At 64.1% G+C, this 53,605-nt stretch carries 61 protein-coding genes (1 of these 61 running past the window's edge); 18 read left to right on the top strand and 43 right to left on the bottom strand.

Going from position 1 to position 53,605, the window contains the following annotated elements; translation table 11 throughout:
* From EN852_RS03210 to EN852_RS03180, 7 genes are all read right to left on the bottom strand, one after another.
* Positions 1-31: the start of a GNAT family N-acetyltransferase gene (locus EN852_RS03210; RefSeq protein WP_246693040.1), read on the bottom strand. Its footprint begins 845 nt before the window's first position; 31 of the gene's 876 nt are visible here — the first part of the coding sequence; it begins with the start codon at positions 29-31; its stop codon lies beyond the left edge, outside the window.
* A 195-nt stretch (positions 32-226) separates the two neighbouring features.
* Positions 227-2,506: a PAS domain-containing hybrid sensor histidine kinase/response regulator gene (locus EN852_RS03205; RefSeq protein WP_127874875.1), complete on the bottom strand. Its 2,280-nt coding sequence runs from the start codon at positions 2,504-2,506 to the stop codon at positions 227-229.
* Between the two features lie 121 nt (positions 2,507-2,627).
* Positions 2,628-3,617, bottom strand: a complete 990-nt coding sequence (locus EN852_RS03200) for an MDR family oxidoreductase (protein WP_127874874.1) — start codon at positions 3,615-3,617, stop codon at positions 2,628-2,630.
* A 57-nt stretch (positions 3,618-3,674) separates the two neighbouring features.
* On the bottom strand, positions 3,675-4,157 hold the full coding sequence (lspA, locus tag EN852_RS03195) for a signal peptidase II (RefSeq protein ID WP_127874873.1): 483 nt from the start codon (positions 4,155-4,157) through the stop codon (positions 3,675-3,677).
* 23 nt (positions 4,158-4,180) lie between these two features.
* Entirely contained in the window at positions 4,181-5,038 is an 858-nt protein-coding gene (locus EN852_RS03190) for an RNA methyltransferase (RefSeq protein WP_127874872.1), read from the bottom strand.
* A gap of 1 nt (position 5,039) precedes the next feature.
* Positions 5,040-6,122: a class I SAM-dependent rRNA methyltransferase gene (locus EN852_RS03185; protein WP_127874871.1), complete on the bottom strand. Its 1,083-nt coding sequence runs from the start codon at positions 6,120-6,122 to the stop codon at positions 5,040-5,042.
* A gap of 88 nt (positions 6,123-6,210) precedes the next feature.
* The gene (locus EN852_RS03180; protein ID WP_127874954.1) at positions 6,211-6,696 is read right to left on the bottom strand and encodes a DUF1772 domain-containing protein; all 486 of its coding nucleotides are present in this window, start codon (positions 6,694-6,696) and stop codon (positions 6,211-6,213) included.
* A gap of 100 nt (positions 6,697-6,796) precedes the next feature.
* Between EN852_RS03180 and EN852_RS03175 the strand changes: the two genes are divergently transcribed.
* From EN852_RS03175 to EN852_RS03165, 3 genes are all read left to right on the top strand, one after another.
* Positions 6,797-7,507 (top strand): YafY family protein, encoded by a 711-nt coding sequence (locus tag EN852_RS03175; RefSeq protein ID WP_127874870.1) that lies wholly within the window; start codon positions 6,797-6,799, stop codon positions 7,505-7,507.
* Positions 7,508-7,578: 71 nt separating this feature from the next.
* Positions 7,579-7,959, top strand: coding sequence for a VOC family protein (locus tag EN852_RS03170; protein WP_127874869.1), 381 nt, complete (start codon positions 7,579-7,581; stop codon positions 7,957-7,959).
* Positions 7,956-8,393 carry an EVE domain-containing protein gene (locus EN852_RS03165; protein ID WP_127874868.1) on the top strand — a complete coding sequence of 146 codons (438 nt, stop codon included), beginning with the start codon at positions 7,956-7,958 and terminating at the stop codon, positions 8,391-8,393. Before EN852_RS03170 ends, EN852_RS03165 begins: the two co-directional genes overlap by 4 nt.
* Here EN852_RS03165 and EN852_RS03160 read toward each other — a convergent pair.
* The 4 genes from EN852_RS03160 to sppA form a co-directional block, all read right to left on the bottom strand.
* Entirely contained in the window at positions 8,386-9,348 is a 963-nt protein-coding gene (locus EN852_RS03160) for an ornithine cyclodeaminase family protein (protein ID WP_127874867.1), read from the bottom strand. The genes EN852_RS03165 and EN852_RS03160 overlap by 8 nt on opposite strands.
* 18 nt (positions 9,349-9,366) lie before the next feature.
* Positions 9,367-9,699 carry a DUF1049 domain-containing protein gene (locus EN852_RS03155; RefSeq protein WP_095819479.1) on the bottom strand — a complete coding sequence of 111 codons (333 nt, stop codon included), beginning with the start codon at positions 9,697-9,699 and terminating at the stop codon, positions 9,367-9,369.
* Positions 9,700-9,816: 117 nt separating this feature from the next.
* On the bottom strand, positions 9,817-10,101 hold the full coding sequence (locus EN852_RS03150; protein WP_027165368.1) for an integration host factor subunit beta: 285 nt from the start codon (positions 10,099-10,101) through the stop codon (positions 9,817-9,819).
* Positions 10,102-10,179: 78 nt separating this feature from the next.
* Positions 10,180-11,136: a signal peptide peptidase SppA gene (sppA, locus tag EN852_RS03145; RefSeq protein ID WP_127874866.1), complete on the bottom strand. Its 957-nt coding sequence runs from the start codon at positions 11,134-11,136 to the stop codon at positions 10,180-10,182.
* Between the two features lie 294 nt (positions 11,137-11,430).
* Here sppA and lptC point away from each other — a divergent pair, with 294 nt between their 5' ends.
* The 6 genes from lptC (at position 11,431) to ptsN (ending at position 16,704) form a co-directional block, all read left to right on the top strand.
* A complete protein-coding gene (gene lptC, locus EN852_RS03140; protein ID WP_127868385.1) occupies positions 11,431-12,144 on the top strand; it encodes an LPS export ABC transporter periplasmic protein LptC in 714 nt (237 codons plus the stop codon).
* Entirely contained in the window at positions 12,131-12,727 is a 597-nt protein-coding gene (locus EN852_RS03135; protein WP_127874865.1) for an LptA/OstA family protein, read from the top strand. Before lptC ends, EN852_RS03135 begins: the two co-directional genes overlap by 14 nt.
* A complete protein-coding gene (gene lptB / locus EN852_RS03130) occupies positions 12,727-13,545 on the top strand; it encodes an LPS export ABC transporter ATP-binding protein (protein ID WP_042641058.1) in 819 nt (272 codons plus the stop codon). The genes EN852_RS03135 and lptB overlap by 1 nt, the downstream gene beginning before the upstream one ends.
* Before the next feature lie 188 nt (positions 13,546-13,733).
* Positions 13,734-15,260, top strand: a complete 1,527-nt coding sequence (rpoN, locus tag EN852_RS03125; protein WP_127874864.1) for an RNA polymerase factor sigma-54 — start codon at positions 13,734-13,736, stop codon at positions 15,258-15,260.
* Between the two features lie 330 nt (positions 15,261-15,590).
* On the top strand, positions 15,591-16,178 hold the full coding sequence (gene raiA / locus EN852_RS03120; RefSeq protein WP_042641062.1) for a ribosome-associated translation inhibitor RaiA: 588 nt from the start codon (positions 15,591-15,593) through the stop codon (positions 16,176-16,178).
* A gap of 61 nt (positions 16,179-16,239) precedes the next feature.
* Positions 16,240-16,704: a PTS IIA-like nitrogen regulatory protein PtsN gene (ptsN, locus tag EN852_RS03115; RefSeq protein ID WP_042641064.1), complete on the top strand. Its 465-nt coding sequence runs from the start codon at positions 16,240-16,242 to the stop codon at positions 16,702-16,704.
* A 90-nt stretch (positions 16,705-16,794) separates the two neighbouring features.
* Here the strand turns inward: ptsN and EN852_RS03110 are convergent, their stop codons facing one another.
* Positions 16,795-17,052, bottom strand: coding sequence for a DUF1150 family protein (locus EN852_RS03110; protein WP_036257920.1), 258 nt, complete (start codon positions 17,050-17,052; stop codon positions 16,795-16,797).
* Positions 17,053-17,115: 63 nt separating this feature from the next.
* Positions 17,116-17,541 (bottom strand): Hsp20 family protein, encoded by a 426-nt coding sequence (locus tag EN852_RS03105; protein ID WP_042641067.1) that lies wholly within the window; start codon positions 17,539-17,541, stop codon positions 17,116-17,118.
* Between the two features lie 241 nt (positions 17,542-17,782).
* On the opposite strand from EN852_RS03105, the gene EN852_RS03100 reads away from it, so the two are divergent.
* Complete coding sequence (locus EN852_RS03100; RefSeq protein ID WP_127874863.1) at positions 17,783-18,727, top strand: nucleoside hydrolase; 945 nt, start codon at positions 17,783-17,785, stop codon at positions 18,725-18,727.
* A 109-nt stretch (positions 18,728-18,836) separates the two neighbouring features.
* On the opposite strand, the gene EN852_RS03095 is transcribed toward EN852_RS03100, so the two are convergent.
* The 9 genes from EN852_RS03095 to EN852_RS03055 all read right to left on the bottom strand — a co-directional run bounded on the left by EN852_RS03095 (position 18,837) and on the right by EN852_RS03055 (position 25,531).
* Entirely contained in the window at positions 18,837-19,154 is a 318-nt protein-coding gene (locus EN852_RS03095; RefSeq protein WP_127874862.1) for a hypothetical protein, read from the bottom strand.
* A 99-nt stretch (positions 19,155-19,253) separates the two neighbouring features.
* A complete protein-coding gene (locus EN852_RS03090) occupies positions 19,254-19,868 on the bottom strand; it encodes a LysE family translocator (protein ID WP_127874861.1) in 615 nt (204 codons plus the stop codon).
* Between the two features lie 93 nt (positions 19,869-19,961).
* Positions 19,962-21,413 (bottom strand): amidase, encoded by a 1,452-nt coding sequence (locus EN852_RS03085; RefSeq protein WP_127874860.1) that lies wholly within the window; start codon positions 21,411-21,413, stop codon positions 19,962-19,964.
* A 2-nt stretch (positions 21,414-21,415) separates the two neighbouring features.
* On the bottom strand, positions 21,416-22,321 hold the full coding sequence (locus tag EN852_RS03080) for a ribokinase (RefSeq protein WP_127874859.1): 906 nt from the start codon (positions 22,319-22,321) through the stop codon (positions 21,416-21,418).
* 191 nt (positions 22,322-22,512) lie between these two features.
* Positions 22,513-22,989, bottom strand: coding sequence for a hypothetical protein (locus tag EN852_RS03075; protein ID WP_189545677.1), 477 nt, complete (start codon positions 22,987-22,989; stop codon positions 22,513-22,515).
* Positions 22,970-23,533 (bottom strand): hypothetical protein, encoded by a 564-nt coding sequence (locus EN852_RS03070; RefSeq protein ID WP_127874857.1) that lies wholly within the window; start codon positions 23,531-23,533, stop codon positions 22,970-22,972. Before EN852_RS03070 ends, EN852_RS03075 begins: the two co-directional genes overlap by 20 nt.
* Entirely contained in the window at positions 23,500-23,883 is a 384-nt protein-coding gene (locus tag EN852_RS03065; protein WP_245430037.1) for a hypothetical protein, read from the bottom strand. Before EN852_RS03065 ends, EN852_RS03070 begins: the two co-directional genes overlap by 34 nt.
* A 33-nt stretch (positions 23,884-23,916) precedes the next feature.
* Positions 23,917-24,387, bottom strand: a complete 471-nt coding sequence (locus tag EN852_RS03060) for a hypothetical protein (RefSeq protein ID WP_127874856.1) — start codon at positions 24,385-24,387, stop codon at positions 23,917-23,919.
* Between the two features lie 238 nt (positions 24,388-24,625).
* Entirely contained in the window at positions 24,626-25,531 is a 906-nt protein-coding gene (locus EN852_RS03055) for a methylated-DNA--[protein]-cysteine S-methyltransferase (RefSeq protein ID WP_127874855.1), read from the bottom strand.
* A 115-nt stretch (positions 25,532-25,646) separates the two neighbouring features.
* Between EN852_RS03055 and EN852_RS03050 the strand changes: the two genes are divergently transcribed.
* Complete coding sequence (locus EN852_RS03050; protein ID WP_127874854.1) at positions 25,647-26,462, top strand: class I SAM-dependent methyltransferase; 816 nt, start codon at positions 25,647-25,649, stop codon at positions 26,460-26,462.
* A gap of 11 nt (positions 26,463-26,473) precedes the next feature.
* Here the strand turns inward: EN852_RS03050 and EN852_RS03045 are convergent, their stop codons facing one another.
* The gene (locus EN852_RS03045; protein ID WP_127868399.1) at positions 26,474-26,968 is read right to left on the bottom strand and encodes a DUF2244 domain-containing protein; all 495 of its coding nucleotides are present in this window, start codon (positions 26,966-26,968) and stop codon (positions 26,474-26,476) included.
* Between the two features lie 22 nt (positions 26,969-26,990).
* On the opposite strand from EN852_RS03045, the gene nth reads away from it, so the two are divergent.
* On the top strand, positions 26,991-27,797 hold the full coding sequence (gene nth, locus EN852_RS03040; protein ID WP_127874853.1) for an endonuclease III: 807 nt from the start codon (positions 26,991-26,993) through the stop codon (positions 27,795-27,797).
* A 127-nt stretch (positions 27,798-27,924) separates the two neighbouring features.
* On the opposite strand, the gene EN852_RS03035 is transcribed toward nth, so the two are convergent.
* Positions 27,925-28,380, bottom strand: a complete 456-nt coding sequence (locus tag EN852_RS03035) for a DUF2214 family protein (protein ID WP_127874852.1) — start codon at positions 28,378-28,380, stop codon at positions 27,925-27,927.
* Between the two features lie 278 nt (positions 28,381-28,658).
* Between EN852_RS03035 and EN852_RS03030 the strand changes: the two genes are divergently transcribed.
* Positions 28,659-29,213 (top strand): GNAT family N-acetyltransferase, encoded by a 555-nt coding sequence (locus tag EN852_RS03030; RefSeq protein ID WP_127874851.1) that lies wholly within the window; start codon positions 28,659-28,661, stop codon positions 29,211-29,213.
* Positions 29,214-29,588: 375 nt separating this feature from the next.
* Here the strand turns inward: EN852_RS03030 and EN852_RS03025 are convergent, their stop codons facing one another.
* The 9 genes from EN852_RS03025 to EN852_RS02985 all read right to left on the bottom strand — a co-directional run bounded on the left by EN852_RS03025 (position 29,589) and on the right by EN852_RS02985 (position 36,038).
* A complete protein-coding gene (locus EN852_RS03025; protein ID WP_127874850.1) occupies positions 29,589-32,075 on the bottom strand; it encodes an EAL domain-containing protein in 2,487 nt (828 codons plus the stop codon).
* Between the two features lie 302 nt (positions 32,076-32,377).
* On the bottom strand, positions 32,378-32,776 hold the full coding sequence (locus EN852_RS03020; protein WP_246694161.1) for a DUF1801 domain-containing protein: 399 nt from the start codon (positions 32,774-32,776) through the stop codon (positions 32,378-32,380).
* Between the two features lie 76 nt (positions 32,777-32,852).
* Positions 32,853-33,296: a DUF1801 domain-containing protein gene (locus tag EN852_RS03015; RefSeq protein WP_127874849.1), complete on the bottom strand. Its 444-nt coding sequence runs from the start codon at positions 33,294-33,296 to the stop codon at positions 32,853-32,855.
* On the bottom strand, positions 33,296-33,529 hold the full coding sequence (locus tag EN852_RS03010; RefSeq protein ID WP_127874848.1) for a hypothetical protein: 234 nt from the start codon (positions 33,527-33,529) through the stop codon (positions 33,296-33,298). The genes EN852_RS03015 and EN852_RS03010 overlap by 1 nt, the downstream gene beginning before the upstream one ends.
* 39 nt (positions 33,530-33,568) lie before the next feature.
* Positions 33,569-33,961 carry a VOC family protein gene (locus tag EN852_RS03005; protein ID WP_127874847.1) on the bottom strand — a complete coding sequence of 131 codons (393 nt, stop codon included), beginning with the start codon at positions 33,959-33,961 and terminating at the stop codon, positions 33,569-33,571.
* Positions 33,962-34,047: 86 nt separating this feature from the next.
* Positions 34,048-34,458 (bottom strand): SRPBCC domain-containing protein, encoded by a 411-nt coding sequence (locus EN852_RS03000; RefSeq protein WP_127874846.1) that lies wholly within the window; start codon positions 34,456-34,458, stop codon positions 34,048-34,050.
* The gene (locus EN852_RS02995) at positions 34,455-34,778 is read right to left on the bottom strand and encodes a metalloregulator ArsR/SmtB family transcription factor (protein ID WP_127874845.1); all 324 of its coding nucleotides are present in this window, start codon (positions 34,776-34,778) and stop codon (positions 34,455-34,457) included. The genes EN852_RS03000 and EN852_RS02995 overlap by 4 nt, the downstream gene beginning before the upstream one ends.
* Positions 34,779-34,925: 147 nt before the next feature.
* The gene (locus EN852_RS02990; RefSeq protein WP_127874952.1) at positions 34,926-35,396 is read right to left on the bottom strand and encodes an NUDIX hydrolase; all 471 of its coding nucleotides are present in this window, start codon (positions 35,394-35,396) and stop codon (positions 34,926-34,928) included.
* Between the two features lie 249 nt (positions 35,397-35,645).
* Positions 35,646-36,038: a hypothetical protein gene (locus tag EN852_RS02985; RefSeq protein WP_246694160.1), complete on the bottom strand. Its 393-nt coding sequence runs from the start codon at positions 36,036-36,038 to the stop codon at positions 35,646-35,648.
* A 115-nt stretch (positions 36,039-36,153) separates the two neighbouring features.
* Between EN852_RS02985 and EN852_RS02980 the strand changes: the two genes are divergently transcribed.
* A complete protein-coding gene (locus tag EN852_RS02980; protein ID WP_127874844.1) occupies positions 36,154-36,738 on the top strand; it encodes an invasion associated locus B family protein in 585 nt (194 codons plus the stop codon).
* A 52-nt stretch (positions 36,739-36,790) separates the two neighbouring features.
* On the opposite strand, the gene EN852_RS02975 is transcribed toward EN852_RS02980, so the two are convergent.
* The 7 genes from EN852_RS02975 to EN852_RS02945 are packed head-to-tail and all read right to left on the bottom strand — an operon-like array spanning position 36,791 to position 44,997.
* The gene (locus EN852_RS02975; protein WP_127874843.1) at positions 36,791-37,492 is read right to left on the bottom strand and encodes a response regulator transcription factor; all 702 of its coding nucleotides are present in this window, start codon (positions 37,490-37,492) and stop codon (positions 36,791-36,793) included.
* Positions 37,489-40,212 (bottom strand): sensor histidine kinase KdpD, encoded by a 2,724-nt coding sequence (locus EN852_RS02970; RefSeq protein ID WP_127874950.1) that lies wholly within the window; start codon positions 40,210-40,212, stop codon positions 37,489-37,491. Before EN852_RS02970 ends, EN852_RS02975 begins: the two co-directional genes overlap by 4 nt.
* Before the next feature lie 53 nt (positions 40,213-40,265).
* On the bottom strand, positions 40,266-40,829 hold the full coding sequence (kdpC, locus tag EN852_RS02965) for a potassium-transporting ATPase subunit KdpC (protein ID WP_127874842.1): 564 nt from the start codon (positions 40,827-40,829) through the stop codon (positions 40,266-40,268).
* Between the two features lie 12 nt (positions 40,830-40,841).
* On the bottom strand, positions 40,842-42,935 hold the full coding sequence (gene kdpB / locus EN852_RS02960) for a potassium-transporting ATPase subunit KdpB (RefSeq protein WP_127874841.1): 2,094 nt from the start codon (positions 42,933-42,935) through the stop codon (positions 40,842-40,844).
* Entirely contained in the window at positions 42,932-43,162 is a 231-nt protein-coding gene (locus EN852_RS02955; protein ID WP_127874840.1) for a hypothetical protein, read from the bottom strand. Before EN852_RS02955 ends, kdpB begins: the two co-directional genes overlap by 4 nt.
* A 7-nt stretch (positions 43,163-43,169) precedes the next feature.
* The gene (kdpA, locus tag EN852_RS02950) at positions 43,170-44,873 is read right to left on the bottom strand and encodes a potassium-transporting ATPase subunit KdpA (protein ID WP_127874839.1); all 1,704 of its coding nucleotides are present in this window, start codon (positions 44,871-44,873) and stop codon (positions 43,170-43,172) included.
* A gap of 34 nt (positions 44,874-44,907) precedes the next feature.
* Positions 44,908-44,997 (bottom strand): K(+)-transporting ATPase subunit F, encoded by a 90-nt coding sequence (locus EN852_RS02945; RefSeq protein WP_040990279.1) that lies wholly within the window; start codon positions 44,995-44,997, stop codon positions 44,908-44,910.
* A gap of 560 nt (positions 44,998-45,557) precedes the next feature.
* Between EN852_RS02945 and EN852_RS02935 the strand changes: the two genes are divergently transcribed.
* On the top strand, positions 45,558-47,348 hold the full coding sequence (locus EN852_RS02935) for an NAD(P)/FAD-dependent oxidoreductase (protein WP_127874837.1): 1,791 nt from the start codon (positions 45,558-45,560) through the stop codon (positions 47,346-47,348).
* Between the two features lie 247 nt (positions 47,349-47,595).
* On the opposite strand, the gene EN852_RS02930 is transcribed toward EN852_RS02935, so the two are convergent.
* Together EN852_RS02930 and EN852_RS02925 are read right to left on the bottom strand one after the other, a co-directional pair.
* Positions 47,596-48,819: an amidohydrolase/deacetylase family metallohydrolase gene (locus tag EN852_RS02930; RefSeq protein ID WP_127874836.1), complete on the bottom strand. Its 1,224-nt coding sequence runs from the start codon at positions 48,817-48,819 to the stop codon at positions 47,596-47,598.
* Positions 48,820-48,899: 80 nt separating this feature from the next.
* Positions 48,900-49,265 (bottom strand): RidA family protein, encoded by a 366-nt coding sequence (locus EN852_RS02925; RefSeq protein WP_112126402.1) that lies wholly within the window; start codon positions 49,263-49,265, stop codon positions 48,900-48,902.
* 189 nt (positions 49,266-49,454) lie between these two features.
* Between EN852_RS02925 and EN852_RS02920 the strand changes: the two genes are divergently transcribed.
* Positions 49,455-49,937, top strand: a complete 483-nt coding sequence (locus EN852_RS02920) for a hypothetical protein (protein WP_127868421.1) — start codon at positions 49,455-49,457, stop codon at positions 49,935-49,937.
* A 67-nt stretch (positions 49,938-50,004) separates the two neighbouring features.
* Here EN852_RS02920 and EN852_RS02915 read toward each other — a convergent pair whose 3' ends face one another.
* Positions 50,005-50,259, bottom strand: a complete 255-nt coding sequence (locus EN852_RS02915; protein WP_112126404.1) for a hypothetical protein — start codon at positions 50,257-50,259, stop codon at positions 50,005-50,007.
* 287 nt (positions 50,260-50,546) lie between these two features.
* Between EN852_RS02915 and EN852_RS02910 the strand changes: the two genes are divergently transcribed.
* Together EN852_RS02910 and EN852_RS02905 are read left to right on the top strand one after the other, a co-directional pair.
* A complete protein-coding gene (locus tag EN852_RS02910) occupies positions 50,547-52,040 on the top strand; it encodes an ATP-binding protein (protein ID WP_127874835.1) in 1,494 nt (497 codons plus the stop codon).
* Positions 52,041-52,413: 373 nt separating this feature from the next.
* The coding region (locus EN852_RS02905) for an immunoglobulin-like domain-containing protein (RefSeq protein WP_210238219.1) at positions 52,414-53,605 on the top strand (1,192 nt) is incomplete at its 3' end.

Here is a 53,605-nt window from a genome sequence, read left to right as displayed (position 1 = left end):
CGGCATTCGGCCGAGTGTCACATTCAGGCATAACTGTATGCACGAGTGATTCTCCTTCGAGCCATCCCTCTTGGCACGGGGATACGGTGTAGGTGCAACAGGATTGTGACAGTACCGTGATACGACGTGGCGGGCAATACTTTGTCGGCTGGGCAATACCCTCAACCGGCTATCTTACCGTCGCGAAAGCCAGGCGATGCATGGTGTTCAAGAGTTCAAAATTTCGTCAGGCGGCGACCTGGCCCTCAACCGCCTGGACGAGCGCGTCCGGGTCGAGCGGCTTGGTCACGAAACCGCTGGCGCCATGGGCAAGCACGGCATGCCGGGTCTTTTCCTGGCTGTCGGCCGAAAGCACCATGATCGGGATCGGCGGCATGGCCAGGGACTCTTCATGGCGGCGGATGGCGGCAATCGCATCCAGGCCATCCATGACAGGCATGTGCAGGTCCATCAGCACGACATCGAAGCGGAACTTGAAGCCGGCCTCGGTAACGGCGTCCACCGCGGCCTTGCCGTTGCCGACAACCTTGACGCGATGCCCTGCCTTGAGCAGCGTGGCGCGGGCGAGCATGGCGTTGATGTCATTGTCCTCGGCGATCAGCACCGACAGGCCCTGGTCGCGCCTGCGCACCGAGGCGGCGCCGCGCGGCTCCGGCCGCGGCTGGGTGAGCGCGGAGCCATGGCTGGTCAACAGCACCCGCAAAAGCGTCTCGCCGCGCACGGGTCTGGCGAGGAAGGTGGCGTAGCCGTTGGCGCGGAATTCGCCGAGCATGCCTCGGTCCGTCGGCGCGATCAGGGTGATGGCTTCACAATCGGCAAAGCCTGAGTCACGCAACCGCTTGAGCAACCTCCCGTCACTGTTTTCGAGCGCCGCGTCGATCAGCAGCACGTTGCAGCCGGCAGCGAACGGAGCGGCCTGACCTGGCGTCGCCGCAACCTCGACGATGCCGCCATGGGCCCTGATGGCGCGGGCGATGGCATCGGCCTCGATGGCGTTCTTCGAAACGATCACCGCCCGCCGGTCGGCAAGGATGTTGTGCCGGTGCGGCGGCGGATCGGTCGCCGCGACCGCCGGGATCTCGAGAATGAATTCGGATCCCTCACCCAGCCGGCTCGAAACGGAGATGGTGCCGCCCATCGCCGTCACCAGCCGCTTCGAGATGGCAAGGCCGAGGCCGGCGCCACCATGCACCCTGGTCGAGGTGCCGTCGGATTGCTCGAACTCCTCGAAGATTCGCTCCATGTCCTCTTCGCGCAGTCCGGGGCCGGTGTCGGCGACGGTGAAGCAGATGCAGTCGCTGGTTTCGGTGCGGGCGCGCGCCACGGTGAGCAGCACGCCGCCCGTATCGGTGAACTTCACCGCGTTGCCGATCAGGTTGAGCAGCACCTGGCGCAGGCGGCCGGGGTCGGCCGTGATCATCTGCGGCACATCGGGTTCGACATAGCAGCCGAGACCGATATTCTTGGCAAAGGCCTTCGCGGCCAGAAGTTCGATGATGTTGTCGGCGATTTCGCGCAGCGAAGTCGGCTGCGGCTCGGGCTCGAAGCGGCCAGCCTCGATCTTGGAATAGTCGAGCAGGTCCTCGATAAGCGCGAGCAGCGCGCTGGCCGAGGTGGAAACAGCGCCGACATAGGTCCGCTGTTCCGGCGACAGGTCGGTGTCGGCAAGCAGCTTCGCCATGCCCATGATGCCGTTCATCGGCGTGCGGATCTCGTGGCTGACGGTGGCGAGGAAGCGCGACTTGGCTTGGCTCGCATATTCGGCACGCTCGCGCGCGGTAATCAGCGAGGATTCGGCGCGCTTGCGGGCGGTGATGTCGCGCGCGATCGCCCGGTGCGAGACGGCGCCGGTATCCTTGTCGCGCACCGACAATTCGATCCAGGAGAACCAGCGCGGTCCGTTCGGTGTGCGGATCGCGACATCGGTGGAGCTCAGGCATTCATGGTCTGAGAAGGCGGCGTCGGGAACGATGCCGACGTCGATGCCAAGCTCGGACAAAGTCTTGCCGGCGAGATTGCGAGGGTCGATCTCGACAAGCGAGGCAAAGACGCTGTTGGCATAGACGATATGGCCGTCGCGATCGCGATGGACGACAAGGTCGCCGAGCGCGTCGATCAGGCCTCGGAAGCGTTCCTCGCTCTCCTGCATCTCCCACATGCGGTCGGCGAGGGTCTCGATCTCGGCGCGACTGCGGGCGGCGGTCTCGTCGAGAAGTGCCGCGGTGCGCCGCTCGTCGCGGCGGCTGCGCAGATGCATGGCAAGGCCGGCGAAGGCCGCGGCGGCGAGCCCGACGGTGACGATGATCGGCGCCCCGGTGAGATGCGCCAGTCCTGCCAGGACAACGATGGCGACGATCGTCAGGAAGGGCAGGCCTTCGTGGCTGGCGGCAGGCAAGTCGGGAGCCAGCGGCGGCGCGACGAGCACCTGCCGCTTCGGCGCATCGGGGATGAGCCTGTCAGCGCCGGCGGCTTTGCTGTCCTGCCTGATGTGGGAGTCCGCGACCATGCACGGACCATGCCAGACAGAAATTATGGAAGACTGGGGCGGATCGTTCGAATTTTAGCGATTGCCCGGATTCCTGCCGCCGCACTTACGGCCGAAGCCGCAGCTTTGCCGGGCCGGCGGGCTACATGTCGACGACGACGCGGCCCCTGACCTTGCCTTCGACGATGTCGCGCGCGGTGGCGATAATGCCGTCGAAACCGATCGTGCGTGACAATGTCGACAGCTTCTTCAGGTCGAGGTCGGCGCCGATGCGGCGCCATGCCTCCAGGCGTACCGGCTTCGGCGCCATCACCGAATCGATGCCGAGCAGCGAGACGCCGCGCAGGATGAAGGGCGCGACGCTTCCCGGCAGGTCCATTCCGCCGGCCAGGCCGCAGGCGGCGATCGCGCCGCCATAGGAGGTCATCGACAGCACATTGGCCAAGGTATGGCTGCCGACCGAATCGACGCCGCCCGCCCAGCGTTCCTTGGCGAGCGGCTTCGCCGGCTGGCTGAGTTCCTCGCGCGAGATCACCTCGGCCGCGCCGAGGTCGATCAGATAGGGGCTTTCGGCGTTGCGGCCGGTCGAAGCGATGACATGGTAGCCGAGGCTCGACAGGATCGAGATGGCGACCGAGCCGACGCCGCCGGCCGCACCCGTCACCACCACCGGGCCACGGTCCGGCACGATACCATGGCGCTCCAGCGCCATGACGGAGAGCATTGCCGTGTAGCCTGCCGTGCCGACGGCCATCGCATCATGCGCGCTCATGCCCTCGGGCAGCGGCACCAGCCAGTCGCCCTTGACGCGGGCCCGGCCGGCATAGGCGCCGTAATGCGTCTCGCCAACGCCCCAGCCGTTCAGGATCACCTTGTCGCCCTTGCGCCAGTCGGCATGGGACGAGTCGGTCACGGTGCCGGCGAAATCGATGCCCGGAACCAGCGGCCAGCGGCGCACGACCGGCGCCTTGCCGGTGATGGCGAGCCCGTCCTTGTAGTTCACCGTCGTCGCTTCGACAGCCACGGTGACATCGCCCTCCATCAGATCGGCCTCGGTGAGGTCGACGACATCGACGGACTGCTTCTTGTCCGCATCGCGCGAAACGAGGATGGCTTTGAAGGTGTCGGTCACGGTTTTTCTCCTCGGGTTCCGTGGGTCGTTGGACTGTGCGGCGACAGACCCGCGCGGTCAATCTTGCGAAGGTTTCGGCTCGCGCCGCCAGCCGATCAGCTCGTCGAAGACCACGAGCGCCGCACCGACCGAAATGAAGGCGTCGGCGAGATTGAACACCGCGAAGGACCAGACTGGCGTGTGGAACAGGATGTAGTCGATGACGTGGCCGTAGACGGCCCGGTCGATGAGATTGCCGAGCGCGCCGCCGATGATGAGCGCAAAGCCGGTGCGGGCGATGACATGGCCGGCAGGGGTGCGCGTGGCAAGATAAAGCACGAAGGCGACGACCAGCACCGCGATGACCACCAGGCCGGTATCGCCGAAGGACTGGAACATCGAGAAGGCGATGCCGGTGTTGTAGGTGCGAAACAGCGCCAGGAAGGGCAGGAGATCGACCTTCTCCTGAAAGGCGAGACCGTTCTCGACCAGCTGCTTGATCCACTGGTCGAGCGCAATGGCAACGATCACCAGCAAGGCATAAGGGGACCAGGATTTCACTTGTCAGTCCTCATGGGCAGTCCTCATCGCGTCTCGGTGGCGTCGAGCTTCAACGCGCCGCGACGGATCTCGAACAGCATCACGCCGGTGGCGACGGCCAGATTGAGCGAATCGGCTCGGCCTGCCTGAGGGATCCGGAGCAGCCGGTCGCAGCTTTCGGCGAGGCTGTCCGGGAGACCCTGCTGCTCGTTGCCCATCAGCAGCAGAACTGGTCCCCTGGAAAAATCGACCGAACGATAGTCGACCGCGCCCTTGAGGTGCGTTCCAACGACCAGGCCCGAAAAATCGCGCCGCCAGGCGAGGAAGGCCTGCTCGGTCGCTCTCGCGACCGGCACGGCGAAGATCGAGCCCATGGTGGCGCGCACCGTCTCCAGCGAGAACGGATCGGTGGTGTCGCCGACAAGGATGACCCCCTTGGCGCCGACGGCGTCGACGGTGCGGATCACGGTGCCGAGATTGCCGGGGTCGCGCACGCGGTCGAGCGCCACCCAGACATCGCCGTCCCTGGCGCGGATGTCCTTCAGCGGCACGGTCTGCTGGGCGAAGACGCCGACCACCATTTGCGGATTTTCGCGCCGGGTGATGGCGGTCAGCACCTTCTCGGAGACTTCCAGCACCGTGCCGCCGGCGGCGACAGTCCGCGCGGCGACCTTTTCGACGGCCGCGTTGCCGCGTCCGGCCTTGGCGAAGACCAGCGTCCTGATCGACCAGCCGAGGTCGAGCGCGTCGATGACCAGCTTCAAGCCCTCGGCCATGAAGGCGTTCTGCTGGTCGCGGAATTTCTTGAGCGCCAGCGCCTTGATGTCCTTGACCAGCGGATTGGCGAGGCTGGTGACTTCCTTGACCTGCCCGACAGGACGAGCGCCGTCATATGCGTTCATTTCAAGCCACCCAGCGCGAGAAGAGCGAGGTCGACAGCGCGCGGCCGGCGGATTTCTCGCGAATGATCAGTTCGCCGGATTCGACCGTGCCGCCCATGCCGGCGAAGGTATCGCGCATCAACGCGTGGATGGCGAAGAAGGAGGCGCGGATCGAATAGGCGGTGAGAACGACGGCCAGCGGCTTCGGCGTGAGGATCGCGCGGCAGAGATCGGTAAGGCCCGGCAGGTCCTCGAACAATTGCCAGACCTCGCCCTTGGGGCCGCGCCCATAGGCCGGCGGATCGAACAGCACGATGTCGTAGCGACTGCCACGGCGCTCCTCGCGCTCGGCGAATTTCACCGCGTCCTCGACGATCCAACGGATCGGCTTGTCGCCGAGGCCGGCCATCTCCTGGTTCTCGCGCGCCCAGCCGATCGCCTTCTTCGAGGCATCGACATGGGTGACCTCGGCGCCGGCGCGGGCCGCCACCAGCGAGGCAAGGCCGGTGTAGCCGAAGAGGTTCAGCACCTTGACCGGGCGCTTCGCCGCGGCGATCAGCCCCGCCATATGGTCCCAATGCGAAGCCTGCTCGGGAAAGACGCCGACATGGCGAAATGAGGTGAAGCGGCCGAGATAGTCGATGCCGTCATGCTTCATCGGCCAGGTCTCGCCGAGCGGCGCCTTCGGGAAACGCCAGCGGCCGATGCCTTCCTCGTCGGTGTCGCCGGTGAAGATGGCGTCGGCGCGCTCCCATTCCTTCGCCGGAAGGGCGCGCTGCCAGATCGCCTGGCCCTCGGGGCGCACGATGCGGTAGGGGCCGTATTGCTCGAGCTTTTCGCCCGCGCCGCTGTCCAGCAGCGCGTAGTCGGCGTTGGGCGCGACTTCGAGGATCAGCGGCAGGCGCTCGGCGGGCAAGGTGCCCTCGCGGCGCGCAAGCACGCGCGGCGCCGGTTTGGCATCCTGCCGGTCCGCCGGTTTCGCTTCGCGGCGCTCCGCGGGTGCCGCCTGCTGCCGTCCAGCCGCAAACGCATCGCGCAAGCGGGCCTGTTCCGGCCTCGCGTGCTGCGGTCGGTTATCGCGGCGCTTGTCGCGAAAAGATTTCAAGAAGGATCATCTCCGGCGGTTCGGCCCGCTTCTGCCACAGCTAAGCCCCCCGGCGCAACAAAGCCTGGCTCATCGAATGGTGCGGCCGTCAACCGTGCCGGACACCGAGCAGGCCGAAACAAAGCGAAATGAAGCCAAGGACCTTCGCCGAGGTCACCGCCATGTGGCCGGTTTCCCAACGCAGCCGGACGGCCTCGAAATTGTCCGGGATCGGTCCTGGCGCCCAGGTCGCGAGAACGTCGTTGGCCGGTTTGACGAGACCGAACCAGAGCGCCAGCGAAACGGCGTAGAGCAACGTGGCGGCCAGCACGAGCCAGAACGCGCCAGCTTGGCCGCGCAGCATCCAGGTGAGAAGCGCCGGGCACAGGATCGCGGCGATATCGAGCGGCGCTCCGATCACGGCAAAAAGCACGAACTGGCCGTTGAAGACCGTCGCCTCGCGCCACAAAGCCGGCGACCATTTTGTCAGCCTGGGCAGCGATTCCAGCACATGGGCAAAGGATGGCCCAAGGCTGAGCGCCGCGACGAGAGCGGTCAGCACAGACCAGAACAACAGGAACCCGCGCATCTCCATAATCGGCACAACGGCCACGAACGGAAGGCGTTCCCTTGGAGGGTCGCTTGCCGTGATGTCGGGGCCAGCCCTATTGTGCGGCGCATCGGTTACCCAATCCATGTCCCGTTCCGAACGCCTGCTCGACCTAATCCAGATCCTGCGCCGCCATCGGCGGCCGGTGAGCGGCCGCACGCTTGCGGACGAGATGGGTGTGTCGATCCGCACGCTCTACCGCGACATCGCGACGCTGCAGGGGCAGGGCGCGCCGATCGAAGGCGAGGCGGGGCTCGGCTATGTGCTGAAGCCGGGCTTCATGCTGCCGCCGCTGATGTTCAGCGACGAGGAGATCGAGGCGATCGTGCTCGGCTCGCGCTGGGTGGCGAAGCAGCCGGACAAAAGGCTGGCTACCGCAGCGGCGGATGCGCTGGCCAAGATCGCGGCGGTGCTGCCGGATGACCTGCGCGAGGATCTCGATGCGACGACGCTGCTGGTCGGGCCGCACGCGGAGCATCTCGAAACGATCGACCTCGGTGTCGTGCGGCAGGCGATCCGCGACGAGCGCAAGCTCGGCTTCCTCTATCGTGACGCCGGTGGCTCGCCGTCGATGCGCCTGGTCTGGCCGTTCGCGCTCAGCTTCTTCGACAAGGTGCGGGTGATGGTGGCTTGGTGCGAAATGCGCCAGGATTTTCGCCACTTTCGCGCCGACCGCATGTCCGGCCTCACGGCCACCGACATCCGTTATCCGCGCCGCCGCCAGGCGATGCTGAAGGAGTGGCGGGCAACGCTCAACGGGCCGGATCAGAGCCGCGCGAAAGACACTTCCGGTTGATTGCTGCTGCCAGATTCTGACAGCAGGTCTGCGTATGGTTTCCAAGGTTCAGACAAACTTTGGAGATCAATATGAACACGCCGAATTTCGTCATCCTCTATGTCGACAGTCCGGAAAAGAGCGGCGCGTTCTACGCCTCGTTGCTCGGACGCGAGCCGGTCGAATCCTCGCCGACCTTTGCGATGTTCGTGCTCGACAAGGGCTTCAAGCTTGGCCTCTGGTCGCGTCATACGGTGGAACCGGCCGCAGCGGCGGCAGGTGGTGGTGGCGAGCTTGTGCTTGCCGTCGACAACGCGGCGGCGGTCGATGCCACGCACATCGATTGGTCGGGTCGCGGCCTGAACATCCTGCAGGCCCCAACCGATCTCGATTTCGGCCGCACCTTCGTCGCGCTCGATCCAGACAATCATCGCCTGCGCGTGTACTGGCCTTTCGCGGGAGCGCGGGGATGAGCGCCTTCTGGCTCGCGGTCGCATCGGCCGAGCATGTGCGGATCAGCCGCAAAGATGGCTTCATGCAGGTCAACCACGGCAAGGCGGCGCCGCTGCGCCGCATCAAGCCGGGCGACGGCATCGTCTATTACTCGCCGAGCACAGTGCTCGGCGAGAAAGACGGGCTGCAATCCTTCACGGCCGTCGGCACGGTGCGGCAAGGGGAGGTGTATGAGGGCGTCATGGGCGGCGGTTTCACGCCCGCGCGGCGCGACGTCGACTGGTGCGATGCCAGGGAAGCACCGATCAAGCCGCTGCTGGACAGGCTCGACTTCACCGCGGGCAAGCCGAATTGGGGCTACCAGCTGCGCTTCGGCCTGTTCGAAATCAGCGAGCGTGATTTCCGGTTGATCGGCGAGGCGATGGGCGCCAAGCTGGAAAGCGCTGTTATTTGAGCGCCTCGTAGACGGCGATGCCGGCGGCGAGATCTTCAAGGGCCGCGCCGACGGACTTGAACAGCGTGATCTCGCTGTCGGTTTGGCGGCCTTGTTTCTCGCCGCGCGCGAGTTCGTGCAGGTCGGCGATGATCGCCTCCGGCTTCAGCAGGCCCGAGGCCAGAGGCTGAACGATGTCGCCGGCCTCCTTGGTGGCGCCGGCGCGGGTGTCGACATAGACGCGGGCGCGCGAAATGGCATCGTCGTCGGCCTCGCGCATGTCGGGCGTGAACCCGCCGACCAGATCGACATGGGCGCCCGGCTTCAGCAGCGCGCCCTTGACCAGCGGCGTGTTGGAAATAGTCGCCGAGGCGACGATGTCGGCCTCGGCAAGCTCCGCATCGAGGTCGCCGGCCGCGCTTGCCGGAAGGCCTTCGGCGCGCAAGGCGGCGGCCACCTTTTCGGCATTGGCCGGCGTGCGGTTCCAGATGCGGATGGAGGTGATCGGCCTGACCGCCGAATGCGCCTTGGCTAGGAACGGCGACAGCGCGCCGGCGCCGATGACCAAGAGCCGAGAGGCATCCTTGCGGGCGAGATAGGAGGCTGCGAGCGCCGAGGCGCAGGTCGTGCGCCATTGCGTTAGCCGCTGGCCGTCGATCATCGCCTGCGGCTCGCCGGTGACGCCGTCGAGCAAAAGGTAGAGGCCCATCACCGCCGGCTTGCCTTTTATGTTGTTGTCCGGCGACACGGTGACGATCTTGACGCCGATATGACCATCGGCCGAAGTTCCCGCCGCGTTGAAGTCGGTCCAGGCAGGCATCAAAAGCAGGGTCGAGGCCGCACCATCCGGCCGCTCGACGCCATGATGGTGACGAACCGGCTGCACCGCCCCTTCGCGGAAGGCGGTGCGCAATGTCTCGACCAGGCCGGGAAAGGTCAGCGCGCGGTCGACCTCGGCGGCCGAAATGGTCAGCATCGAAGGCTCCAGATTGCTTTAATTGGTCGGCTTGGGCAGTGCCGGTCCGTTCGGCGCGGCCGGCGCGCGGCTCACCGCCTGGCGCAGGTTTTCAGCCTCCAGGCCGCGCTGGCGCGCGAGCTTGCGGTAGCGCCCCTGCTTCACCCAGGTCGCCATGCTGCCGACGACCATGCCGATGGCCAAGGCCAGGAACAGGAAGATGAAAAGCGGCAGGTTCAGCGTCAGCGCGGGATTGCCGGGATGGAATGGATCGAGCGTGAAGGCGACGGCGCCGCGATTGGCGACGGCGAGCGCGATCAGGATGATGGCCAGCGGCACGAAGACCACGACGAGGATGAAGCGATTGAACATCAGATCTCCATAAAGAAAAGCTTCCTAAGCGCCCATGTCTTTGCCCCGAAACCGGCCTCCACTTTCGGGAGACATGCTTTAAGCGCCAAGATGCCGTCTCACCCGCCGGCGCGGCGCCTATTTGCCGCCGTTCAGCCTTTCGCGCAACTCCTTGCCTGTCTTGAAGAACGGCACCCACTTTTCCTCGACCTCGACGGATTCGCCGGTGCGCGGGTTGCGGCCGGTGCGGGCGGGACGGTTTTTCACCGAAAAGGCGCCGAAACCGCGCAGCTCGACCCGGTTGCCCTCGGCAAGCGCGTCGGTGATTTCGTCAAAGATCGCACCGACGATGTTTTCGACGTCGCGCAGGAAAAGGTGCGGGTTGCGTGCAGCAATGATCTGCACAAGCTCGGATTTGATCATAGAACGTTCCCCGTAAAACCACTGCAGACGATTATCAGAATGATTTTTATTGCTTTTTTGGCTCGTGCCAACGGCATGTCAAGGGTGCCAGACCGAAACGAGACCGTCAAGAAACAAGCGGTCGGCGCCAAGCTCGTGAATGACATCGCCGCCGGCATCCGGCAGGCCAAGCGCCTTGGCGGCCATTTTTGTCATCGACTGCGAGAACAGGAAACCGCCACGCCTGTCCTTGTCCTTCCACTCGACGACCTTGAGCTTGGCATCCACGCCCTTGGTCGCCAGCCAGTCGATCGCCTCCTGCTCGCCGCCGACGGCGTCGACCAGATGGTTGGCCAACGCCTGGCGGCCGGTGAAGATCGAACCGTCGGCCAGCGCCAGCGCCTGCTCATGTGTCATCTTGCGGCGGTCCGCGACGATGCCGACGAACCAGTCGTAGCTGTCGAGGATCAGCTTGCGCACCATGGCGCGCTCATCGTCATTGGTCGGCTTGAAGGGCGAGGGCGAAGCCTTGAGCGGCGATGACTTCACTTCCTCCAGCTTGATGCCGAGCTTGTCCATGAGACCGCTGACATCAGGGTATTGGATCAGCACGCCGATCGAGCCGACGATCGAGGTCTTGCGCGCGACGATATGGTCGGCAGCGCTGGCGATCATATAGCCGGCCGATGCCGCCAGCGTGCCGACCTCGGCGACCACCGGCTTGTCGCCGGCAAGCTTGCGCACCGCTTCGAAGATGGACTCGCCGCCGACAGTCGTGCCTCCGGGCGAATCGACAGACAAAATGACGCCCTTTACCTCCGGCGATGTGCGGATCGCCTCCAGCCTTTTGAGTAGCTCCTCGTCCTCGGTGATTGTGCCTTCGATCTTCACCATGGCGATGTGAGGGACCGCGCGGCCGGTAAAATTGTCGTCATAGAACCAGGCCGAGAAGGCGATGACGGCTGCCGCCAGAACCAAAAAAGCGGCCACGCGCCAGAAAGTCAGCTTGCGGCGCAAGCGGCGGCGGTCGATCAGGTCGTCGGCTCTCATTGCCATCGTCAGCCTCATGGGTCGGTGGGAAAGCAAGCTTTTAAAGCAAGCCTCAGCACAGGGCTACCGTTTCCTGATCGTCGGCTTCGAGCCTCGGCGTTGATGCCGACCTCACGAAAAATTAACGCAGTCCCCTTCTGTATCTGCTATGAAGTGCGGGCCGTCTCCCCGAATTCCTCCCGATTTTGAGGGCGGCAGCCGTCACATTTTTGCAGTTTTCGTCCCCTTGTGCTTGCGTGTAGGTGCCGGCATACCACCTATAGGCGATGTTTGGGCGGGCAAAGGTTCATTAGAAAAGTCATGTTGGCGCGATCTGACGAAACGAGCGATGCCGCACCGGCACCCGCTCCCGCGATCCAAGACGGGACGCGCGGCGAGGCGTTCAACCGCGCGCGACGGCACTCGCGCCGCGTGCGCGTGCTGAAATTCGCAGTGCCGCTGCTCGCGGCCGCGATTGCGATCGCCTTTCCAGTCTATTCCTACCTTAAAGCGCCCATCTCCATTTCCGTGCAGGCCGACGGCACGGCGTTTTCGAACGGCAAGCTGGTGATGGCCAATCCGAAGCTCAACGGCTTCACCAAGCAGAAGCTGCCCTATTCGCTGACGGCGACCAGGGCGACGCAGGACGTCGGCCAGCAGGCCGTGATCGATCTCGAAGGCATCAACGCCAAACTGCCCGTCGCCACCGACAATATCGTATCGGTCGATGCCGAGCACGGTATCTACAATCGCGACGCCAATACGATGAACCTCACCAGCGACGTCAGCGTGACGACGACAGACGGCCTTGCGGCGAAATTCAAATCGATCTTCCTAGACATGGGCAAAGGCTCTATGAAGACGAGCAATCCGGTCGACGTCAGCCGTGGCGGGTCGCGCATCACCGCGGACTCGATGTCGGTCGAGGACAATGGCAGGCTTGTGGTCTTCGAGAACCGGGTTCGCGTCAACATCGATCCGACTGCGCTGAAGGCGGCAGGGGTAAACAGTGGAGAACAGAATGCGTCGCAGTAAATCCGCGTGGGCCCTGGGCGCTGCCTCCGCATTGCTGTTTCTGGGGGCGGCGCATTCCTTCGCGCAGTCGAGCGCGACCAGCCAGATGTCCGGGCTCAAGCTGTCCGGCGACCAGCCGATCCAAATCGAGAGCGACAAGCTGGAAGTCCGGCAGGCCGAGAGCATGGCCGTTTTCAGCGGCAACGTCACGGTCAATCAGGGGCCGACGCTGCTAAAGGCCGGCAAGATGACGGTGTACTATGTCAAGGACCCCAAGGCTGACAAAAGCGCGGCTGCCGGAGCGTCGGCAATGACGGGCGCCGCCAATATCGATCACTTGGAGGTCGAGAACAAAGTCTACGTCAAATCGAACGACCAGGTCGCCACCGGCGACAGCGGCACGTTCGACATGAAGACGCAGGTGCTGGTGCTCAAGGGCAAGGAAGTGGTGCTGTCACAGGGCGACAACGTGCTCAAGGGCTGCATGCTCACCGTGCAGATGAAGAGCGGCCTCGCCAATGTCGACGGTTGTGGCGGCCGCGTCATCATGTCGATCACGCCCCAGAAGCAGGGCACGGCCCAGCAGGGAGCGTCGAGCAAGTAATGGCCGGCGTATCCTCGCTGCTTGCCCGTCTTCCGGGACGGGCGGCCGCAAAGCCGGCTGCCCCGGCGACGGTCGGCACCGACAAGGCGAAGTTCAAGGGCACCCTGATCGCCAAGGGCCTGACCAAAAGCTACAAGGGCCGCAAGGTGGTGAGCGGGGTGACGCTCGGCGTGCGCGCCGGCGAGGCCGTCGGCCTGCTTGGCCCCAACGGCGCCGGCAAGACCACCTGTTTCTACATGGTGACCGGCCTTGTCCCCGTCGATGAGGGTTCCATCGAGATCGACGGCTTCGATGTCACCTCGATGCCGATGTACCGGCGCGCCCGCCTTGGTATCGGCTATCTGCCGCAGGAAGCGTCGATCTTCCGGGGCCTGAACGTCGAGCAGAATATCCGCGCCGTGCTGGAAGTGGTCGAAAAGGATCGCAAGGTGCGCGAACGCAATCTCGACGAGCTGCTCGAGGAGTTCCACATCAGCCATCTGCGCAAGGCGCCGTCGATGTCGCTGTCGGGCGGCGAGCGGCGTCGCCTCGAAATCGCGCGGGCGTTGGCGACGCGGCCTGCCTATATGCTGCTCGACGAACCCTTCGCCGGCATCGACCCGATCGCCGTCGCCGACATTCAGCAGCTCGTCCGTCACCTCACGGCGCGCGGCATCGGCGTCTTGATCACCGATCACAATGTGCGCGAGACGCTCGGCTTGATCGATCGCGCCTATATCATCCATGCCGGCCAGGTGCTGACGCATGGCCGGGCCGACGAAATCGTCGCCAACGCCGATGTGCGGCGCCTCTATCTCGGCGAGGGTTTCACGCTCTGAGCGTAAAATACCTTTCTTCAGAGTGAATTTGAGCGAATTTCGACTGGTTTGTCGCGATTTTTCGGCCCGATAACGCTCCGGTAAGCCGATCCTGCTAGCGTTTTCCTTGACAAGCAAAAGCCGGGCCAGTTTCTATGCCCGACCGGAAAGCAAGATCCGACGCGTAGACGAGGCGTTTGAATCCCACCATGGCGCTGGCAGCCAAACTGCAGCTCAGACAATCCCAGTCGCTGGTGATGACGCCGCAGCTGATGCAGTCGATCCGGCTGCTGCAGCTCACCCATGTCGAGCTCGAGCGCTTCATCGATGAGGAGATCGAGCGCAACCCCCTCCTGGAGCGCGCCGAGCCGCAGGACGACGCCGCCAGCGACCAGGCCCAGAAAAGCGATGCCGCGCCGGAGCGGGATAGCGCGGGCGACTGGTTCGAGGGCGAGACGGAGTGGAGCTCGGAAGCGATCTCGCAAAAACTCGACTCCTCCCTGGAAAACCTGTTTCCCGACGATCCCGGCACCAGCGAGCGGCTGGGGCCGGACCTCACGGCGCAGTGGAAGTCGGCAGCGGGCAGCGCCGGCACGGCCTCGTCGGAGGGATTCGACGTCGGCGACATGGCCGCGGCCGCCGTCACATTGCGCGAACATGTTGGCGAGCAGATCGCGCTTGCTTCGCTGAGCCCTGGCGACCGCCTCATCGCTGGCGAGCTCGCCGATGGGCTCGACGAGGCCGGTTATCTGCGCACCGACCTGGTGGAGATCGCAGTCCGGCTCGGCACGGATGAAGCGGCCGTGGCGCATGTGCTTGGCGTCTGCCAGAGCTTCGAGCCGGCAGGACTCTTCGCGCGCGACCTTGCCGAGTGCCTGTCGCTGCAGCTTCAGGCGCGCGACAGGTTCGATCCGGCGATGAAAGCGCTGGTCGCAAATCTCGAGCTCCTGGCGCGGCGCGATTTCCAGACGCTGAAGCGCATCTGTGGCGTCGATGAGGAGGACCTCCTCGACATGCTGGCCGAGATCCGCGCGCTCGATCCGCGACCCGGCCTGGCATTCTCGGGCGGCGCAAGCGACGCGATTGTCGCCGATGTCGAGGTCCGCGCCGCCAATGACGGCAGCTGGGCGGTGGAGCTCAACGCCGACACGCTGCCGCGCGTGCTGGTGGACAATGTCTATTTTGCCCGTGTATCGAGCCACGCCAAGGACCAGGCGGAAAAGGATTTTCTCGCCGAATGCCTGCAGAACGCCAACTGGCTGACGCGCAGCCTCGACCAGCGGGCCAAGACCATTTTGAAAGTGGCCTCGGAAATCGTGCGGCAGCAGGACGCCTTCCTCGTCCATGGCGTGCGCCACCTCAAGCCGCTCAACCTGCGCACGGTGGCCGACGCCATCGGCATGCATGAATCGACCGTCAGCCGTGTCACCGCCAACAAATACATGCTTACGCCGCGCGGGGTTTTCGAGCTGCGCTATTTCTTCACAGCGTCGATTGCCTCGGCCGAAGGCGGCGAAGCGCACTCGTCCGAGGCCGTACGCGACCGCATCAAGCAGATGATCGACGAGGAAAAGCCCGCCGACGTGCTCTCCGATGACGCCATCGTCGACATGCTCAAGGAAAGCGGGATCGACATAGCGCGCCGCACCGTCGCGAAATACCGCGAAGGCATGAACATCGCGTCCTCGGTGCAGCGGCGACGGGAGAAGCGAGCGCTCGCGAACGCCGGCCGCTAGGCTTGTCCATATTCGGATGATGCCGGCCTGACCCGAATCCCCACACAGGCCTGGCCGGTGCGAGACAGGCTGATTTTCCACAATTCCCAAGCTTCATTGACAAGCCGCAATGAAGTGTCTAGAAGCCCGCCCGCATGAGCGGGGCGGTAATGCCCGCTTGCGAATGGGTCCGTCAGATACGGCCACGGATGGCCAAGAAGGCGACTTGTGATCAACCGGAAAGTTCGGGTCTAAAATCGGCGCGCATGCCGTTGCGAAGCTTGTGCGCGCGCGCCACGGGTATAAACTCGGGACCAGTTTGAAGCCTGAGCAAGGAAGGTCAGTTTTCAGATGAATCTACGCATTTCGGGAAAACACATGGACATCGGCGATGCGTTCCGCACGCGCATCAACGACCGGGTCGGCGAGGCGATCGAGAAATATTTCGACCGGGGTTTTTCAGGACATGTCACGGTCATCAAATCGGGGTCGCGTTTCTCCGCCGACTGCATGGTCCGGCTCGATTCCGGCGCTTCCTTGCAGGCGACCGGCGACGCCCAGGACCCGACGCTTGCTTTCGAGGCGGCGGCCGACCGCCTGGAAACACGGCTGCGCCGCTACAAGCGCCGGCTGAAATCGCGCAACACCGGCAACGGCAATGGCGAAGAGCCGACCGACATCGCCTACACGGTGATGGCGCCCCTGACCGACGATGAAGAAGACATTCCGGAGGACTTTGCTCCGGCCATCGTCGCCGAATCAAGCATGACGCTGCGGACCATGTCGGTGGCGTCGGCTGTCATCGAGCTCGACAACAGCGACAGCCCAGTATTCCTGTTCCGCAACGCCGGGACCGACCATCTCAACATCGTCTACCGCCGGCCGGATGGCAATATCGGCTGGATCGATCCGTCGACGACCAAAGTCGCACAGGCATAAAAAGCCGGCCGCGCGAGGGGGCGACGACTGGCGCGGCAGGCGAGCAAGGGATTTTTCAAGCATGGATCTCAGCGATCTCATCAGCGTCCCGGCGATCATGCCGGCGTTGAAGGCGAATTCCAAAAAGCAGCTTCTGCAATTGCTGTCGGAGAGGGCGGCGGCGATTTCGGGAATCCCGGAACGGGAGGTGTTCGACACCATCCTGCAGCGCGAACGGCTGGGATCGACCGGCGTCGGCAATGGCATTGCCATTCCGCATGGCAAGCTCGCGGGCGTGAAGCGGATCGCCGGTGTCTTCGCGCGGCTGGAAACGCCGGTCGATTTCGAGGCATTGGACGACCAGCCGGTCGACCTGGTGTTTCTGCTGCTTGCGCCCGAAGGCGCGGGCGCCGACCATCTCAAGGCGCTGTCGCGCATCGCGCGCGTGCTGCGCGATGCCGACACGGTTGCCAAGATCAGAGGTACGCGGGACGCGGTGGCGATCCACGCGCTGCTGTCCGACACGCAGGCCTCGCACGCGGCCTGATGTCTTGGACTAAAGCTTCGTTTTTGGATTAAACAAACCTTCCAAGGGCCGCCGCTGGCGGCCCTTTCCATTCCAGACGTCACAGCCGCGTTAGTGGATCGCGACGGTGGTCAGGTCGTTCTCAAGCGCACCCGCCAGCGCCCGGTCACGGGCATCGGAAAGCAGGATCGGCTGGCCGTTGGCGGCAAACAGCGCCCACAGCTCCAGGCCGGGCGCGATTTCGCCGAGGCCAGGGAAGCGGCCGCGCAGGTCGTCGCTCGACACTTTCCTCAGATAAGCGACAGAGCCTTCGCCGAGATGGGCGAGTTCGCCGCTGGTCATGGTGATCGTTTCGTCAGTTCTGGTCATTTCAAGCCTCCTTGGCGCGAGGACGCCAGGATTGGCCGCCTCGCATAGAGCCATCGGCAAAGGTCAGTCTTTCACCGATATGTTTATTTTTCGTACCAGCCGCTCGGCCTCCGGCCGATCGAGATCGATCGACAGCAGGCCGTTCTTCAGCTCGGCCGCGATCACCCGCATGCCGTCGGCCAGCACGAAGCAGCGCTGGAACTGGCGCGCGGCGATGCCGCGGTGGAGGAATTCGCGCTCGGTGTCGTCGGTCTGGCGACCTCGCACGATCAGCTGGTTTTCCTCCGTGGTGACATCGAGGTCGCTCTCGGCGAAACCGGCAACGGCCAGTGTGATGCGCAGCCTTTCGGCCTTGCCGTCAGCGGCGCTGAGGCGTTCGATGTTGTACGGCGGATAGCTGTCGCCGGTCTTCGCCAGACGCTCAAGCGTCTTTTCCATGGCATCGAAGCCCAGAAGAAGCGGGCTGGAGAAGGGCGTCATTCGAGACATTGTTACACTGTCCTCTAAAGAGCGACACAAACTGGAAAAACCCGGATGGCATTTTTCCCGATGGTCTTGATATGGTCCGCCGCGCGATCAAGTTCAAGCCGCTGAAATCAGGATGACGGTTCGTTGAACCGCCACCCTGGCTCAGCTCTTCGTTGGAGCATGATCTTGTCCGAAAACCTTTCCACTTTTTCGGGATCATGCTCGAAACCCCGCCCAAAAAGACTCCCCAAAAGGAAATGAAATGCCCCAGTCCAGAAAGATCATCATCGACACGGATCCCGGCCAGGACGATGCCGTCGCCATATTGCTGGCGCTCGGCAGTTCCGAACTGGAGATCGTCGGCATCACCGCAGTTGCCGGCAACGTGCCGCTGAAGCTGACCCAGAAAAATGCCCGCAAGATCTGCGAGCTGGCCGGCAGGCCCGACATCAAGGTCTATGCCGGCGCCATCCGCCCGCTGGCGCGCGAACTCGTCACCGCCGAGGAAGTGCATGGCAAGACCGGCCTGAACGGGCCGCAGCTGCCTGAGCCGACCATGCCGTTGCAGGAACAATATGCCGTCGATTTCATCGTCGAGACGCTGATGCGCGAGGAAAGCGGGACGATCACGCTCTGCCCGCTCGGCCCGCTCACCAACATCGCGCTGGCGCTGATCCGCGAGCCCAGGATCGCGCCGCGCATCAAGGAAATCGTTCTGATGGGCGGCGGCTTCTTCGAAGGCGGCAACGTCACGCCGGCCGCCGAATTCAACATCTATGTCGACCCGCAGGCCGCCGATCTGGTGTTCAAATCGGGCATTCCGATCGTCATGATGCCGCTCGACGTCACCCACAAGGCGCTGACCTCGTCGAAGCGCATCCAGGCTTTCCGCCAGCTCGGCACCAAGGTCGGCACCGCGACCGCCGAGATGCTGGAGTTCTTCGAACGCTATGACGAGGAAAAATACGGTACCGATGGCGGGCCGCTGCACGATCCATGCGTGATCGCCTATCTCCTCAAGCCGGAACTGTTCAAAGGCCGCCACTGCAATGTCAGCGTCGAGACCGCGTCGGAGCTCACCATGGGCATGACGGTGATCGACTGGTGGGGTGTCACCAAGCGCGAAAAGAACGCCACCGTCATGCGCGACATTGACCATGACGGCTTCTTCGCGCTGCTGGTGGAGAGGTTGGGGCGGCTGAACTGACCGCCCCAAATCATCAGGCGTGCGCCGTCACCCGTTGAGCAGTCGATAGGTGTCGGCGCTGTGCTTGTGATGCTGCCGCTCAATGGACAGCACCGACCTCTCGCTCCACTCATTCCGGAAAGCGGTATGAGATGAACCCATTTTCGCGGATGACGCGCTCGATGCCGATACGCGAGCCGATCACGTGGAGGCGATCGTCGTCGACAAGAAGGGATGAGCCGTCGTCAAGCAAAAGCACATAGTTAATGCCGCCCTGTCCCCACTGGGCACTTCTGATGGTTGCATCGATCGCGACGACCGACCGTATCGGGCTCGCAGCATTGGTCCAGCCAATCACGGCTGCGGGAATCGCCGTGAGCAAAATGACAATCGGGATCACGCCGAGCGCGTTCCTTTTCAGATCGGCAAAAGCCCATGACACTGGCATGAATCCCCAACCGCCAATCATGTGGTGAATAGAAGGCCGACTTTCAATCGGCCTTCTATTCCATGAGATTGCCGTTGGTGTGTTGGCTCCCGGGCGCCGTTACTTCGCCTTCGAAAACGCCAGCCATAGGCCGCCGCCGACGAGAAAACTGCCGCTGATGCGCGACATCAGCCTGACGCGGCTGGCCGACAGCAGCCGCCCGGCGCGGCCGGCGGCAAGGGCGTAGGTTGAGTCCGACATGGCGGCGAAGATCATCGCCGTCAGGCCCATAACCACGATCTGCAGCGTGTAATTGCCCTGCGGCGCGATGAACTGCGGGAAGAAGGCGCCGAAGAAGACAAGCGTCTTCGGATTGGAGATCGCCACCAGAAACCCCTGCAGGAAGAAGCCGCCACGCGGCTTCTTCGCCGACCCGTCGGGGTTGAGCGTGCCTTTGGCGCGAAACATCTGGATGCCCATCCAGATGAGATAGGCGGCGCCGATCAGCCGCACCCATTCGAACCAGTGGCCCATGCCGGCGATCAGCGTTTTGAGGCCGATGCCGACGATGGCGATCATGATGGCGAGCCCGGCCTGCGTGCCGGCGACGTTGGCCAAGCCGGCGCGCGAACCGTGGCGGATGCTGTTGGCGATGATCAGCGTGACCGTCGGCCCGGGCACCAGGATGATGACGATGCAGGCGACGACATAGGTTGCATAAAGTTCCAGCGACATGATTTGCCTCGAACAGGACGGCGCCGACTTGGGCGGAGCGCGATCAATGCACGGGATTGGCGTTGGCGCAAGCTCGCCGGGCAGGGCGGCCCGTCACGCAGCCCCCGCCGGCCATGGCAGCGTCGCCTCATAGGCGGCGCCGGCCTTGAGCACGCCGAGGTCGCCGCGCGGGCGGCCGATCAGCTGCGTGCCCATCGGCCGGCCTTTTGCGTCGAAGCCGGCCGGCACGTTGAGCGCCGGGCAGCCGCCGAGCGTGGCGAAAGCCGAGACCTGCATCCAGCGGTGATAGCTGTCCATTGTCAGCCCCGCGACCTTGTCCGGCCAGTGGGTGGTCACGTCGAATGGGAAGACCTGCGCCGTCGGCAGGGCGACGAGGTCGAAGCGCTCGAACAGCGACAGCAGCGTGCGATGCCACGACGTGCGCCGGACGGTTGCGGCGTGGATCTGCGGCGCGGTGAGGCGCATCGCCTGCTCCACTTCCCAGACAGCCTCGGGCTTCAAAAGCTTGCGTTTTGCCGGATCGTCGTAATGCGCCTTCAGCCCGCAGCCGCTGCTTGCCTGGCGCAAGGTGACGAAAGCCTGCCACAGTGCCTCGAAATCGACATCGGGCACCAGCTTTTCGCTGTGGAACGACGCGTCGGCAAAGCGTGCGAGCGCAGCCTCGCAAAGGTCGATGACGCCCGGTTCGGTCGGCAGGTGGCCGCCGAGGTCGCCCAGCCAGGCGACACGGCCGCCGGAGGCTTTTGTCCTCAAGCCGTCGAGGAACGAGCCTTCCTTGGCGTGCGACAAGGGCGCCTGCGGGTGGTAGCCCGCCTGTTCGTCGAGCAGCAGCGCGATGTCGCGGACGCTGCGGCCCATCGGTCCCTCGACGCCCATCTGCGAATGGAAGACATCGATGTCGGGGCCGGCCGGCACCAGCCCCTGCGAGGGACGGAAGCCGTAGACATTGTTGTAGGCGGCCGGATTGCGCAGCGAGCCGCCGAAGTCACTGCCGTCGGCGACCGGCAGCATGTCGAGCGCCAGCGCCACTGCCGCGCCGCCGCTCGAGCCGCCGGCGGTGAGCGCCGGGTCGAAGGCGTTGAGCGTCGGCCCCAAGACCGGATTGTAGGTGTTGGAGCCAAGGCCGAATTCCGGAACATTGGTCTTGCCGATGATGATAGCGCCGGCCTTGCGGATGCGCTCGACGAAGAAGTCGTCCGTGTCGGGGACGAAGTCGGCAAAGATCGGCGAGCCGAAGGTGGTTCTAAGCCCCTTGGTCAGGGCGAGGTCCTTAATGGCGATCGGCAGGCCGAACAGCGATCCGGTCTCGCCGCCTCGCGCCAAATAGTCGTCGGCGTTGTCGGCCTCGGCCAGGATATCGGTGCGCTCGCGCAGCGAGACGATGGCGTTGACCAGCGGGTTCACGGCCTCGATGCGGTCGAGGAAAGCGCTGACGACTTCACGCACCGAGAGTTGTCGCTGCCTGATCCTGTGGGCGAGCTCGACGGCGGGGAGGCGGCAGATGTCGCCGGCCGGCGGCACGGCATGCTTGGTGACGGGACGCATGCTTAACGCGTTCCCGCCAAAGCCGCGTCGACATCCTTGCCCAGCGGGATCGCCGGCTGCGCGCCGGGCTTCAGGCAGGCGAGCGAGCCGGCCGCGGCGGCGCGGGTGATTGCGTCCTGAAGCGACAGACCCGACGACAGGCCGGCGCCGAAATAGCCGCAGAAGGTGTCGCCGGCGCCGACGGTGTCGACCGGGTTGATCTTCAGCGCCGGGATGGTGAGGAAATCATGCGGCGTCGCGGCCAGCACGCCGTCGCCGCCCAGCGTGACGACCATGGCGCGGCCGGTCTTTTGGGCATAGTCGCGCATGCGGGCGGGGCGGTCGCGCCCGGAAAGCGACAGCGTCTCGCCATAGAGATCGAATTCGGTTTCATTGGCCACGGCATAGTCGGCCTTGCCGAGGAAGCTGGCGGCTTCGGCACGGAAGGGAGCGGTGTTGAGCACGCTGACGGCGCCCGCCGCGCGCGCTGCGTCAAGCGCGGCCTCGACCGTCTGCAGCGGGATCTCGTGCTGCAGGAGCACGACATCGCCCTTCTTGAGGAAGGCCTTGGCGATATCGCCCGGCACCACCGAATCATTGGCGCCCGGCACGACGGCGATGACATTCTCCCCGTCGGCGCCGACCAGGATCAACGCCGTGCCGGTCGAGGCGAAGCTCTGGCCGACACCGGAGAGATCGACATTGCCGGCCCTGAGCAGCGCGAGCGCGTCGGCGGCGAAACTATCCTTGCCGACCGCGCCCACCATGCGCACCTGGGCTCCCGCGCGCGCCGCGGCCAAGGCCTGGTTGGCGCCCTTGCCGCCGGGCGCGGTGGCGAAGCTCGAGCCGCGCACCGTCTCGCCCGGTTCCGGCAGGCGGTCGACATTGGCGATGAGGTCGAGGTTGATCGAACCGACAACGATAATCAAAAAACTGCCTCCCGTTGAAGCGGCTCAACCCGTGCTGAAAGGCGGGCCTGCTCCAAGACTCTGCTTTTGCGCAAGTCCAGGCGAAAGGCGCGAAGCGCTTTTCCTGTAATTGCGGGCTGGGCGCGAAGCTAGCCGCAAAGTCCGCCGGTTGCCAGATCATGTCGGTTGTGCGCGCCTACGGCCCACAGGCATCATTCGCAGCGCACGGTGACCATGCCCTGATAATTGCCCGCCGGGAAGATGCCGGGCGACTTCGTGGCGGTCAGATCGACCTGGATGGTATGGATGCCGTTGGTCACCCGCTGCGGCGAGCTGCCCGGAATGTCCACGCCCGAGCCGTCGAGCCGGAAGACAGTGTCAAAAGTGACGTTGGTGTCGCCGCCGCTCGGCGCCGAGGTGAAGGCGATCGGCGCCGGCGCGGAGACGGAATAGCAGTCCAAGAGGTTAAGGATGGTGCACAGAAGCGAGTTCGCGGTGATGGTGGCGCCGGCGCTCGACCCGCCTGCCTGCTTGGAGCCGAAGATGTTGATTGCGGGGTTCGATTTCATGGTTCCCGACGCCCCGATCATGATCGTGCAAGTGCCGATGATCGCCGCCTGCGCCGGCAGACAGAAGCCCGCAAGCGCCGCTGCCGCGAGCAGCGCGCAGCTATTTCCGCTTCTTGCCATTGCCGGTCGTGCCTCTGATGGTCCAGCCTTCATTGGCCCATCCCGCTGATTTGACCTGTGCTGCGTTGGCTTGGGCCGCGCTGGTCTGGGGCGCGGGGCCTTGGGGTGTGGAGGCGGCCACACTCCCCGTCGTCTGGCCGTCGGCGCCGAGGCCCATTTTGAGGAGTTTCAATTCAAGCTGCAGGCGCTCGACTTCCAACTCGTAGAGGCGGCTGCAATCGACGCGTTTCGGCGTCCGCCCGATCGGGATCACCACGCGGCCATAGGTGGCGAAGTCGCTGTTGGCCTGGTTGCTGTTGTTATTGCCGTGGATGACGCCGAGGTCGAGATAGGCGCCGCTGCCGGAAACGGCTGAGCGGCAGGTGGTGCCGTCGCTGGCATGGACCTCGTCCTGGCCCTGGGGCAGGGTGACGCCGGGCAGGCTGAAACCGGTCTGGTTCTGGTTCAGGTTCAGGATATCCTCTGCAAGCCCCTGACTGACGACAGCCAGGGCGGGCAGCAAGGACAAGGTCAGAACCTGCGATGCCCGAAGAACTTTCCGCATATCTGTGCCCTTATCTGGGTCTGCTCGCTTGGAAAGGGGATGCTCTCGGTACAGATACGCACTTTACGCTCGTTCGCGCCGTCGAACGGCACGACCACCAGGACAGGGCGCGAAGCCTGGCCGGCCAGAAGGAAGGCGCTCGGCGTGATCCTGGCCGCGACGGGCTGGAAATCCTGGTCGTAGACATGGACCTCCACGCGGATGCGCTGGTTGTACGGGTTGCCCGGAAAGACGCGGACGGCAAAGGCATCGGTGAAGGATCGCACCTCGCCCCGCATCGGCGTCATCGACTGGCCGGTCGCTGCAACGGGAGACAGCGCGGCGATCAGGCCCGCCGCCAGGATTGCAATTCTTCTCAAGGACCGCTCCTTTTCGCGTTAGGACTATTCGCAGCGCAGCGTCACCGTTGCCTGGTAGTTGCCGGCGGAGAACCGGTTCGTGCCGCTCTTGGTGCCGGCGAGATTGACCGCCACCGTCGATGTGCCCGGCACCGTCAGCGCGGTCGCGGTGCCGGTTTCGGCAATCGTCTGCGCGCCTGAAGTGGCGAAGGTCGGAGTCCATGTCGTTGCCGTCGTGTCCGATGCCGGCACGGTCGTCGTGGTTACCGGGTCCACGCTGAGCGAGACGCCGCCCGTCGTATCGACCTGAGCGCTGCCCGCCGAGCCGCCGGCATTATGCGAGCTCAGCGACTGAAGACTGCTGCTCACGGTCATCGTGCCGTTGGAGTTGATCGTGATGGTGCAGGTCGCGGTGATCGTGCCATTGAACAGCACGTTTCCGGTGGTGGCCGATGCCGTCTGGCAGGCGCAGGCGGCCAGCAGGCTCGCGGCCATGGCGACGCGAAAGAACTTCATTGAGACTCCTCTTTCGAGCCGGAGGGTGCCGGCTCAACGTCGGGTCATCTTCCCTTTATCGTGGTTAATTTAGCGTTAAGTGAAATAAAGTCAGGAAGCAACTACAAATAAAATCGGCGATAACCATAGGTTGTCGCCGGTTGCATTTTGCGAATAACCCAATCGGTCTATTTAGGGTGTATCGATTTATATTACCATACGCGGTTTTTCGCAATGGCATGCCAAAAAATCGATAGTTTCAGGACCCCACTTGGCCGGCTTCCCAACCGAGGATAGCGCGCTTGCGTGTCAGACCCCAGTGATAACCGGTGAGCGCGCCGGATTTGCCGAGCGCGCGATGGCAGGGCACCACGAAGGACATCGGGTTGGCGCCCACCGCCGCGCCGACCGCCCGGCTGGCGCTGGGATGGCCGATACTCGCCGCGATCGAGGAATAGGTGCAGGCCCTGCCCATCGGGATGCGCAGCAAGGCTTCCCAGACGCGCAGCTGGAAATCGGTGCCGATCATCACCACGCGCAGCGGCTGGTCGGCGCGCCACTTCGTCGGGTCGAAGACGCGCGCGGCGTAAGCCTGGGTGGCTGACATGTCCTCGACATAGGTCGCGTTCGGCCAGCGGCCGGACATGTCCGCGAAGGCAGCCCGCTCGCCGCCGGCATCGCAGAAAGCGAGGCCCGCGAGGCCGCGGTCGGTGACCATGATCAGCGCGATGCCGAAAGGCGAGATGTGGTAGCCGTAGCGGATGGTGAGACCCGCGCCCCTGGTCTTGTAGTCGCCGGGCGACATTGCCTCGTGGGTGACGAAGAGGTCGTGCAGCCGGCCTGGGCCGGACATGCCGAGCTCGAACGACGTCTCCAGGAGCGGCATGCCGGAATCGAGCAGCCTGCGGGCGTGGTCGAGCGTCACCGCCTGCAGGAAGGCTTTCGGCGACAGGCCGGCCCAGCGCGTGAACAGCTTCTGCAGGCCGGTCGGCGTCTCGCCGACTTCCTCGGCCAGCACCTCCAGCGAGGGCTGGTCGCGATAGTCGAGGCTGATCTTCTCGATGGCGCGGCGCACGACGTCGTAGTCGCTGCCTTCCGGCGTGATGTCGTTCTCAAGGATCGCGATCGGCTTCATGCGCGTATTCATGGTCATCTGAGCGTTCATGGCAATATCTCCTTGGCCGCGAATATCGGCCTTCCAGAGTTCTGCAACCACCCGAAACTTGCCTTCCCGGCGCCGGCACCCAGATAGAGTGAGCTTCGGGCCGAAGAGGACAATCATGGCCGGCGAAAGGGTCGATCTCACCGGGGCAAGGGAAACCTTGCTGATGACGCTGTACGGCAAGGCGCTGGAGAGCCGGCTGCCCAATTCGCTCCTCCAGGATCGCTTCGCCGACGAGGCGGTGAAGAAGATCGACTATGATTTCTCGAAGCTCAAGGTCGACGGCAATCTCGGGCTGGGTTTTGCGATCCGGGCGAAAACACTGGACATGTGCGTCGCGGATTTCCTTGCGAGATATCCAGATGCGATCGTGGTGCATCTGGGATGCGGGCTCGATACGCGGATATTTCGCGTCGACGCGCCGCCAGGCGTCGACTGGTTCGACGTCGATTACCCGGAGGTCATCGAGCTCAGGCGCAGGCTCTATCCGCCCCGTGACTGCTATCACCTTGTCGCCTCATCGGTGATCGAGCCGGATTGGCTGACCGTGGTGCCCCGCAACCGTCCCGCCATAGTGTTGGCGGAGGGGCTTACGCCCTATCTCCCGGCCGATGAGGGGCCGCGGCTGTTCGCGCGGCTTGTCTCCCATCTGGCCGGCGGCGAGTTGATGTTCGATGCCTATAGCCGTTTCGGGCTGAAGCTGATGCGCCTCAATCCGGCCATCAAGGCCACCGGCTCCGAGGTCCACTGGGCCATTGAGGATCCGCGCGAACTGGAGCAGGCGGTGCCAAAACTTCGCTTCATCGGGGAGATCCCGTCCTACAAGCCGCAGCAAGGGGCGCGGCTTAGCTGGTCCGCGCGCTTGTTCGTTGGCCTCTGGAGGCTTATCCCCGCCATGCGCAAGGTCGGCAGGTTGCTGCGCTACCGGTTCTGATTTGCTGGGCGTCAGCGCGTCTTGGCGGTCGCCAGCGCGCGTGAAAAGGCGGTGGCGAAGCTTTCGCGGTCGTCGGGATTGAGGAAGCCGCCGATCGCCACGCTCTTGCCCTGCGCTTCGACGGCCATCCTGGTGATGCCGATCTCAGCGTGGCGAGCGATCGAGAAGCGCGCCCAGAACGGGTTGAAGCGATGCGCTTCCGAACGGCCGGAAGGTGCGGTCTTGCGTATGTCGAGGCTGGTGCGCGACACCGAGATTTCTTCGCGGGCGCGCGCGGCCCGGTAATTGGCGCGGAAGGCGATGTAGACGGCAATCACGTCGAGGCCGAAGAAACCGAACACCGGCCAGGCGCCATGCGCCAGGAAAAAAGCGCCGGTGACGATCCAGCCGGAGACAAGCGCGCCCATCAGAATCAGGAAGCCGGTACGGCCGAGCGAGCGGTGCGGCGTCAGCAAGGCCTGGAAAAATGGCTCGTCGGCCTGAAACGAGGCGTTTGTGTCGCTCATGAGGGACTATTATAGGAGGGAAATGGCGCCTCCCAAGTCGAAAAAAACCGCAGCTGTCAAAAAGTCTCAACCCTCCACTGCCAGTGGCGGCCGGGCGCCCCGTGGAAGACCGCTAAAGGCCACCTCGCGATCGCTTTACAGCCCAGCCGAGGTGCATGAGATCTTCCGGCGCTTTTCGGTGCAGCGGCCGGAGCCGAAAGGCGAGCTCGACTATGTCAACGCCTTCACCCTGCTGGTCGCGGTGGTGTTGTCGGCGCAGGCGACCGACGCCGGCGTCAACAAGGCGACCAAGGCACTGTTCGCGGCTGCCGACACGCCAGCCAAGATGCTGGCGCTGGGCGAGGCCAAGGTCGGCGATTACATTCGCACGATAGGGCTGTGGCGCAACAAGGCGAAGAACGTGATCGCGCTGTCGAAGGCGCTGATCGACGATCATGCGGGCCAGGTGCCGCAGGATCGCGACGAGTTGGTGAAGCTGCCGGGCGTCGGGCGCAAGACCGCCAATGTCGTGCTCAACGTCGCCTTCGGCCAGCACACGATGGCGGTCGACACGCATATCTTCCGCATCGGCAACCGGATCGGGCTCGCCCCCGGCAAAACGCCGGAACAGGTCGAACAGGGGCTTCTCAAGGTCATCCCGGCCGAGTTTATGCGCCACGCGCATCACTGGCTGATCCTGCATGGCCGCTATGTCTGCAAGGCGCGCAAGCCTGATTGCCCGGCCTGCGTGATCGCCGATATCTGCAAGTCGAAGGAGAAGACCACCGACATTCCGGCCCCGCTGGTGCCGATCGCGCCGCTGGATGAGACGTTTCCGGCCGAGGCCTAGAGCCGGGTGATTTCAGGTCGAATCGACCCGAAATCTGAATCCGGCTCTAAAGTCAAAGAGATAGAGCATGATGTCGCCCGAAAACCACTTCACACTTTTCGGCATCATCTAGAGCGAGGGTTTGGCTCTAGTAGCCGTAGCCGCGCGCCATGGCCGCGGCAAAGACCGGAATGAGCAGGAAGATGAAGCCTTCGGCGCGGACATAGCTCTTCACCGAGGCAAGTTCCGCCGCCGGCACCGCGAAAGAGGGATTGCCGCTGGCCTGCCTGTTCCAGGAGATGAAGCCGATGGTGGGCACGATCGACAGCAGGCCGACGATGGCGAAGGCCGCCATCTTTGCCCAGAACACCCAGTTGTAGATGTAGAATTCCCAACCCTTCAGGCCGAAGAGCACCCGGCAGACGCCGACGATGATGATCAGCGCGGCGATGATGCCGTAGTGGCGGTCGATGCCGGCAAGGCGCTTCAGCGTCGTCGCACCCAGATCGCCGCGCACCAGCACGAACTCGGCGCCGATGATGCCGGCCAGCGAGAACACCAGCAGATGATGGAGAATGGCCAATACAAGATCAGTAGTGTCCATGTTCTTCCCTGCGCCTGGTGGCCGCGAAGCGGCTGGATACTGTGTCCGAAGAGTAGCATCATAGGTCAGGAATCCCAGACGGCGAAATCGTTGCGCTGGAGGATGGTCCCGGACAATCCTGGCCCTTGCCAGGGGACGCCGGTTTGCTAGAGCAATCCCAGGAAAAGTGCGAGCGGTTTTCCGTCCGGAATTGCGTAAAAACAAGAGTTAGTGTGTTTCACCGTTTCCGCGAAACGGTGAAACAGACTAAGCGCTGCCGTCTCAACGAGAGGAGTGCCATGAGCGTCAAAACGGAAGCTGGCGTGCCGGTCCTGGAGACGGCGCGGACTATCCTGCGGCCCCATCGTCTGGGCGATTTCGAGACGTATGCCGCCATATGGGCGGAACCTGCGGTGACCCGTTTTATCGGCGGCAAGCCGCGCACGCGCGAGGAAAGCTGGATGCGCTTCCTGCGCCATGCCGGCCTGTGGTCACTGATCGGCTACGGCTTCTGGGCGATCGAAGACAAGGCGACGGGGCGCTTCATCGGCGAGGCCGGCTTCCATGACTTGAAGCGCGAGATCGAACCTTCGATCGAAGGCGTGCCGGAAGCCGGCTGGGCCCTGGCCTCGGAGGCGCAAGGCCGAGGGCTTGCGAGCGAGGTTGTCGGGCGGATCGTCGCCTGGAGCGACGAGGCGTTCGGAGAGGCGAGAACCGTCTGCATCATCGATCCGGAAAACGGCGCTTCGTTGAAGGTGGCCGAAAAGAACGGTTATGGAGAGATCTTGCGGACCACCTATCACGAGAAGCCGACGATCCTGCTGGAACGGCGGGCCGGAGGGGTTGTCGCCTAGTTCGTCGACACAGGGATTTTGAAAGGTTGCCGTTTGTCTTGGTGTGAGATTTCCGTTCACGTCCGTGAAAGTCAGCGCAAATGCCGGGGATTGGTTGAAGCCGCCCCAACCTCGTCATTCTATGGCGGAGCAAGGAGCGAAGCGACGCGGCGCAGACCATAGAATCCATGCCGTGACATGGAAGCGCCGGCACGGAGCAGAATTCTGCTCCGTTGCACGCCTTGGCGAAGGTAACGGCATGGATTCCAGGGTCTTCGCGACGGAGCTTCGCTCCTGCTTCGCCCTGGAATGACGATCGCGACGGGCGTTACGGCCAATCTCCAAGGCATGCCAACCTGCCAACGCAAACCCTGGAATTGCTCCAGAGTTGGATAATCAGCCGGCTTTGCGGCGCAGCGTCCGCGTCAAAGTCTCCCAGCTATCCGCCGTTGCATCGCGCTCGCTGCGATTGGCGCGCAGCACCGTGGTTGCGTCGAATGGCTGGGGCCGCGCAATCGCATAGCCTTGCGCATAGTCGACGCCGATCGCTTTCAAGGCGTCGAGGATGCCGTCGCTTTCGACGAATTCGGCGATGGTGCGTTTTCCCGTCACCTTGCCGATGTGATGGATCATTTCGACCATGGCTCGGTCGATGCGGTCGTCGAGCATGTCCTTGACGAAGCTGCCGTCGATCTTGAGGTAGTCGACCGGCAAATGCTTCAGATAGGCGAAGGAAGACATGCCGGAGCCGAAATCGTCGAGCGCGAAGCGGCAGCCCAGCCCGCGCAGATCGGCGATGAAGCGCATGGCTTCGGAAAGATTGGCGATGGCGCTGGTCTCGGTGATCTCCAGGCAAATCGTTTCGGGCGCAACGGCGTGCGCGGCGAACTGCTCGCGCATGAAGCCGAGGAAGGTCTCGTCGCCGAAAGTGGCGCCGGAGAGATTGATCGCGCAGGTAGATATCGGCGTCGCGCGCGGATCGGCGCGCCTGGCCGCCAAGGTGGCGAAGGTGTTGCGGACCACCCAGCGGTCGATCGCCGGCATCAATCCGTAGCGCTCGGCCGCCGGGATGAAGCTCTGCGGGGTGACGAAGCTGCCGTCCTCGTCGGTCAGCCTCAGCAGGATTTCGATATGCGCGCCCTGCTCCGGAATATCGTCGCGCAGGGGCGCGATCTCCTGCGCATGCAGCCTGAAGCGGTTCTGATCCAGCGCGGCATGCAGACGCTGCACCCAGGCCATCTCGCCGAAGCGCTCGCGCAGCGCGGTGTCGCCATCGCTGTGGAACTGGACGCGGTTGCGGCCCTTTTCCTTCGCCATGTAGCAGGCGACGTCGGCGGCGCGCAGCACCTCCTCCAGCGTCATGCCGACATTGGCGACTTCGACCATGCCGATGCTGACGCTGATGTTGAAGGGGCGCCCGTCCCAGGAGAAATGCAGGTCCTGGACCGTGGCGCGCAGCCGTTCGGCCGTTGCGGCGGCACAGTCGGCATCGCAATCGAACAGCAGCACGCCGAATTCGTCGCCGCCGAGCCTGGCCAGAATATCGCCGGGCGGCAGCTCGTTGGCGAGCAGTACCGAGATCTGGCGCAGCAGCTGGTCGCCGGCGGCATGGCCGCATGTGTCGTTGACCAGCTTGAACTGATCGAGGTCGAGATACATCAGCGCGTGCCGGCGCGACCTTTCCGACGCTTCGGAGATCGCGCCTGCCAGCCGGTTCTCGAAGTCGCGGCGGTTGACCAGCCCGGTCAGCGCATCATGCGATGCCTGCCACGACAGGCGATCGATATAGTCCTGCTCGCGTGTCATGTCATGCAGGGCCAGGACGCAGCCGAGGATCTGGCCGGAAACGATCAGCGGCGCGCCATTCAGCGCCACCGGCACGACCGAGCCGTCGGGACGCTCCAGGAGCTGCGGGCGCACGTTGGAGCGGCGCGGCTCGCCCGCCAGCAGGCGCGGGATCAGATCGGTCTCCTCGACGCCGCTGTCCTTGTCGACGAGCCGGAACAAGGAGGGGACGGGTCTGCCCCTGGCCGCGGCAAGCGAGCAGGCAAGCAGCCGCTCCGCCACGGCGTTCATATAGTCGAGCCGCCCCTCGGAATCGGTGCTGATGACGGCCTGGCCGATCGAGGCCAGCGTGATCTGGGCGCGCTCGCGCTCGGCGTTGAGGGCGCTCTGAAACGCCTGGCGCTGTATCATCAGCTTGCGCGTGCGCCAGACGACGAGCAGGATAAGCAGGGCGGCGGTGGCGAGATTGGCCGCCGTCAGCGCCATCTTGATGAAGCGCGATCCCTCGCCGAGGCTGTCGGAAAAGGCCTTGGCAAGCGGTCCGATCCGGCGGTCGAGCTGGTGGATTTTTTCCTTCCAGAGACCGATCTCAGCCGCGGATGCCGGCCCCTTCTCAAGCCTTCGATGCATGTCGTCGCCAAGTCCCTCGATGGCGAGGATCATCTCATCGGCCGATGTCCAGTGGCGGATCGCGGTGTCGAGATAGCTGACGCGGCGGAAATTCCGGAACAGCCAGATCAGGCCGTCAACATCGTCGGGGTGGTTGTTGCCGCCGAGAAAGCCAATCCTGGCCGCATTCGTGTCGGGCTCGGCCCGTTCGAGCGCCAGCCGCGCGGCGCGATCGGCGAGCGGCACGGCGATGGCTTGACGATATTCGTTGAAATACTCCTGCTGGCCGGTATCGGCATAGAGGTTCAGGAAGTAGATGGCGTGCTTCTGGCCTTTCGACCATTGGCTTTCGCCGCCGACATAGGCGCGGACAGCCGATAATGTGTGAAGGCTGAGGGTTGCAACCAGCGCCTGGATCAGGACCACAGCGACAAAGGGCCAGACCAGCCCTATCAGGCGCGGACCGGCATCGGTCGACGAGAGCTTCATCCCATTCCCATGGAGCTCGTTCAGGCTCCCTCGGTGTCTGTCCGACTGGCTCATCCGTCGGTTGAGACGATATTCTTCCCCACATGTCGCCCGGTTATTGGCGACATCGATCCAGATAGCGCGCCTGGCTTAACGGCCGATAAATTCGCCCAGTATTTGTTTCATGAATTATTGCTCAGAAACAGAAGAGCGCTTACGCCGCGTGACGGCGATATTTGACGCATAGTATCGATCCGTGTTGCCGGGGCGCGGAAGAAAAAGCCGGCAACATCAAACCGATAGCGTTACACCGCGGCCATCTCTCAGCGCTTGGCCTTCGATCTGTTGAGGGCCACGGCTTCGCGAACGAGCGCCTTCAGCGCAGCTTCGTCGACCCTGTCGCCTTGCTTGAAATCGATGGCGCGCCTGGTGTTGCCTTCGAGGCTGGAGTTGAAGAGCTTCTTGGGATCGGGCAGCGCCGCGCCCCTGGCGAAGGTCAGCTTGACGACGGCCTTGTAGGTCTCGCCGGTGCAGATGATGCCGGCATCCTCCCAGACCGGCACCCCGCGCCATTTCCACGTCTCGACGGCTTCCGGCGCGGCCTGCCGGATCAGGGCGCGGAGCTGGGCAAGCATCTGGCCGCGCCAGTCGCCCAGTTCCTTGATCCTTCCGTCGATCAGCTCGGACGCAGACCTGCCGTCCTGCTCGCCGTCTTTTTGCACGTCTGGTTTCTCCCTAATGCTGGATCTGAGATCGCCACCGTGGTCCTTCGGGGAGACGGCGCTTGATCCTTCGCGCTTACATCCGTTCGCCCGGCAGCTGGCTCGCCTGTTTCACCCAGGAAACGAACTGCTCCTCGTCGAGCCGATCTTCTTCATGGATATGGACATAGCGCGTGTTCCTGCTCTTGGATTCGACCGGAGGCACGGGGTCCAGCGACAGGCCGCGGAAGAACGCCACCTTGATGTATTTGGCGAAGCAATGGATGCCGAGAAACCAGCCTTCGCCCTCCATGCCGTAGAATGGAGAGTTCCATTTGACGGTCTTTTGCACGTTGGGAACGGCTTGCTTGATGAGCTGGTCGAGCCGGCGCGCGACCTCGCTCTTCCAGCCCGGCAGCGCCGCGATATAGGCCTGCACGGGAGCGTCGCCATGGCCCTTGGCGATCTGCGGATTGCCGCCCGAAAGCAGGACCGGCTTCTTGTCCGGAGATGCGTCGGCCTTCGATTTCGCCTTCGCCATCAGGCCGATCCAGTGCGCTCGCGCGCCGGCCCGCCGCGCCATCTGGCGGCATAGGGCAGCGCGAACATGTAGAGCCCGCTGAACAAAAGCAGGAAAAGCGGGATCAACGGCGAATAGACGATCCAGGCGGGCGGCGGGCCCATGGCCATGGCGGCGAAATTGGCAATGACGGTAACGGTGAAGATGATCGACAGCCAGCGATGAAGCTGCCTGATCCATTTGCTCCAGTCCAATCTAACCTCCTTTGCAAATGACGAGACAGATCGAGCTCTCTACCAGCGCGCCAGCTGCGAAAGCTGAATGAGGTTGCCGCAGGTGTCGTTGAGATGCGCGATGGTGGCGCCCGTCACAGCGGTCGGCGCCACGGCGAAGTTGCCGCCATTGGCCTTGATGCGCTCATGGTCGGCGTTGATGTCGTCAGTGAACAGCATCAACGCCGGCTGGCCCTGCTTGAAGATGGCCTGCTGGTAGGTTTTTGCCGCCGGATTGTCGTTGAGCGCCAGTTGCAGCTCGGTGCCGTCCGGATCGTCGGGCGAAGTAACGGTCAGCCAGCGAAACGGCCCGTTGGTGAAGTCGGCCTTCTTGGTGAATCCCAGCACGTCGGTATAAAAGCCGAGCGCCTTTTCCTGGTCGTCGACATAGATCGTGGTCAGCTTGATCTTCATTTCGATATCTCCATAGCTTGCGCCTGCGGTGTGCCGCCCCGCTAAACAGCGTGTGGTTCCGAGCAGTTCTGCTGTTGGCCGCGACCTCAGTCGAGCCGCGAAAGGACTTCCTCCAAGGTCGCCAGATACCTCTTCCAGCCGACGGTGGCGCCGCGGTAGTACGGCTCCTGATCCGTGCGGAAGCCGACCTGCTCCATGCGCAGATGCGTGCCCGTGCCCGTCGGGGTCAGCGTCCAGGTGACCACGCTCTCGAGGTCCTTGGTGTCCCAGCTGTAAGACAGCGTCCGGTTCGGTTCGACCGTCTTCACCCGGCAGTCGACGCCGCCCCACTCCGCGCTCATCTTGAAGCGGTGGTCCACGACCGGCTTGAAGTTGTTCTTCATCAGCCACTCCTCGATGAGATGCGGTTGGGTGAGCGCGCGCCAGATCTTTTCCGGCGGAAAAGCTATCTCGCGCTCGACGATGACGGAGCGCGTTGCAGCCGAAACTTCGTTCATTGATCCATCCTTTTGAGCAGGTCTTCCAGATCGTCGAACCGGCTTTCCCAAAACCCCGCCATGTCGCGCGTCCAGTCCATCAGCGGCGCGAGCGCCTTGAGCTGCGCGCTGTAGTGGGTCTGGCGCCCTTCATGGCGGTCGCGCACCAGCCCAGCCTCCTTGAGCACGCCGAGATGCTTCGACACCGCCGGCTGCGAGACACCGGCCTCGGCTGTGAGGGCTCCGACCGTCTGCTCGCCCTGGCGGCACAGACGTTCGAAAATGGCGCGCCGGGTCGGATCGGCAAGCGTCCTGAACAGCATATCGTGCGCGGTCGTCATTTCTAATCAATAACCCGGTGGCTATTGATTGACGTATAACCGTCGGGATATGTATGAGTCAAGCAGCGAATTGGGACGGCCCGGCCGCGACGGTGGATCGCCACCGGCATGCCGGTAAGGGCCGAACGATATTGAACAGGCGTCCGCTTAAGACGACGGATCGGCAGCCGGAAAGGTCAAATCCCGGAGTAGGGTCGAAAGCTCAGGCTCGTCGATGAGCAGGGCAGCATCTGCCGGCGGCAGCCATGCGCGTTGCCGGTTCGCGGCCTCCCGCCAATCGGCAAGTTCCTCCGTGACTTGAAGGAGAAAGACCGAAACATCCACGCGAATGAAGCCATCGGTCATGCGTTTCCAATAGGAATAGGTGCCGGCAGGCTGCTTCAGGGCCTTGCCGAGAACTCCGGCCTCTTCCTGGGCTTCGATCGTTGCCGCCTTGCGTCCGCTCTTGCCCTTCATCGGCCAACCCTTGGGCACGATGAAGCGCCGCGTGGTGCGCGAGGTGACGACCAGCACTTCGAAGCCGCCGTCTTCCCGCAACCGAAACGGAATGGCCGCCACTTGGCGGATCCGTTGCCCTTTCTTGGCTCGGCGAACTGCTTTCTTCTTGGTTGTTGCCATCCCAAATTCCGGTGAGAGCAGCATCCCTGCCATACGCTGTCGGCGCGGGCAAAAAGCTGTCCCCTGCAAACCCTAGAGCGCCTCACCATTTCGTGGAAACGGCGAACCGCTTTATTTCTCTGTCTTGACGCAATTCCTGACGGAAAACCCGTGTCACACTTTTCCTGGAATTGCTCTAAAACCACCGGCCTTGCAATCGGGTATTTTGCCGGTAAGTAAGTCGGCTAATAAACTGAAAAAAACAAAATGTCAGCGGCAAACCCGAGAAATCGTGTTGCCGACCGCTTCCATTCGACATGTCTGATCATATACCGGCACATTGGGCTGAGGCTGGCGCGTGATCGGCCGGTCGAGCTCACGATAGATCTGCTGCTGCTGCTGGTACTGCTGCCGCTGCAATTGGTTCTGCAACTGCTGCAACTGGTTCTGCTGCACCAACGCGTTGCGGTTCGTCGGGATGACGACCTGGGCCGATACGCCGGAAGCCATGCCCACCAAGCCGGAGACCGCCAGGACAGCTGAAATCAGAAACGTCGATAGGTAGCGGGGCGACATGGCTTCTTTGTCCGCATGAAAAACAGAACCTCGGCCTAATATAGGGTGTTGGACCGGCGCTGCCATGGTCAGCTGATCGATTGTCATGCCAAAGAAAATCCGGCCCGTGCCCCAGCATTGCACTTGACGGCGGCGGCTGCCGGCGGCTCTAACAGCGGCTCCGCCCGTCCACGCGACTGGTCGGTTGGCAACGAGGGATTCGATGAAAATCAGGTATAAGTTCGCCATAGCGATGCTGACCGTCGCGGGTATCGTCGGTCCGCCGGCATTCGCGGCGCAGAACAAGGGCGACAAGGTTGCCGCTCAGCCTGCCGACGCGGCGGCCAAGCCGCAGCTGCCGGGCGGCGCCTCGGCGCTGTCGGAAACGCATGGCGACTGGACGGTGAACTGCCAGGTCACCGGCACCAACAAGGTCTGCAGCCTGTCACACCAGCAGTTCAACAAGCAGAGCGGCCAGCGGCTGCTGGCGATCGAATTGACGACCAAGACCGGTCAGGACGCCGCGGGCACGCTGGCGCTGCCCTTCGGGCTTGCGCTCGCCAACGGCGTCGCGCTCGAAATCGACGACAAGAAGCTCGACGGCACGCTGCAGTTCAACACCTGCCAGGCGGTGGGTTGCCTGGTGCCGGTGACGTTCGACGCCGACATCACGCCCCTCCTGCAGAACGCCACCACGCTGAAGATCAACGCTATCGCCGCGGACACAATGCAGCCGATCTCCTTCACCATCTCGCTCAACGGTTTTGGAAGCGCGCTGGCCCGGACGGCGGATCTGTCGGCAGACTAAGCGGGCAAACAAGGGCGCTCGTATTTGGGCGATCGGCGAAAGCCGGTCGCCCTTATTCGTTTCCGTCCACCTCGCGCAGACGATAGCCCACCCCCGTCTCGGTGATGATGTATCGCGGCTGGTCCGGGGTCTTCTCGATCTTCTGCCGCAGCTGGCGGACATAGACCCTCAGATATTGCACGTCGGTCGAGTCGTTCCAGATCTGCTTCATCAGGAACTGATGCGTCAGCACCTTGCCTGCATATTGCACCAGCATGCGCAGGATGTCGTATTCCTTGGGCGACAGTTTCACTTCCTTGCCCTCGACCTTGACGATGCGCTTCACCAGGTCAACGGAGAGGTCGCCGGTATGGAACACCGGCTTCTCGCCCTGCTGCTGGAACTTGTGGCGCAGCGCCACGCGGATACGGGCGACCAGCTCGTTCATGCCGAAAGGCTTTGTCACATAGTCGTCGGCGCCAAGCTCGAGCGCCGAGACGATGCCGGCCTCATCGGTGCGGCTGGACAGGATGACGACCGGAATGTCGAGCCCGTCGCCGCGCCATTTGCCGAGCAGCTCCAGGCCGGTCATGCCGGGCAGGCCGAGATCGAGCAGGATCAGGTCGGGCCGCTCGGCCTGCACGAGGTCGATCGCCGCCTTGGCGTTCGGCGCCTCGGAGACCGTATAGCCCTGGCTGCCCAAGCCGACGCGCAGCAATTTGCGGATCGGCGGCTCGTCGTCGACGACCAATATGGAAACGGCCTGATTTGTCATGCCGCATCATCCGTAAGGGGCGCGCCGAGCGCCGGCAAGTCAGCCGGCACCGGCATGCGGATGGTGAAGATCGCGCCCGGACGGTCGGTGCGGTTGGCCGCCGCGATCGTGCCGCCCATCGCCTCGATGAAGCCGCGGCTGATCGACAGGCCGAGACCCGTTCCGGCGCGTACCTGGTCGCGTTTGCGCACGCGGTAGAAAGTGTCGAATATCCGCTCCAGGTCGCCCGGCGGGATGCCCGGCCCCTCATCCATCACCTGCAGGATGACGGCGCCGTTGTCGACCCAGGCCTGCAGCCGGATGATCGAGCCGGGCGACGCGTATTTGGCGGCATTGTCGAGCAGGTTGAACAGAGCCTGCTCGAACAGCACGGGATCCAGCCGCAGCATCGGCAGGTCGGCCGGGATGTCGGTCTCTATTTTGTGCTCAGCGGTGATCGTCTGCGCCCGGTTCAGCGCCGAGCCGACGACATCGCCGACATAATGGAGCGCGTAATTCGGCTCCATGGCGCCCGACTCGATCCTGGTCATGTCGAGGAGATTGGCGATGAAGCGGTTCAGACGCTCCGACTCGCTGACCACCGTCGACAAAAGCTCGGCGCGATCCTTTTCCGGCAGCGCCGGCGCGAATTCTTTCAGCGTGCCGGCCGCGCCCATGATCGCGGCAAGCGGCGTCTTCAGATCGTGCGAGATCGAGGTGAGCAGCGCCGAGCGCAACCGGTCCGCTTCAGCCGCGAGCCTGGCGCGGTCGACATCGTCGACGAGTTGGACGCGCTCGATGGCCACCGCTGCCTGGTCGGCCAGGGCGTCGAGCAGGCGCTGCTGCTCAGGCGTCAGCAGCGGTCCCTGCTTGTCGTTGTCGAGGCCGACCACGCCGATCGCGGTCCGCCCCGTCCGCAAGGGCAGATAAAGACGCTTTGCGCCGGGCAAGGTGTCGGCGCCGCGGCCGGCGGCGCGGTTGTGCTCCCAGGCCCAGCGGGCGGCCGCGATGTCGGCCTCGGCCAATGTATCGTCGGGCGGATAGCCGGCCTTGACGGTGATGGTGCCGTTTTCCGGCAGAAGCAGCACGACCCGGACCTTCAGCATCGAGGCGATCTGGAAGGCGGTGGCCCACAACACGTCGTCGAGCGTGCCGGCGCCGGCGAGCTTCTTGGAAAAGGAATAGATGTCCTCGGTGGCGCGCGCCCGCGAGCGCGCGGCGACGGCCTGGCGCTGCACGCGCGCCGTCAGATTGCTGGCGATGACGGCGACGACGACGAAGACGACGAAGGCTACGATGCTTTCCGGATCCCGGATCGTCAGCGTGTAGCGCGGCTCGAGGAAGAAGAAGTTGAAGGCAAGCGCGCTCACGAAGCAGGCATAGAGCGCCGGCCAGAGCCCGAAGGTCACAGCCGCGGTCAGCACCGCCAGAAGCAGGACGCTGGCGAGATTGCGGACATCCAGGAACTGGTCGAGGATCGAGCTGACGGCCAGCGCGCCGACGACATAGACGGTCGAGATCAGATAGGGCCAGATCTGGAAAGGCTTCTGCTCGGGCGCAGCCTTGACGCGTACCTGCGGGGCGTCGCCATCACGCTCGGCGCCCGAGATGACGTGGACGCTGATGTCGCCGGCGTTGCGGATCAGATCATAGGTGAGCGAACCCTCGATCAGTTCGCGCCAGCGCGAACGGGTCGGTCGGCCGATGACGATATGGGTAAAATTGTTCGTCGTCGCGTGGCGCACGATGTCCTGGGCGACGTTCTGGCCCGGAATGGTGGCAATCTCTGCGCCGAGCTGCTCGGCAAGCCGCAGGTTCCTGGCCAGGCGGTCCTTGTCTTCCTCGGACATGCCGGCCAAACGCGGCGTGTCGATGTGAAGCGCGGTCCAGGGCGCGCGCAGCCGGTCGGCGAGCCGGCGCGCATAGCGGATGCGGGCCGCGCCGCCGGGCTGCGAGTCGACACAGACCAGCACCCGCTCGCCGGCCGCCCAGGGGCCCGGAATGGCATGTGACTGCATGTGGTTGAGCAGCTGTTCGTCGACGCGCTGGGCGGTGCGGCGTAGCGCCAGCTCGCGTAGCGCCGTCAGATTGCCCGGCGAGAAATAGTTCTCGATGGCGCGCTGCGCGGTGTTGGGGAAATAGACCTTGCCGTCCTGCAGCCGCTTGATCAGGTCGTCAGGGGTAAGGTCGATGATCTCGATGTCGTCGGCCTCGTCGATGATGGAATCGGGCACCGTCTCGCGCACCCTGACGCGCGTGATCTGGGCGACGACGTCATTCAGGCTTTCGACATGCTGGATGTTCAGCGTGGTGTAGACATCAATGCCTTGCGCCAGGATCTCCTGCACGTCGAGATAGCGCTTGGGATGCCGGCTGCCTGGCGCGTTGGTGTGGGCAAGCTCGTCGACAAGGACCAAAGCAGGCCGCCGCCTCAGGATGGCGTCGATGTCCATCTCGTCGAGGGTCTGGCCGCGGTAATCAACCAGGCGGCGCGGAATCACCTCATAGCCGTCGACCAGCGCCTGGGTTTCCTTGCGGCCGTGGGTCTCGACGACGCCGATCACAACATCGACGCCGTCGGCGCGGCGGGCGCGGCCCGCCACCAGCATCTCGTAGGTCTTGCCGACGCCGGGTGCCGCGCCGAGAAATATGCGCAGCCGGCCACGGCCCTCGCGCTCGGCATGCTCGAGGAGCGCGTCGGGGGAGGGGCGGTTCTCGGAGTCGGTCCTGTCTTCGGGCATCAGTCCAATCATGGTATGCGCCGGGGACCGTGTCGATCCCCGGCGCGCGTGGATCACTTCAGTTCGTCCAGCGCCAGGTTCAGCGCCAGCACATTGACCACCGGCTCGCCCAGGACGCCAAGCTCGCGAGCTTCGACATGGCCGTCGACGAGCGCCTTGACCTTGGCCTCGTCGACGCCGCGGGCCTTGGCGACGCGCGGCACCTGGAAATAGGCGGCCTCGGGGCTGATGTCGGGATCGAGGCCGCTGCCGGAGGTCGTGACGAGGTCCATCGGCACCGGCGCGTTCGGGTTCTCGGCCTTCAGCTTCTCGGCATCGCCCTTGATGCGTTCGATCAGCTTCGGATTGGTCGGACCGAGATTCGAGCCGCTGGAGGACGCCGCATTGTAGCCGTCGCCGGCGGCCGACGGCCGGCCATGGAAATAGCGGTCGCCGGCAAAGGCCTGGCCGATCAGGCTGGAGCCGACGACCTTGCCGTCCTTCTCGATCAGGCTGCCATTGGCCCGGCCCGGAAACAGTGCCTGGGCAATGCCGGTCATGCCGATCGGATAGATCAGGCCGGTCAGCACCGTGAAGAAGACGATCATGACAAAAGCGGGTCTGAGTTGCTTGAACATCGGAATAGATCCTTATGCGAGGCCGAGGGCCGTGACGATCAGGTCGATCGCCTTGATGCCGACGAAGGGCACGATGATGCCGCCGAGGCCGTAGACGAGCAGGTTGCGGGTGAGCAGCGAGCCGGCGCCGATGGCACGATATTTCACGCCTTTCAGCGACAGCGGGATCAGCGCGATGATGATCAGCGCGTTGAAGATGATGGCCGACAGGATGGCGCTCTGCGGCGTTGCCAGATGCATGATGTTGAGCGCCTGCAGCGGACCGGTGGACTGGCCGGGCGCGACATAGAAGACCGCGAACATCGCCGGGATGATGGCGAAGTACTTGGCCACGTCGTTGGCGATCGAGAAGGTCGTCAGCGAGCCGCGCGTCATCAACAGCGCCTTGCCGATCTCGACGATCTCGATCAGCTTGGTCGGGTCGCTGTCGAGGTCGACCATATTGCCGGCCTCGCGCGCGGCGACCGTGCCGGTGTTCATCGCGACGCCGACATCGGCCTGGGCGAGCGCCGGCGCGTCGTTGGTACCGTCGCCGCACATGGCGACCAGCTTGCCCTTGGCCTGCTCCTCGCGGATCAGCGACAGCTTGTTCTCAGGCGTCGCCTGGGCGAGGAAGTCGTCAACGCCGGCCTCGGCGGCGATCGCCGCCGCGGTCAGCGGATTGTCGCCGGTGATCATCACCGTGCGGATGCCCATCTTGCGCAACTCGGCGAAACGCTCGGCTATGCCGCCCTTGACGATGTCCTTGAGGTGGACGACGCCGAGCAGGCGACCGTCGCGCTCGACAGCCAGCGGCGTGCCGCCGGCCTTGGCGATCTCGTCGGCAACGGCCTGGAGATCGCGGATGGTGTCGCTTGTCGGGCGTGTGCTGTGGGCTGCGACGGTCGCCTGGTTGACATGGGCGAGCACAGCATCGACCGCGCCCTTGCGCACCGACGAACCGTCGATGTCGACGCCGCTCATGCGGGTCTGCGCGGTGAAGGGCACGAAAGCCGCGTGCAGGGTCGCCATGTCGCGGGCGCGTATGCCGTATTTCTCCTTGGCCAGCACGACGATCGAGCGTCCCTCGGGCGTCTCGTCGGCGAGCGAGGCAAGCTGGGCGGCGTCGGCCAGCTCCTGTTCGGTGACGCCCTTGACCGGACGGAACTCGGTCGCCTGGCGGTTGCCGAGCGTGATGGTGCCGGTCTTGTCGAGGAGCAGCGTGTCGACATCGCCTGCGGCCTCGACGGCGCGGCCGGACATGGCAAGCACGTTGAAGCGCACGAGGCGGTCCATGCCGGCGATGCCGATGGCCGACAGCAGCGCGCCGATCGTGGTCGGGATCAGGGTCACGAACAGGGCAACCAGGATCGTCACCGGGATGTAGCCGCCCGAGTAGGAGGCGAAGCTCGGGATGGTCGCGGTCGCCAGCACGAAGATCAGCGTCATGCCGACAAGCAGGATGTTGAGCGCGATCTCGTTCGGCGTCTTCTGGCGCTCGGCGCCCTCGACCAGCGAGATCATGCGGTCGAGGAAGGTCTGGCCGGAGGCGGCGGAGATGCGCACGCGGATCCAGTCGGAAAGCACCTGGGTGCCGCCGGTGACAGCCGAACGATCGCCGCCGGATTCGCGGATGACGGGGGCGGATTCGCCGGTGATCGCGGCCTCGTTGACCGAGGCCACGCCTTCGATCACCTCGCCGTCGGACGGGATGATGTCGCCGGCCTCGACCAGCACGACATCGCCGACCTTCAGGCTGGTGCCCGGCACCAGCTTGAACTTGGTGCGGTCGCCATTGGCGAGCAGCTTGGCCTGGGTCTCGGTGCGCGCCTTGCGCAGCGAATCGGCCTGCGCCTTGCCGCGGCCTTCGGCGACGGCCTCGGCGAAATTGGCGAATAGCACGGTGAACCACAGCCAGATGATGATCTGGAGGGTGAAGCCGAGATCGCCACCGCCGGTTATGAGGTCGCGGATGAAGAGCACGGTGGTGAGCAACGAGACAATGGCGACGACGAACATCACCGGATTCTTGATCAGCGTGCGCGGGTTCAGCTTACGGAAGGCGCCGCCGATGGCGGGCACCAGGATGCGCGCATCCAGAATGCTCGCGGATTTGGACTGGCTCATTTTTGGGCTCCAGTATCGGTTATGTTGGACGGCGCCGGGTGTTCGGTCTTCGGGAAGAGGTGCGGAAGGCCGACGGCCAGCAGCCACAGCACGAACAGCACAGCCGCCATGCCGAGAAAGGTTGAAAGCGTCGGGAAAGGACGAGGCTTCTCGTTCCTTCCGTTGTCGGGTGCTCCGTCACCGGTCTGGTGACCGTCTTGCCGACGTATGTCGTTGAAGCGGGGCATGGTCATCTCAGAAGGTCTGCCCATGGATCATCGCCAGATGCTCGACGATCGGACCGACGGCGAGCGACGGGAAGAAGGTGAGGCCGCCGACGATGATGATGACGCCGACCAGCAGGCCGACGAACAGCGTGCCGTCGGTCGGGAAGGTGCCGGCCGAGGCGGGCACGGTCTTCTTCGCCGCCAGCGAGCCGGCAATGGCCAGAGCCGGGATGATGACCAGGAACCGGCCCATCAGCATGCCGATGGCCATCGTCAGGTTGTACCAAGGCGTGTTGCCGGTGAGGCCGCCGAAGGCCGAGCCGTTGTTGGCGGCCGCCGAGGTATAGGCATAGAGCACTTCGGTGAAGCCATGCGGGCCGCCATTGGCGATCGACGCGACGGCGCTCGGCAGGACCACGGCGATAGCCGTGAAGATCAGCATGGCCAGCGGCAGGCACAGGATGGCGAGCATCGCCATCTTGACCTCCCTGGCCTCGATCTTCTTGCCGAGATATTCCGGCGTGCGGCCGACCATCAGACCGGCAACGAAAACGGCGATGACGACGAACATCAGGATGCCGTAGAAACCGGCGCCGACGCCGCCGACGATGACTTCGCCAAGTTGCATGTTGATGAGCGGGATCATGCCGCCGAGCGCGGTGAAGCTATCATGCATGGCGTTGACGGCGCCGCAGGAAGCAGCCGTGGTGATGACCGCGAACAGCGCCGAGGCGGCAATGCCGAAGCGGGTCTCCTTGCCTTCCATGTTGCCGCCGTCGATGCCGAGCGCATGGACGAGCGGATTGCCCGCGGCCTCGGCCCAATAGCAGACGATGACGCCGATTATGAACAGCACACCCATCGAAGCGAGGATCGCCCAGCCCTGGCGCTGATTGCCGACCATGCGGCCGAAGACGTTGGTGAGACCGGCGCCGAGCGCGAAGATCGTCAGCATCTGGATCATGTTCGAGATCGCGTCCGGATTCTCGAACGGATGCGCGGCATTGGCGTTGAAGAAGCCGCCGCCATTGGTGCCGAGCATCTTGATGGCGACCTGCGAGGCGACCGGGCCGAGCGCGATGGTCTGCTTGGCGCCTTCCAGCGTGGTGGCGTCGACATAAGGTCCAAGCGTCTGCGGAATGCCGAGCCAGACATAGACCAGCGTCAGCACGATACACATCGGCAGGAGCACGTAGAGCGTGCAGCGGGTCAGATCGACCCAGAAATTGCCGATCGACTTGCCCGAGGCACGAGCGAAGCCGCGGATCAGCGCGATCGCGATGGCGATGCCGGTGGCGGCCGAGACGAAATTCTGGACGGTAAGGCCCGCCATCTGCACGAGGTAGGACATCGTGCTTTCGCCGCCGTAGTTCTGCCAGTTGGTGTTGGTGACGAAGCTCGCGGCGGTGTTGAAGGCGAGCTGCGGGTCCACGGCGGCCATGCCTGCCGGGTTGTAGGGCAGCACGCCCTGCAGCCGCTGCAGCGCATAGAGAACGAGAAGGCCCACAAGGTTGAAGAGCAGCATGGCCGTCGCATAGACGGCCCAATGCTGCTCTTCCTTCTCGCTTGTCCCGGAGAGACGGTAGAGGCCGCGCTCGATCGGGACGAGCACGGGCGAGAGCAAGGTGCGGTCGCCGTTGAAGACGCGATGCATATAGAAGCCGAGCGGCTTAACGAGCGCGACGAGAATGGCGCAGTATATAAGGATCTGTATCCAGCCGTAGATTGTCATTGGAATGGCTTTCCGTGCCTGGCGCCGGAGCGTTCTAAAAACGCTCGGGGCGGATGAGGGCGTAGGTGAGGTAGGCGAGCAGGAACAAGGTTACCGCGCCGCCAAGGATGTAATCGAGAAGCATGATCCAACCCTTCCGCTCAGATTCTGTCGCAGGCTTTGACGTAGGCTAAGGACAGGGCAAAGAACAAAATCCCGATCCCGAGAACTATAAGGTCCATGGCAGGTCTTCCTTGTTTCCACTTTGTGTTTGTGGGCTCGCAGTGGCGGCTCAAAACTGCACGCGGACGCACGTCACCTTGGCGGCGATGGCGGGCAAGCGTTTCTTCGAAGGGAGATATGGACCCGATTGCCATAAAGGTTCGAGACGGGGCGGATCGGAAAGATATAGGAATTTTATAGGAATTTGGCCTGACTATTCAGGGAACCTGTCGCCAAGGTGAGCTGTCCGCAGGTGCTCTTTCCCTGAGGCGGCGACTCACCGCCGGAAAGTCTGTCGCTTTTCGCCCCCACCGCCGCCGACGGCGTCTTCGACGCCTGGTTCAGACATCAGAAAATAGAAACTATCGACCTCAATGCCCTCGCTCGATAGCATGCAAAACTGTTCGCGATGTCCTCGCACACCTATTCGCGATGAGGGCCACACGCGCCGGCTTTCGAATTGAAGCAAGGGAACGAACAAGAATGCTCGACATCGCACCATCGCAACAGGCGGCAAGCTGGCTCGGCTCGTTCGGTCGGGCGCTGGAGGCCGGCGATATCGAGGCGGCGACGAACCTCTTCGTCGAGGATTGCTACTGGCGCGATCTTTTGACCTTCACATGGAACATCAAGACCATGGAGGGGCAGGCCGCGATCCGCGAGATGCTGAAGGCCACGCTGTCGCTGGCTCAGCCGTCGCACTGGCGCCTGACCGGCGAGGCGAGCACGGATGAAGGCACGATAGAGGCCTGGTTCAGCTTCGAGACGGCGGTAGCGCGGGGCGAGGGCATCCTGCGGCTGAAGGACGGCCGCTGCCGCACGCTGTTCACGGCGATGAGCGAGCTCAAGGGCTTCGAGGAGCGGAAGGGACCGGCCAGGCCGCTCGGCATCCGCCACAAGGCCGATCCGCAGCGAGAGACCTGGGCGGAAGCGAGAGCACGCGAGGCGCGCGATCTCGGCCTGCATGAGCAGCCCTACTGTCTGGTGATCGGCGGCGGGCAAGGCGGCATCATGCTTGGCGCCCGGCTGCGGCAGCTCGGCGTTCCGACCCTCGTCATCGAGAAGAATGCGCGCGCCGGCGATTCCTGGCGCAACCGCTATCGCTCGCTCGTGCTGCACGATCCGGTCTGGTACGACCATCTGCCCTTCATTCCGTTTCCGGAAAACTGGCCGGTCTTCACGCCCAAGGACAAGATGGGCGACTGGCTGGAGATGTATACGCGCGTCATGGAGCTGAACTATTGGGTGGCCACCAAATGCATCAGCGCCGCCTATGACGAGGCCGAAAAGGTCTGGACCGTGGTGGTCGACCGCGTCGGCCAGCGCATCACGTTGAAGCCGAAGCATATCGTCTTTGCCACCGGCGCCTATGGACCGCCGCGGCAGATCGACTTGCCGGGCGCCGACAATTTCAAGGGCGAGCTCCTGCATTCCAGCCAGTATTCCACCGGCGAGAAATTCCGCGGCAAACGCGTCGCGGTGATCGGTGCTGCCAGCTCCGGCCACGATGTCAGCGTCGATCTGTGGGAAGCGGGCGCCAGGGTCACCATGGTGCAGCGCTCGCCGACGACGGTGGTGAAGTCCGATACGCTGATGGAGGTCGGCTTCGAGATCTTTTCGGAGAAGGCGCTGGCGCGCGGCATCACCACCGACAAGGCCGACATGATCGTCGCTTCCACGCCATTCGCCTTGGTGCCGAAAGGCCAGCGCGCGCTCTATGACGTGATCAGGGCGCGCGACGCGGAGTTCTACCGGCGTCTCAGCGACAGTGGCTTCGCCATCGACTTCGGCGAGGACGAGACCGGGCTGTTGATGAAGGCCTACCGCACCGGTTCCGGCTTTTACATCGATGTCGGCGCCTGCGAGCTGATCCTGAACGGCGAGATCAAGGTGAAAAGCGGCGCCGGCATCACGTCGCTGACGCCGAACGGGATCCTGTTCGAGGACGGCAGTGAATTGAAAGTCGACGCGATCGTCTGCTGCACCGGCTACCAGTCGATGAACGAGACGGTCGCCGCAATCGTCTCACGCAAGGTCGCCGACAAGGTCGGCCCATGCTGGGGCCTTGGCTCCGGCGTGAGGGGCGATCCCGGCCCCTGGCAGGGCGAGTTGCGCAACATGTGGAAGCCGACGGCGCAGGAGGCGCTGTGGTTCCATGGCGGTAACCTGGCGCTGTCGCGCTTCTACTCGAAATATGTGGCGCTGCAGCTCAAGGCGCGGATGGAGGGGATTGCGACGCTGGTCTATGGCGAGCCGAGCAATGCAAGACGGTGAAGCTGCCATCCCCCCCTCGAGGGGAGATGGCCGGCAGGCCAGAGGGGGGCGCTGTCCCGCCGAGGGCTCAAAATTAAGGTTCCTCGCCCCCGCCAAAGGCGGGGGGAGAGGTGGCCGCGAAGCGGACGGAGAGGGGGCCTTCGTAGGGCGCTCCCCTCTCCGTCTCGGCTTCGCCGAGCCACCTCTCCCCACTTCGTGGGGCGAGGAACCTTTGTCCTGCAGTGCCGCGTTCTTTCGCGCCCCCTCATCACTTCCCAAAATGCCTCGCCGCCACATCCACATGCGTGTGATGAGCATGCGCCTCAAAGCGCTCGGTCTCGTTGTGGTCGGGCGTTTCGTTCGGCCACCATTTACCACCGATGGCGATGCCGCTGGAGACCAGCCGCTGATCCGCGACCAATGAGGCTCCGACGGCATCGACGAAGGTGAAGCGGCCGGGTTGCTGCCGCAACACCGCGACATCGCCGATGCCGCCGACCTTCAGCGCGCCAAGCTCGGGCCGGGCAATCGCCTGCGCGGGGTTCACCGTCGCCGCGCGCAGCACCTCGACCAGCGGCATGCCGAGCGCCATGAGCTTCGACATGCAGACCAGGATGTCGAAGGCCGGGCCGTCGACGCAGTAGAGGTGGACGTCGCTCGAGATGACGTCGGGCGCAAGACCTTCCGCGAGCATCGCTTTCGCCACCTCGAAGTCGAAGGAGCCCATGCCGTGGCCGATGTCGAAGATGACGCCGCGCTCTCGCGCCAGCCGCATGTCCGGCCGCACCGCGCCGGAGGCGAAAACCGGCGCGTTGGGGAACGGGCGGAAGCAGTGGGTGAGGATGTCGCCGCGGCGCAATCTCGGGAGCACCTCCGAGCGGCCCGGCGGCGGTTCGTCGATATGGGCCATCAGCGGCAGGCCGGCCCTGTCGGCCGCTTCCAGCGCGAGGTCGACCGGCGCGATTCCGCTGGTACCCCCGGCATGCTTGCCGGAGCGGACTTTCACGCCGACGACGACATCGGCATGCTCGCGCACCGCGGCCACCGTCTCGCGCGGTTCGCAAAGCCTGAGGTCGCTGCATTCGCCGACGGAGACTGTTTTGGCGAAACCGAATATGCCGGCAAAGGAGATGTTGACGTAAGCGAGGATGCGAACTTTCGAGCGCTCGATGACATGGCGGCGAAAGCCGAGGAAATTGCCCGCTCCGGCGCTGCCCGCGTCGATGAAGGTGGTGGTGCCGCTCTTGGCTGCCAGCCGGTCGGCATCGACGCCGAGCGAGGTGCCGCCCCAATAGACGTGGCTGTGCAGGTCGACGAGGCCGGGCGTGACGATGCAGCCCCTGGCGTCGACCACCTGCGTGGCATGTTCGGCATCGATGGCGGCCTCGATCGCTGCAACGCGGCCATCGGCAATGGCGACGTCGCGTTGCGCATCCAGGCCCGATGCGGGATCGATGACGCGCCCGCCTTTGATCAGGAGATCGAACTGCATCGCTGCCCTCTCTGCTGTTTGTTTCACGCAATTCCGGACGGAAAACCGCTAACCACTTTTCCTGGAATTGCTCCAGGCGATCAGACCGGCCGGTAGGCGACCGCCTCGACTTCGATCTTGATGTCGATCATCAGGCGCGATTCGACGGTGGTGCGCGCCGGCGGATCCTTCGAGAAATGTTTTGCATAGACGGTGTTGAAGGTGCCGAAATCGCGCGCGTCCTCCAGCCAGACGGTGGTCTTCACCACATCGTCCATGGTGCAGCCGGCCAGCGCCAGCGCCGCGCTGACGTTTTGCAGCACCTGCTCGGTCTGCTCGGCGATGCCGCCCTTCACCACCAGCCCGTCGCTGCCCACCGGCACCTGGCCGGAGACATAGACGAAATCGCCGGCGCGCACGGCGGGCGAGAGCGGGACATGCGATTTTCCAAAGCATTGCTTGGGCAAGTAGGCCTCCTCTTAGCGATCGAACGGAACCGTTCGCGTGGCCGTCTACGCTTGTCGGCATGATCCTCATAGAGGCAATGTCGGAAAGCAACATTTTTTCGAAATCTATGTTGCTTTATTACAAAAGCCTGAGCATCTTGCGCTCGACGCCGCTTCGTCCGGGCTGCGCGATATGAGAGGAGATCGGGCATGACCTTCGACAACAATCCGTTTCCGGAAGGTGATGCCGATCGCCACGCGCTGTGGGAAATGCTGGTGCGACGCGACATCGACGCCTTCCTCGGACAGGACTGGCCGATGGTCGAGGACGATTTCATCGCCGAGAGTTTCTTCGGCATGCATGCGCATTTCCTCAGCAATGCCGACGCGTGGCGGCTGCAGTTCCCGAGGCTCGAAATCTATCGCGACGAATGGCTGCGCCAGGCCAGGGAAACCGCGGCGACGAAATTCGCCGAGCCGCTGCGCGAGGCGCTGTTCCGGGTCACCAACATGCGCGATATCGATGTCGACGGCGACCGCGCGGTGCTGCACAAGAAGTTCGATGGCTCGGTCGCCAAGGCCGACGGCAGCGTCGACCGGCTGAAATGGCAGACGCTCTATTTCTGCCGCAAGGTGGGCGGCCGCTGGAAGATCGCCGGCTTCGTCGGTTACATGCCGCATCCGCTGGGTTAAGGCGTACCGATGTTTCGGTGAGGCCGGTCTTCCGGTTCTCACATATCCGCGGGCAAACGCTTCGGAGCTATGACAGCCGCGGCAACCGCTCGTCAGGCGAGCGGTGGTCGAACACGACACCCATGGTCTTACCAACGGCGGCCATCACGATCAGCTCGACCAGATGGTCATCGCTGTCCTCGCAGGATGGATCGGCATGGCGTATGGCATCGAGCATGGCGCGTGTGGACACGGTGTCGCCGGCACGAAATTTCGAAAGGGCAGACGAAACAAGGTCTTGCACCGTCGGGTCCATGACGGGCACTTCCGCAGCGACGTTCATTGGCCTCCTCCTGCCATGAACCCTCCCTCGAAAGATGATACCCCAATGGCTGGATTGCGCCAGCGAAATGGTGGTCCGACCAGTGCCGATGGCGACAGCCTGCCGCCATTCGCTCCATAGGGCAAACTGACGCCCGCCCTTGGGGACGAGCTAACGCTCGCCCTTGGGGACGAGCTAACGCTCGCCCTTAGATGTGGAACACCGCCAAGCGGTGCGTGGCCATGCTCGACGCGCCCGGCTTCGGTTGATAAGCCCGTGGCGCGCATGGAGACGTTCTGAGTCGAAATATGACGGTTGCAATCGAGATGGGGCAGACGAGCGCAGGCGCGCCGGCCGCCCTCGACCTTGAGGAACTGCTGGCGACCCGCCTGCTGGTGCAGGGCAATTCGGGCTCCGGCAAGTCGCATCTGCTGCGCCGGCTGCTCGAACAAAGCGCGCCTTGGGTGCAGCAGACCATCATCGACCCCGAAGGCGACTTCGTGTCGCTGGGTGAACGCTTTGGCCATCTGGTGATCGACGCGGAGGAGCATACCGAGCGCGGCCTGCAGGCGGCCGGCGAGCGGGCGCGTATCCATCGCGTCTCGACGGTGCTCAATCTCGAGGGGCTCGACGCCGAGAACCAGATGCGGCGCGCCGCGGCTTTCCTCGGCGGGCTGTTCGAGGTCGCACGCGACCACTGGTATCCGATGTTGGTAGTGGTCGACGAGGCGCAGCTCTTCGCGCCCGCCGCCGCCGGCGAGGTTTCGGACGAGGCGCGCAAGCTCTCGCTCGGCGCCATGACCAATCTGATGTGCCGCGGCCGCAAGCGCGGGCTGGCCGGCATCATCGCCACGCAGCGACTGGCGAAGCTTGCCAAGAACGTCGCGGCGGAAGCCTCCAACTTCCTGATGGGGCGAACCTTCCTCGACATCGACATGGCGCGCGCGGCCGACCTGCTCGGCATGGAGCGGCGCCAGGCCGAGGCTTTCCGCGACCTGGAGCGCGGGCATTTCATGGCGCTTGGGCCTGCCTTATCGCGCCGTCCGCTCGGCGTGCGCATCGGCCAGACCGAGACCAGCCCGCGCAACGGCACGCCGCGGCTGATGCCGCTGCCGGAAGCAGCGCTCGAGGATGCGCGCTCGATCATCCTTGCGGCTCCGCCGCCGGAGACGGTCAGGCCGCAACGGCGGCCTTCGCCCGACCTGCTCGACCAGTTGATGGCGGCCAAGGCCGCGCCGCTGGACATCCGCCCCGAGCCGGCGGAGCCGCAGCCCAGCGCCGAGGATCTCGCCGAACGTCGCGAGCGGATGGACCGCGTCCTGCGCGCCATCCTGGCCGAGCCCGATGCCGGCTTCCGCGTCATCGGCGTGCTCTACCAGGAATTCGTGGTCCGCTGCCGCATCGAAGGGCTTGCCTCGGTGGTGCCGGACCTTTCGGAATTCCGCCGCATGTTGACGCGCGCCCGCGCCGGCGTCGGCTCCGACATGGCGGAGGACGATGCGTGGCGGGACGTTTCCGTGCGCGCCTCGCTGCTGCCGGAGGACATGCAGGGTGTGTTCATGATGATCGCCCGCGCCGCCAAGGAAGGCTGGCCCTGCCCGAGCGACGCGGCGATCGCGCGGGCCTATGGCTCGCATTCGCTGCGCCGGGCGCGGCGGCTGCTCGACTATATCGAGGAACAGGGCCTCATCGTCTGCCAGGTCGATGGCACAAGGCGACGCACCGTGACGCTGGTCGAGCTCGCCTGGGCGACGGCGCCGGGCGACCCGAACGCCTTGGAGCAGGAAAGCTTGGCGGGCTGACGGGCGCACATCGGGACACGCCGCGCCAAGCTCTGGCAGGTTTTGCACCATCAACCGGCAGGTTTCTTTTATTAGACTTTTCTAATTAATCGTTGACTGGCGACAGTATGTATCCGCGTATGACAGAGCTAACGGCCGAGCCGCGGCGCGACGTCAATTTTGCGCCATCAACCGACCGATCGCCGATTTGTTAAATATCTAACAAGTCATTAACGTTACCCACTGCCGTATATGCGATTATGGTTTCCAAATCATAAAAAGCTAATATAACTGCCTATAGACAGGCTTGGCCCGCGATTGCGGCGACGAGGGGGGCACGCCAGCTAGGAGTGTTGGGGAGCGAGCGCGCAAGCGCTCGCAAAGGGGGGTATTTATGTCTGTCGGCGATATCAAGTTCTTCACCATCAGTCAGAACGGGTTCGTGCTGTCGGTCCAGGCCGTCGACATGGGCAATGGTCAGACGCAGTTCTTCATCAAGTCGAGCCAGGGCCAGGGAGATCTGAACGCGATCTGGTGGTCCGACGGCGACTCAACGGTCGACGGTAGCATCACGCTTTCGAAGTCGGACAGTTCGCTCAACATGAACGGCACCGGCATCGTCTGGGATGGCTATGATTACCTTTCGAGCGCGGGCTTGGGAAAGCTCGGCGAGGCCAAATCCACATTCATCACGCAGGGCGAGACGCTGACCTATATCGCCAACGTGAGCCTGGCCGATGTCAGCACGCTTGGCATCCGCGCGACGAGCGTGAATGGCGGCGACAGCATCAAGGGCGTGGACACGAGCGCGGACCAGGCCTTCAAGCTGCCCACGGTCTCGATCGGCGATGCCTCCGTTACCGAGGGCGGCAAGGCGCAGTTCACTGTCAGCCTGAGCAATACCTATGCCTATGACATCAAGGTCTACTATGGCACCGGGGACGGCACGGCAACCGCCGGGTCCGACTACACGGGTACCGGCGGTTATGTGGTCATTCCCGCCGGCCAGACCACGGCCACGGTCTATGTGCAGACCCTCGACGACTACTACAAGGAGGCGAACGAGACGTTCAATGTCACGCTGAGCACCGCGACGACGAACGTCCTCGGGTCGAACATCAACCTGGGCTTTACCGACAACAGCGGCGTCGGTACGATCATCGATGACAAGGACACCACCACCATCACGCTGAGCGCTCCGGCGGCGGTGGATGAAGGCGGTTCGATCACGGTCACGGCCAATGTCGACCACCCACCACAGGGCGACCTCACCATCACGCTGTCGAATGGCCAGACCATCACCATCCTGAGCGGGCAGACCAGCGGCCAGGTGACCTTCGCCGCGCCCGGCGACGACGTCTATAAGGACGCCAGCACGCTGAACCTTAGCATTAGCGGCACGAGTGGCGGCAACTACGAGCAGCTCGACACCAGTCAGACCGCGACGGTGACGGTCCACGACACCACGACCGACGCGACGGTCGACCTCAGCGCCTCGACGGTCGCCGAGGGGGCGGTTGCCGACTATGTGTTCACGGCGACGTTGAGCAATGCCTCGCAGGGCGTCACCACGGTCCACACCGACC

The sequence above is a fragment of the Mesorhizobium sp. M2E.F.Ca.ET.209.01.1.1 genome, from assembly GCF_004010375.2.
GTDB lineage: Bacteria > Pseudomonadota > Alphaproteobacteria > Rhizobiales > Rhizobiaceae > Mesorhizobium.
Note: the sequence above shows the minus strand (reverse complement) of the source record. Positions and strands in the feature narration are given on the sequence as shown.

Excerpts from the sequence above, each read along its gene's own strand:
- EN852_RS03205 (WP_127874875.1), bottom strand. The coding sequence starts at position 2,506 with ATGGTCGCGGACTCCCACATCAGGCAGGACAGCAAAGCCGCCGGCGCT.
- EN852_RS03190 (WP_127874872.1), bottom strand. The coding sequence starts at position 5,038 with ATGAACGCATATGACGGCGCTCGTCCTGTCGGGCAGGTCAAGGAAGTC.
- EN852_RS03180 (WP_127874954.1), bottom strand. The coding sequence starts at position 6,696 with ATGGAGATGCGCGGGTTCCTGTTGTTCTGGTCTGTGCTGACCGCTCTC.
- EN852_RS03175 (WP_127874870.1), top strand. The coding sequence starts at position 6,797 with ATGTCCCGTTCCGAACGCCTGCTCGACCTAATCCAGATCCTGCGCCGC.
- EN852_RS03170 (WP_127874869.1), top strand. The coding sequence starts at position 7,579 with ATGAACACGCCGAATTTCGTCATCCTCTATGTCGACAGTCCGGAAAAG.
- EN852_RS03165 (WP_127874868.1), top strand. The coding sequence starts at position 7,956 with ATGAGCGCCTTCTGGCTCGCGGTCGCATCGGCCGAGCATGTGCGGATC.
- EN852_RS03160 (WP_127874867.1), bottom strand. The coding sequence starts at position 9,348 with ATGCTGACCATTTCGGCCGCCGAGGTCGACCGCGCGCTGACCTTTCCC.
- EN852_RS03155 (WP_095819479.1), bottom strand. The coding sequence starts at position 9,699 with ATGTTCAATCGCTTCATCCTCGTCGTGGTCTTCGTGCCGCTGGCCATC.
- EN852_RS03150 (WP_027165368.1), bottom strand. The coding sequence starts at position 10,101 with ATGATCAAATCCGAGCTTGTGCAGATCATTGCTGCACGCAACCCGCAC.
- sppA (WP_127874866.1), bottom strand. The coding sequence starts at position 11,136 with ATGGCAATGAGAGCCGACGACCTGATCGACCGCCGCCGCTTGCGCCGC.
- lptC (WP_127868385.1), top strand. The coding sequence starts at position 11,431 with ATGTTGGCGCGATCTGACGAAACGAGCGATGCCGCACCGGCACCCGCT.
- EN852_RS03135 (WP_127874865.1), top strand. The coding sequence starts at position 12,131 with ATGCGTCGCAGTAAATCCGCGTGGGCCCTGGGCGCTGCCTCCGCATTG.
- lptB (WP_042641058.1), top strand. The coding sequence starts at position 12,727 with ATGGCCGGCGTATCCTCGCTGCTTGCCCGTCTTCCGGGACGGGCGGCC.
- rpoN (WP_127874864.1), top strand. The coding sequence starts at position 13,734 with ATGGCGCTGGCAGCCAAACTGCAGCTCAGACAATCCCAGTCGCTGGTG.
- raiA (WP_042641062.1), top strand. The coding sequence starts at position 15,591 with ATGAATCTACGCATTTCGGGAAAACACATGGACATCGGCGATGCGTTC.
- ptsN (WP_042641064.1), top strand. The coding sequence starts at position 16,240 with ATGGATCTCAGCGATCTCATCAGCGTCCCGGCGATCATGCCGGCGTTG.
- EN852_RS03110 (WP_036257920.1), bottom strand. The coding sequence starts at position 17,052 with ATGACCAGAACTGACGAAACGATCACCATGACCAGCGGCGAACTCGCC.
- EN852_RS03105 (WP_042641067.1), bottom strand. The coding sequence starts at position 17,541 with ATGTCTCGAATGACGCCCTTCTCCAGCCCGCTTCTTCTGGGCTTCGAT.
- EN852_RS03100 (WP_127874863.1), top strand. The coding sequence starts at position 17,783 with ATGCCCCAGTCCAGAAAGATCATCATCGACACGGATCCCGGCCAGGAC.
- EN852_RS03095 (WP_127874862.1), bottom strand. The coding sequence starts at position 19,154 with ATGCCAGTGTCATGGGCTTTTGCCGATCTGAAAAGGAACGCGCTCGGC.
- EN852_RS03090 (WP_127874861.1), bottom strand. The coding sequence starts at position 19,868 with ATGTCGCTGGAACTTTATGCAACCTATGTCGTCGCCTGCATCGTCATC.
- EN852_RS03085 (WP_127874860.1), bottom strand. The coding sequence starts at position 21,413 with ATGCGTCCCGTCACCAAGCATGCCGTGCCGCCGGCCGGCGACATCTGC.
- EN852_RS03075 (WP_189545677.1), bottom strand. The coding sequence starts at position 22,989 with ATGGCAAGAAGCGGAAATAGCTGCGCGCTGCTCGCGGCAGCGGCGCTT.
- EN852_RS03070 (WP_127874857.1), bottom strand. The coding sequence starts at position 23,533 with ATGCGGAAAGTTCTTCGGGCATCGCAGGTTCTGACCTTGTCCTTGCTG.
- EN852_RS03060 (WP_127874856.1), bottom strand. The coding sequence starts at position 24,387 with ATGAAGTTCTTTCGCGTCGCCATGGCCGCGAGCCTGCTGGCCGCCTGC.
- EN852_RS03055 (WP_127874855.1), bottom strand. The coding sequence starts at position 25,531 with ATGAACGCTCAGATGACCATGAATACGCGCATGAAGCCGATCGCGATC.
- EN852_RS03050 (WP_127874854.1), top strand. The coding sequence starts at position 25,647 with ATGGCCGGCGAAAGGGTCGATCTCACCGGGGCAAGGGAAACCTTGCTG.
- EN852_RS03045 (WP_127868399.1), bottom strand. The coding sequence starts at position 26,968 with ATGAGCGACACAAACGCCTCGTTTCAGGCCGACGAGCCATTTTTCCAG.
- nth (WP_127874853.1), top strand. The coding sequence starts at position 26,991 with ATGGCGCCTCCCAAGTCGAAAAAAACCGCAGCTGTCAAAAAGTCTCAA.
- EN852_RS03035 (WP_127874852.1), bottom strand. The coding sequence starts at position 28,380 with ATGGACACTACTGATCTTGTATTGGCCATTCTCCATCATCTGCTGGTG.
- EN852_RS03030 (WP_127874851.1), top strand. The coding sequence starts at position 28,659 with ATGAGCGTCAAAACGGAAGCTGGCGTGCCGGTCCTGGAGACGGCGCGG.
- EN852_RS03025 (WP_127874850.1), bottom strand. The coding sequence starts at position 32,075 with ATGAAGCTCTCGTCGACCGATGCCGGTCCGCGCCTGATAGGGCTGGTC.
- EN852_RS03015 (WP_127874849.1), bottom strand. The coding sequence starts at position 33,296 with ATGGCGAAGGCGAAATCGAAGGCCGACGCATCTCCGGACAAGAAGCCG.
- EN852_RS03005 (WP_127874847.1), bottom strand. The coding sequence starts at position 33,961 with ATGAAGATCAAGCTGACCACGATCTATGTCGACGACCAGGAAAAGGCG.
- EN852_RS03000 (WP_127874846.1), bottom strand. The coding sequence starts at position 34,458 with ATGAACGAAGTTTCGGCTGCAACGCGCTCCGTCATCGTCGAGCGCGAG.
- EN852_RS02995 (WP_127874845.1), bottom strand. The coding sequence starts at position 34,778 with ATGACGACCGCGCACGATATGCTGTTCAGGACGCTTGCCGATCCGACC.
- EN852_RS02990 (WP_127874952.1), bottom strand. The coding sequence starts at position 35,396 with ATGGCAACAACCAAGAAGAAAGCAGTTCGCCGAGCCAAGAAAGGGCAA.
- EN852_RS02985 (WP_246694160.1), bottom strand. The coding sequence starts at position 36,038 with ATGACAATCGATCAGCTGACCATGGCAGCGCCGGTCCAACACCCTATA.
- EN852_RS02980 (WP_127874844.1), top strand. The coding sequence starts at position 36,154 with ATGAAAATCAGGTATAAGTTCGCCATAGCGATGCTGACCGTCGCGGGT.
- EN852_RS02975 (WP_127874843.1), bottom strand. The coding sequence starts at position 37,492 with ATGACAAATCAGGCCGTTTCCATATTGGTCGTCGACGACGAGCCGCCG.
- EN852_RS02970 (WP_127874950.1), bottom strand. The coding sequence starts at position 40,212 with ATGCCCGAAGACAGGACCGACTCCGAGAACCGCCCCTCCCCCGACGCG.
- kdpC (WP_127874842.1), bottom strand. The coding sequence starts at position 40,829 with ATGTTCAAGCAACTCAGACCCGCTTTTGTCATGATCGTCTTCTTCACG.
- kdpB (WP_127874841.1), bottom strand. The coding sequence starts at position 42,935 with ATGAGCCAGTCCAAATCCGCGAGCATTCTGGATGCGCGCATCCTGGTG.
- EN852_RS02955 (WP_127874840.1), bottom strand. The coding sequence starts at position 43,162 with ATGCCCCGCTTCAACGACATACGTCGGCAAGACGGTCACCAGACCGGT.
- kdpA (WP_127874839.1), bottom strand. The coding sequence starts at position 44,873 with ATGACAATCTACGGCTGGATACAGATCCTTATATACTGCGCCATTCTC.
- EN852_RS02945 (WP_040990279.1), bottom strand. The coding sequence starts at position 44,997 with ATGCTTCTCGATTACATCCTTGGCGGCGCGGTAACCTTGTTCCTGCTC.
- EN852_RS02935 (WP_127874837.1), top strand. The coding sequence starts at position 45,558 with ATGCTCGACATCGCACCATCGCAACAGGCGGCAAGCTGGCTCGGCTCG.
- EN852_RS02930 (WP_127874836.1), bottom strand. The coding sequence starts at position 48,819 with ATGCAGTTCGATCTCCTGATCAAAGGCGGGCGCGTCATCGATCCCGCA.
- EN852_RS02920 (WP_127868421.1), top strand. The coding sequence starts at position 49,455 with ATGACCTTCGACAACAATCCGTTTCCGGAAGGTGATGCCGATCGCCAC.
- EN852_RS02915 (WP_112126404.1), bottom strand. The coding sequence starts at position 50,259 with ATGAACGTCGCTGCGGAAGTGCCCGTCATGGACCCGACGGTGCAAGAC.
- EN852_RS02910 (WP_127874835.1), top strand. The coding sequence starts at position 50,547 with ATGACGGTTGCAATCGAGATGGGGCAGACGAGCGCAGGCGCGCCGGCC.